The following is a 55,320-nucleotide window of genomic DNA, read 5'->3' as shown; positions in this document are numbered from 1 at the left end:
CTTCGAGCCAAACCACCCGGCCATGGGCATCGATACGCTTGAACCGGTCAGCCACGAATTCGCCACGGCGCAGCTTGTCCCAGAACGCCTGGTAACCGGCCGAGTTGGCTTCTTCCGGCTCGCAGAACAGCCGGTGGTGCTTGCCGCGCACCTGCTCCAGGCGATAACCCATGGTCTGGAGAAAGCGGTCGTTGGCGGTCAGCACCTGGCCGTCGAGGTTGAACTCGATCACCGCTGTGGAGCGCATCAACGCCTTGATCAGGCTTTCGTGTTCGCGGGAGGTTTCGATGGTGCGGGTCAGGTCGCTGGAATGCAGGCTGAAATACTTGATCCGCCCGTCGCTACCTTTGACCGGCTGCAGAATCGAGCGCAACCAGGCCTCCTCGCCATTGCCGCGCAGCAGACGGAAGGCGCCATTGAGGTGCTCGCCTCGGGTGATGGCGCTGTTCATGCGCTGATAGAAATCGAGCTTCTTCACATGCGCCGGCACGATCTCTTCGATGTTGCGTCCGATCAGTTGCTCGGCGCGATAGAGCATTTCCTGCTCAAAGTTGCTATTGACCGTTTCGATGCGCCCCTGGGGGTCGAGCTGAAGCACCAGCATCTCGCTGTCGAGGCTGCTTTTGACCTGCTCCATCGACAGCAGCTCTTCACGCAACTGCTGGATTTCTTGCTTGAGTTTGTTGTTGAACATTACCGCACTCCTGGAGCGCAAACGGCCATTCGAATGCATCTGCATCGGCTGGATCGGCAACCTTCTTGAGTGCGCTGCAAGGAAATATTCATACAAGCGAAACAGCCGGAAATCAGCCGTCATCTGCCCGTCACAACGCCGTCACTTAACCGCAACAGCGGGCGCGGAAACTTTTTGTCATGAATACACCGAGCCTGCGCATCACCCTGGTCAGCGAAACCTTTCCACCCGAGATCAACGGCGTGGCCAACACCCTTGGCCGGCTGAGCGACGGCTTGCGCCAACGCGGGCATCAGGTGGAGATCATCCGCCCGCGCCAGGCCGATGACTCCGCTGCACAGGACGACGACAACCTGCTGCTGTGCAAGGGCTGGCCGCTGCCGGGTTATCCGGGCTTGCAGTGGGGCGGCGTCTCGGTGCACAAGCTGTGGCGGCGTTGGCGCCGACAGCGGCCGGACGTGCTGTACATCGCCACCGAAGGGCCGCTCGGGCTGAGTGCCCTGCGTGCCGCGCGGCGCCTGGGGATCGCTGTAGTCAGCGGCTTTCACACCAACTTTGCGCAATATGCCGGGCAATACGGGTTGGGTCTGCTGGCGCGGCTGCTGACCCACTACCTGCGCTGGTTCCACCGGCGCACGGCAACCACGCTGGTACCGAGCATCAGCCAGCGCCTGGAACTGGAGCGGCGGGGGTTCGTGGGCCTGGCGCTAATGGCGCGCGGCGTCGATGCCTGCCTGTTCAATCCAGCCCGGCGCAGTCAGGCGCTGCGCGAGCAGTGGGGCTTGGCGCCGGACGACCTCGCCGTGCTGCATGTCGGGCGGCTGGCGGCAGAGAAAAACCTTTCCCTGTTGCGCCCGTGCATGGAGGCGCTACAGCGCACTTATCCACAAAGGCGCCTGCGCTTGATCATGGTTGGCGACGGCCCACAACGCGCCAGCCTGGAGCAGCAGTTGCCCGATGCGGTGTTTTGCGGAGCTCAACGGGGTGAGGTGCTGGCCGAGCACTATGCCAGCGGCGACTTGTTTCTGTTCCCGAGCCTCACTGAAACCTTCGGCAATGTGGTCCTCGAAGCGCTCGCCTCAGGCTTGGCCGTGGTCGCCTACGACGAAGCCGCTGCCGCCCAGCACATCCGCCACGGCCATAGCGGTGCGCTGGCCATGCCGGGTGACCAGGCAGCGTTCATCGATGCCGCCTGCTGGCTGCTGGAAGAAGGCGAGACCCTGCGCCGGGTCCGCCTCAATGCCCGCCAGCACGCTAGCCGCCAGGGCTGGCCGGCGATTGTCGAGCAGTTCGAGGGGTACCTGAGTAGCGCCTCTCGTCAGCCCGCTCACCCTGCCAACACCGGCACTGCCTCTGCCATGGCCATCAAACCAGGCTCGACAGCGCCTCGCGGCTGAACGGCAGCACCTCCTGCTCACGCCCCTCGCGGACTTTCTGCGCCCACTGCGGATCGACCAACAGCGCTCGCCCAACCGCGACCAGGTCGAACTCCTGATCATCCAAGCGGCGCAGCAGCCCTTCCAGGCTGGCGGGCTTGGCCACCTTGTCGGTGTCGACCATGAACTGCAGGAACTCGCCATCCAGGCCAACACTGCCAACGGTGATGGTGGGCTTACCGGTGAGCTTACGGGTCCAGCCGGCCAGGTTCAGCTCCGAGCCTGGGAACTCTGGTTCCCAGAAGCGGCGGGTCGAGCAATGGAAGATATCCACGCCGGCGTCGGCCAGGGGCTTGAGGAAGGCGGCCAGGGCCTCAGGCGTTTCTACCAGGCGGGCGGAGTAGTCCTGCTGTTTCCACTGCGAGAAACGCAGGATGATCGGGAAGTGCGGCCCTACCGCCGCGCGCACGGCCTGGATCAGTTCAATGGCAAAGCGCGAACGCGCGGCCAGATCACCGCCATATTCATCATCACGCTGATTGCTGGCCTGCCAGAAGAACTGGTCGATCAGGTAGCCATGGGCGCCATGGATCTCGACCCCATCCATGCCGATGGCCTGGGCATCCCGCGCAGCCTGGGCGAACGCAGCGATCACCTCCTGGATATCGGCGTGACTCATCTCATGCACCACGACCTTGTCGTCCTTGCGCTTGCCGCTGGGCCCATAGCCTGGCACCGCCGCATCTGGCTCAGTGCCCAGGCGGCGCACGCTGCCCACATGCCATAGCTGCGGCACGATGCGCCCGCCTTCAGCGTGGACGGCGTCGACCACCCGCTTCCAGCCGGCCAGGGCATCCTCACCATGAAAGCGCGGCACGTTGGGGTATCCGTTGGCCGCCTTGTGATCGACCGTGGTGCCTTCGGTGATGATCAGGCCAACCCCAGCTGCGGCGCGGCGGCGGTAGTACTCGACCACGCCGTCATGCGGCACACCACCGGGGCTGAAGGTGCGGGTCATAGGAGCCATGACCACCCGGCTCGGCAGCTCGAGGGCGCCCAGGGTAAAGGGTTGGAACAGCGGGTTGGTGGACATCGGGCGCTCCCATAGGTGAGAAATTCACCTGAGCTTAGGGGGCGCCAGATGGCCGGCACAGCACTATTGATTGGAGTGATCGGGGGCTATCGAAGTGTCTGTGATGGCTGTTGTAGCCACTAGTCACTCTAATGGCGCCCCAGGGCAATTAGCCCAAGGCTTTTTCGATCGCCTGCACCACCGTCGGATCATCCGGTGCAGTGCGCGGGGCGAATCGGGCCAGCACGCGGCCGTCCTTGCCCACCAGGAATTTCTCGAAATTCCAGGTGATATCCCCCGGGTACTCAGCACCCTCGCCCGCCAGCAGGCGGTACAACGAATGGCGCTGCGGGCCATTGACCTCAAGCTTGCCACTCAGAGGAAAGCTCACGCCGTAGTTGAGGCTGCAGAAGTCCTGAATCTCTTTCTCGCTGCCAGGCTCCTGGCCGGCGAACTGGTTACAGGGCAGGCCCAAGACACTGAAGCCCTTGCCCTTGAACTGCTGGTGCAACGTCTCCAGCGAAGCGTACTGCGGCGTCAGACCACACTTGGAGGCGACATTGACCACCAGCACCACCTGGCCCTTGAACGGTGCAAGGGGCAGGTCCTTGCCGTCCAACGCCTTCAACGTCAGGTCGTGAAATGCACTCATGATGTAATCCCCTCTCGGTTCCCGGTTGTCGCTGGGGGCGAATTGCGCCCACTAAAAAGGCGCGCGGGCAAACCGTCAACCCTCCCATGGAGGGCAAGTACGGCTTGCCCGAGCGCCTGGCGACTCTCTGAGCTTAGCGCAGAAAATCAGTGGTGATGGCCACCTTCGCCGTGGATGTGGCGATGAGCGATTTCTTCTTCGCTGGCATCACGCACATCGACAACCTTGACCTTGAAGTTCAGGCGCTGGCCAGCCAGCGGGTGGTTGCCGTCGACAGTGACGTCATCGCCGTCCAGGTCGCGGATGGTGACGATCTGCATCTGGCCGTCCGGAGCGGAAGCGTGGAACTGCATGCCCACTTCCAGCTCGTCGACGCCTTCGAACATGCTGCGGTTCAGGGTGCTGACCAGTTCGGCCAGGTATTCGCCGTAAGCCTCTTCTGGCTCGACGGCAACTTCCAGTTCGTCACCGACGTTCTTGCCTTCCAGGGCTTTTTCCAGGCCTGGGATGATGTTGCCAGCACCGTGCAGGTAAACCAGCGGCGCGCCGCCGGCGGAGCTGTCAATGACCTCCCCGGCGTCGTTGGTCAGGGTATAGTCGATGGAGACAGCCTTGTTGGCGGCGATCGGCATGGGGGCGAGACCTTTTGCAAAAGAATGTAGAGCGGACAAGTGTAACCAAGGCATCGCCCGATTGCGAACGCACCGCCCACGATGGGCGACCCGTCAGTCGGGTCACAGGCTTTCATCAGGACGAAGAAGGCCATTGGGTAGTCGATCTGTCCTGCGGCCACACCCAGCATCTGCGCCACCAACCGCCGTGGCAGGCCCGGCCCTGGGTGCTCGATGCAGCGCTGCGCGAACAGCGCATCGGCCAGCTATTCGATTGTGGCTGGTGCGCTCAAGGGGCCGATAGCGATACCCTTGGCGATTGATCCCTTGCACCGCTTATCTCGAGAAGCACGCATGCAAACATTTTTCATTGCGCCGACCGACTTTGGCGTCGGCCTGACCTCCATCAGCCTAGGCCTGGTTCGCGCCCTGGAACGCGGCGGGCTGAAGGTTGGTTTTTTCAAGCCGATCGCCCAGCCCCATCCCGGTGATACCGGCCCGGAACGCTCCACCGAACTGATCGCCCGCACCCATGGCCTGAGGCCGCCGACGCCGCTGAGCCTGGCGCATGTCGAGCGCATGCTCGGCGACGGCCAGCTGGACGAGCTGCTCGAAGAAATCATCCGCCTCTATCAACAGGCCTGCGTCGGTAACGATGTGGTGGTGGTGGAAGGCATGGTGCCGACTCGCCACGCCAGCTACGCGGCGCGGGTCAACTTGCACCTGGCCAAGAGCCTGGACGCCGAGGTCATTCTGGTCTCGGCGCCAGAAAACGAGGTGCTCAGCGAATTGTCTGGCCGGGTGGAATTGCAAGCCCAGCTGTTCGGCGGCCCCCGCGACCCGAAAGTGCTGGGGGTGATCCTCAACAAGGTGCGCACCGAGGAAAGCATGGCCGAGTTCGCCAGCCGCCTGCGCGAGCACTCGCCGCTGTTGCGCGGTAACGACTTCCGCCTGCTGGGCTGTATCCCCTACCAGCCTGAGCTCAATGCCCCACGCACCCGTGATCTGGCCGAGCTGCTCGGCGCACAAGTACTCAATGCCGGCGATTACGAACAACGGCGGATGAACACCATCATCATCTGCGCCCGCACCGTGGCCAACACTGTGCCGCTGCTCAAACCCGGCACTTTGGTGGTGACGCCTGGCGATCGCGACGACATCATCCTTGCCGTGAGCCTGGCAGCGATCAATGGCGTGCCCCTGGCTGGCCTGTTGCTGACCAGCGACAGCAAGCCAGACCCACGGATCCTCGGCTTGTGTCGCGGGGCGTTGCAGGCAGGCTTGCCGATCTTGTCGGTGAGCACCGGCTCCTATGACACTGCCAACCAGCTCAACTCGCTGAACCGCGAAATCCCGGTAGATGACCGCGAACGCGCCGAATTCATCACAGACTTCGTTGCCAGCCAGTTGGATGCGGCCTGGCTGCATCAGCGTTGCGGCACGCCGCGCGAACTGCGCCTGTCTCCGGCAGTATTCCGCTATCAGTTGATCGAGCGGGCCCAGCAAGCCAACAAACGCATCGTCCTGCCCGAGGGTGCCGAACCGCTGCTGGTACAGGCCGCGGCCATCTGCCAAGCGCGAGGCATTGCCCGCTGCGTGCTGCTGGCCAAGCCTGAAGACGTCGAAGCAGTGGCCCGCGCCCAGGGCATCACTCTGCCGCCAGACCTGGAAGTGCTCGACCCCGACCTGATTCGTGGGCGTTATGTCGAACCGATGGTCGACCTGCGCAAGAGCAAGAACCTTAACGCGCCGATGGCCGAGCAGCAGCTCGAAGACCCGGTGGTGATCGGCACCATGATGCTGGCCCTGGATGAGGTCGATGGCCTGGTGTCGGGCCTGGTCCACTCCACGGCCAATACCATTCGCCCAGCCTTGCAGCTGATCAAGACCGCGCCAGGCAGCAGCCTGGTGTCGTCGGTGTTCTTCATGCTGTTCCCCGAGCAGGTGCTGGTGTACGGCGATTGCGTGATGAATCCGCACCCCAGTGCTGCGGAGCTGGCCGAGATCGCCCGGCAGAGCGCCGAGTCGGCCGAGGCCTTTGGCATTGCGCCACGGGTGGCGATGATCAGCTATTCCAGCGATTCGGCCAGTGACGAGGAAGTAGAGAAAGTGCGCGAGGCCACTCGCCTGGCGCAGCAGGCAGAGCATGACCTGCTGATCGACGGCCCGTTGCAGTACGACGCCGCCGCCAACCCCGAGATCGCCCGCCAACTAGCGCCACATAGCCCAGTGGCCGGGCGTGCCACGGTGTTCGTGTTCCCGGACTTAAACACCGGCAACACCACCCACAAAGCGGTGCAGCGCAGTACTGACGGGGTCAGCCTTGGACCGATGCTGCAAGGCCTGCGCAAGCCGGTCAATGACTTGCCGCGCGGGGCGCAGGTCGACGATATCGTACACACCATCGCGCTCACCGCCATTCAGGCGAGCAGAACGCCCTGAAAAGAAAAAGGGCAAGCCGACTGGCTTGCCCTTCTCTTCACCGCGTACAGCTTACGGGTACTGTTGTACCTGGCCTTGCTGCTCGTATTGCTGGCCAGGAATCGGCTTGAGGTTGACTTCAACCCGGCGATTCTGCGCACGGCCATTGGCATCGGCGTTGCTGGCGATTGGCTGGTCTGGACCCAGTCCACGCACCGAAACCCGCGATGGATCGACACCTTGGGACGTCAGGTAGGTGCTGACCGCCTGGGCGCGACGCTGGGACAGGTCCATGTTGTGCTGGCGGCTGCCGGTGCTGTCGGTGAAGCCGACAACTTCAATCGTGTTCTGGTTGAACTGCTTGAACGAGCCGGCCAGGTTGTTCAGCGGCGAGTAGAAGCTTGGCGAGATGTTCGCCGAGTCGGTGGCGAAGGTGATGTTGCCTGGCATGATCAGTTTGATCTGGTCACCCTGACGCTGCACTTCGACGCCGGTATTGGCCATGCTCGCGCGCAGCGCGGCTTCCTGCTTGTCGGCGTAGTAGCCGTAGCCCGCTGCGGCAGCGCCAACCGCAGCAGCGCCGATCAGTGCGCCCTTGCCACGGTTGTTGTGGTCGATGGCGGCGCCAGCCACGGCGCCGGCCAGTGCGCCCAGGCCGCCGTACTTGGCGGTCTTGCTCATGCCCGAGGAGCCCTGCGCCTGACCCTGGTTGTCGTAAGGGTTCTGGCTTACGCAGCCCGACATCAGGGCAGCGGCGGTAGCGACGATAATCAGACGACGCATGGTGAACATGGAAAGCTCCTACTGAAATTCAAGTGTGCAGTGATCTTGAATGGATCTATGCCAGCCTTGGATTACAGCGAAGCGGAAAAATTCCATGAAATTTCAAGCGCGCACGAACGGGTTCTCGCGCATCTCATCGCCGAGGCGGGTGTCAGGGCCATGCCCGGTCACCACCACAGCCTCTTCATCCAGGCGGTACAAGCGATCCTTGATCGAACGAACGATAGCCCGCTGATCGCCGCCCCACAAATCGGTGCGACCGATACCCCGACGGAACAGGGTGTCGCCGGCGATCAGCAGCTTGGCATCGGCAAACCAGAAACTCATCGAACCAGGCGTGTGCCCTGGGGTGTGCAGGGCGACGCCGCAGCCGCAGGCCAGCTCTTGGTCATCGGCCAACCAGTGATCGGGCGGCGGCACCGGGGTATAGGGCACGCCGAACATCTGGCACTGCATGGGCAGGTTGTCCCACAGTGGCTGGTCGTCCTTGTGCAGGTGCAGGGTCGCGCCGGTCAGCTCCTTGAGCTTACCGGACGCCAGGAAGTGATCGAAGTGGGCATGGGTGTGGATGATGCTCACCAAGGTCAGGCCGTGGGCTTGCAGGCGGGCGAGAATTTTATCCGGGTCACCGCCCGGGTCGACGACGATGGCCTTCTTGCTAACTGGGTCGCCGATCAGGGTGCAGTTACATTGCAAGGGACCGACGGGGAAGGTTTCGCGGATGAGGGCGGTGGGGGCGTCATTCATCTAGGTCTACCAAATTGCCTTCATTCAAGAGTAATCGAACAGCGTTTGCACTCGCGCCAAGGCCTCTTCGATTATCGCCTCGGGCACGGTTTCTATCCGCTTTGCACTTCTGGCTTCAAGGTCCACGACACGCAGCTGGTTACATAGGACCACACCCTGTGTCTGTGTTCCTGCGCCACTGAGCGTGACGGCAAATCCAGCGTGTCGTGCGTATTGGCCGCCTTGAGTGATCGGAACAATCACCGCCAGGCCTGAAGTATTGAACGCCCCAGGCGTCAGGATCAGGGCCGGCCGGGCCGCGCCCTGCTGCTCACGGCCAACGGTAGGGTCGAGGTTGATCCGCACGATATCGCCTCTGGCGAACTTACCTCGCCTCACACTTCTTTCCCCACTGGCCGCATGGCATTCCATGCTGCCAACTCCTCGGTCTCGGGTGCCTCAAGGTCACATTGGGCCATCAACTCTTCAAGCTTGTACCTGGGTTTGGACCTGACAGGTTTGAGTACCATCGACTCGCCCGCGGTATCGAGGCTCATCTTGGAGCCGATACCCAAGCGCATCTGCTTTAGCACAGCCGCTGGCAAGCGGATGGCTGCACTGTTACCCCACTGTAGTATCTTGACTTCCATAAGTATCTCCAAAGGTAGATACATAGTAGAAACCCTCCGAATGATTGCAAGCTGTTTGTAGAAACACCGTATCTACATTGTCATTCGCAAGGCTTTCTTTGAAGCCCAAAAAGCTTGAACCAGACCGATCCTACAAAACGCTGAGAAGCGCTGTCAGATTCAAGGCAGGTACAAGCGGAACAACCCGCCGCCCAACGCCCCGCCATTGGCAATCTCGATCCGCCCACTGAGCCCATCGCGCTCATGCAACGCCGCGATCCGCGCAGCGAAGTACAAGCCCAAGCCGGTGCTGCCCGTGCTCGAATCAATCCCTTGTACGTAGTCCTGTTGGCGCTCGAGCATGCGCTCGGGATAACCCGGCCCGTCATCGTTGACACTGATGATCAACTGCTCGCCCTCTTCCTCGATGCTGATCAGCAAGGCGTGGCCAGCATAGCGGATGGCGTTGGTCAGCACATTGCCCACCACCGAGGCGACCAGCTCGCGGTCGAAGAAACCCAGCGGGTTGTCCGTTTCGATGCGCCAGGTGGCGAGGATGTCGCGCTGCTTGAGCACCTCTTGCTGAGCGGCGAGCTGGGCTTCGATGAAGTCTTCCAGCTCGTGGTAGTCCGGGCAGATCGGCAACTGGTTGACGCCCAGTTTGTACAGCCCAAGCATTTGCACCAGCATGCCGTTGAGGTGACGTAACTCATGTTCTATCACCCCCTGCTCACTGCCCTCGCGCTGCGCCTCGGGCAGACGCGCCAGCCATTGCGAGTGGGCCTGGATCAGGGCCGACAGCGAGTTCTTCATGTCATGCACGGTGGAGGCGATCACCGTGGAAAAATCCAGCCCCTGATTGTCCTGGTTCATGCGCCAAAGACCCGGATATGCAATTTGCGGTAACGATCATAACGGCTATCACTGGCGGGAATGCCAGCCACCCGCTGCAGGCAGTCGCGACATTCCTGCATCAGCGTTGGCGAAGGGCTTTCACCGGCAATACGCAACAACGCCTGGGCGGTGTTGAGGGCAATGCTGATGTTCTTCGGCTGCAGCGACAGGGCCCGGCGGAACATCTCCAGCGCCTCGTTGAGCTGGCCGCCCTGGTAGCTGCGCACGCCCTGGCGGTTGAGGTCGACCGCCTCGGTGACCGCGCCGAGCACCGTGGGGTCGTCGGTGAGCTTGGCAACGCTCTGCATGACCTTGGGGTCGTCGCCGTAGGTTTCCACGCAGCCCTTGAGAATGCCGCTGCCCGCCGACTCCTGGCCAAGCTGTTGCAGTTGTTTGGCCACCGTTAGCGCCGCTTCCACCGAGAAGAACTGATCCATCTTGTCCAGGCGTTGCATGGCCTGCTCGGTAAGTTTCGCCGCAGTTTCGGCATCACCGGCCTGTTGCAGACTGGCCGCCTTCATCAGCCGGGCCCGTACTTGCAGCCCTTGGTCGTCGCCATTTTCCTTGGCCACTTCGCTCAGCACCGTGTTGATCTCGACCCGGGTGCGCGCATCCAGGCCAAAGCCTGCGTTCTTGCTCATCAAGGCCTGGGCCAGGCCAAGATTGGTTTCGGCGTCTTTGTAGCGCGAGCTCTGCCCCTGGTTGACCGCATGCCGGTAGGCCTTGGAGGCACTTTCGAAATCTTCGTTATCCAGCGCCAGCTTGCCCAATGCGGCCTGTCGGCGCACGGCCAGTGGCGAGAGGCGCACGGCCTCTTCGAGCATGTGCTGGGCGCGCTTGGTTTCGCCCTGGGCCACCAGCACCTCGGCCATGCCATCGTAGAGGCTGGGCATGATCGGGAAGGCCTTGAGCGCCTGCTCGTACACCCCTTGCGCCTGGGCATGCTGGCCGCGCTTGTGCAGCACGCTGCCGAGCATCGAATAGACCCATGGCTGAGGTCGGCTGGCGAGGATCGACTTGAGGAATTTTTCCAGTTCGTCAAAACGCCCCAGATCGCGCAGGGCATCGGCCCGGTAGCGCAAGCACAGCGGTGCAAAGCGTGGATCTTGCTTGCACAGCGCGGCGCAAGCCGCCAATACCTCGGCCGGTCGGGCGCGGTCGAGCGCCTGCAGGATGGGCTTGAGCAAGGTCTTGCGCTGCACCAGCTTTTCCAAGCGCTGGGCCAGGCCGACGCGGTTGAATGGCTTGGTCAGGTAGGCATCGGGCTCATGCTCGAGGGCACTGAGGACGATGGCCTGGCTACTCTCGGCGGTGACCATGATGAACACGCATTCATGGCTGATCAGCTTGTCGAGGATCAGGTCCTCGAGCACCTGCTGGCCGTTCTTCTTGCCATCCCCCAGATGGAAATCCTGAAGCACGAAGTCGTAGCGCTTCTGCGCACACATGCGCAGCGCCTGCTCGCCGCTGTCGGCGGTGTCCACGTCACGCACGCCCAGCTCACGGAGCATGGAGCGGGTAGAGGTGCGAAAGTCGGTGAAGTCGTCGACGATCAGAAAGCTTTTTTGCCCGTACTGCAGCATCAACACGACCTGTCTTGGGAGTAGTTGGAAAATGGCGTGCGGCGATGCATGCCGCCGATTCGGTTATCGGCAGCAGGGCAAGAAAGATGAGCCCGGAAACAGCGGCGCCAGCAATAATGGCTTTGAGCCACTATTGTAGCCAGCAATCCCCCCCAGCAGCCACTACGCCAGCAGGCCTAGCGACTTGGCCTTGGCCACCGCCTGGGTGCGCCGCTCGACGCCGAGCTTGCTGTTGATATGGCTGGCGTGGGTCTTGACCGTGTGCAGCGAAATGAACAAGCGCTCGCTGATCTGCTGATTGGAGCAGCCTTGGGCGATCAGCTCCAGCACCGCCAGCTCACGCCCGCTTAGCGCTTCATTGCTGGAATTGCTGACTGGCAGCTGCGGCAAGCGCGCCAGCAAGGCGACTTGAGTGGCGCAGGCGGCGCGCACCGACAGGTGTTCGCGTAACCAGTGGGGGTGCGCTTCGATCAGCTTCTGGAAAGGCTGCAACGCGCCCCCTTGAGCCGCCTCCAGGGCTTTGGGCAGCAGGCTGACGGCCTGCTGGTCGCGCCCTTGCGTCAGCAGTAACGCGATCCACTGGCACAAGGCACTGACCAGCAACATGTGCCCGCCGCTGGCCTGCCCCCGCTCAACCAAGCCGCGCAGGCGCGCGGCGGCGTCTTCGGGGCGCCCAAGCACCCGTTCAAGCAGGGCCTGCTGCAATTCGATGTGCAGCGGCAATAGCGGATGAAACTCTGGCGCAGCCGCTGGCTGCTCGCCGCCGTAGGTCTGGCCCAGGCGCAGCAACCAGGATTCGGCAAGGTCGGTACGGCCCTGGGCCAACCACAGCTCACACTTCACCAGGGTGATCATGGCCAGGTAGAAAATCGGTGGCACATCCCAGATGTGCATCAAGCGCTCGGCCTCAGCCAGTTCCGCGAAGGCCTCGGCGAAGTGGCCCTCGCGACCTTCCAGCGAGGCGATCGCGCAGTGGCCGATCAGCACACTGATGTCGCGGCAGGCACGTGCTTCGCTAAGCCCTGCGCGCAGGCGGGCGCGACCTTGGGCCGGCTGTAGGTGGGTGGCCAGCAGGTAGCCTTCGTACAGGGTCAGCCGGGCACGCACGGCATACAGCCGCTGCGCTGACAGCCCTTGCAAGCGCTGCAAGCCTTGACGCACCTCGTCCAGGGCTCGCTCTACTTCGCCACGGGCATGCAGCACGCGCGCCCGGTCGTAATGGGCCAAGGCTTCGAACAATGGGTTGCCGACCCGTTGCGCCAACTCCAGGGCCTCGCGATTCCAGCCGCGCGCACGCCAGAAGTCGGCGTCGGCAATGGCCAGGTTGGACAAGGTCGAAAGGCACACCAAGCGTTGTCCATAGCGCTTGTTCGGCAGGCTGTGCAGGGCTTCGCCGCAGTAGGCCAGGGTGCGCTCGCGATCGCCGCGACCGCGAGCGATCACCCCGCTCAAGGCCAGCCACTGGGCCAGCATGGACTTTTGCGCAGTCGCCGACGGCGCTGGCAGGAAGCGGCTCAAGTGCGCGGCCAGCTCCTCGGCGGCGTCCAGCTGACAAGCCAGGCCCAAGGCCCAGCTGTAGAGCACGATCAAGCGTGGCGTGCTGATCAGCAGGCTGTCGGGCAGGTCCATTTTCCAGCGCAGCAACATGCCGACATTCTGCTCGGCCAGCAGCTGCTCCTCAGACAGGCTCTGTACCAGGTCGGCGGCCACATTCAGATGGCCAGCACGCAAAGCCTGCTCTACCGCTTCATCGAGCAAGCCCTGGCGCTCGAACCAGCGACAGGCACGCAGGTGCAGATCCGCTAGGGGCTCGCGGGCCTCGCGGCTGCGCAGCAGGTCGGAAAACAGATGGTGGTAGCGATACCAGTGGCCGTGTTCGTCCAGTGGCACCAGAAACACCTGATGGGCTTGCAGATACCGCAGGATGTCCGCGCTGTCCTGGCGCTCGCGCAGGGCATCGCACAGTTCGGCGCAGAAGCGCTCCTGGCAGGCCGTCTCGTAGAGAAACGCCTGCACGTCGGCTGGCAGGATATCGATGACTTCTTCAAGCAGGTAATCGCGAATCAGCCCTTCGCCCCCGTGCAGGGCCTGGGGCAAGGCATGCTCGTCCCCCGACTCGCTGGCCGCCAGTTGCCAGAACCGCAAGCCTGCCACCCAGCCATCGCTGCGCTGGATCAGGTTGTCCAGCGCCTGGCCACGCAGGCCGGTGGGTTGTCGACCAATAACCGCCAGTGCTTCCTCGGGGGTCAGGCGCAGGTCCTGCTCGTTCAGCTCGGTCAGCTGGCGCGACAGGCGCAAACGCGCCAGGTGCCAGTCGGGGCGCTGGCGACTGGTGATCATCAGCACCAGGCCACCTGGCAGGTGGTTGAGGAGGAATTGCAGACAGCGGTCCAGAACCGGACCCTGGGCCAGGTGATAGTCGTCCAGTACCAGCAGCAATGGGCTATCGGCTTGCAGGTAGAGTGCAAGCTCATCGAGCAAACCATCGAGCCACTCTTCGAACGCGAACGGTTGATGGCGCTGACGCATCTTCAACAGCCCCATGGCCTGGCCACCGAGTGCCGGGCAGAACTGCTGCAGGCCTTCGAGCAAGCGCTCGAGGAAGCGGCCAGGATCGGCATCACGCTGGCTCAGCCCCAACCAGAGACTGCGCCAGTGCTCGGGCAGGCCCTGGCAGAATTCGATGGCCAGCGAGCTTTTGCCAAAACCTGCCGGGGCGTTGACCAGCAACAGGCGTCCGCCCAGCCCGGCTTGCAGGCGCTGACACAGGCGATCACGCGGGACGTGGCCGTCCGGCAACGGTGGCCGGAAGAAACGCCCGTCCAGCAGGCCTATGGCCTGACTGGCGAATCCATGCATACGGGACAAATCTGTCATGGCCGGCTCGTTCTAATTGGAAGACTTCGGCGGTACGGATTGTTGCGAGACTAGCGGGTATCGCAGCGTATTTGAAGATGATGGGGACGGATGTCGTGAAAAAGACTACGACAAAAAGAAACAGTACGGATTGGTTGGGATGACGTGCCTGGGGTATTTGGGCTGGTTCTGCCGGCCTCATCGCGGGGCAAGCCCGCTCCCACGCAGCCCAAGAAGACTCGTGGGAGCGGGCTTGCCCCGCGATGCGACCGGCACAGACACCGCAGGAAATCAAAACGCCCCGGCAAGCCGGGGCGTTCTGGGAGTCACACGGAGTTGCTCGCTTTCAGCTTAGCGCACACCGTCCTGGCGTAGCGCTGCGGGCTGGAAGTCGCTCTTGCTGGCAGTGAAGCCGAAGTCGTAAGCCCTCTTCTCTTCGTTCTTCATGCCCAGCGCCAGGTAGCGACCAGACTGCAGGTCATAGATCGCTTCCAGCGTGTACCACGGCACTTCGACGTTGTAGTAGTCCTGCGAGTGCGCCTCGGAGACGCGCCACAGCTGATTACGGCCGTCGTACTGGTCGATCACCGCAGCTTGCCAGGTGTCTTCGTCGATGTAGAAATCACGCTTGGCGTAGATGTGGCGCTGGCCCGGCTTGAGGGTTGCCACCACATGCCACACACGACGCAGCTCGTACCGGGTCAGGTCCTGGTTGATGTGACCGGCCTTGAGGATATCGGCGTACTTGAGCGTCGGCGAATCGAGCTTGTAGCTGTTGGAGGCAATGTACAGTTCCTTCTTGCCTTCCAGCTTCCAGTCGTAGCGGTCTGGCGCGCCGTTGTACATGTCGAGGTTATCGGAGGTGCGCAGACCATCGGCAGCGGTACCTGGACCGTCGTAGGAGACCTGCGGCGCCTGGCGTACCCGGCGTTGACCGGCGTTGTAGATCCACGCCTTGCGTGGCTCCTTGACCTGGTCAAGCGTCTCGTGGACCAGCAGCACAGTACCGGCCAGGCGCGCCGGCGCGGTTACCTTCTGCTTGAAGTAGAACAGGATGTTGCCTGGGTTGGCTGGGTCGAAATCCTTCATCCGATCACGGAAGACAAACTGATCCTGGAAGTACACCAAGCTGTAGGAACCGTTCTGCTGCGGGGTTGCCTGGGTCACCAGGCGTGTCACGCTACCGCCACGATAACGGGTGATGTGGTTCCAGATGACCTCGACACCGCTCTTGGGAATCGGGAAGGGTACCGCAGTCTGGAAATCGTTCAGGCCGTTGCCGCCTTCGACCAGGGTAGTCTTGGTGGCGTTCTGCTTGATGGCGGCGAACACCTCAGCAGGCACGGTAGAACCCCGATGGGTCGGGTAGACCGGAATCTTGTAGGTCTCGGGATAGCGCTTGAACATCGCCACCTGGCCAGGCGAGAGCTTGTCCTTGTATTGATCGACGTTCTGCGCGGTGATGGTGAACTTGGGTTGCTCACTGCCATATGGATCGGACAGGAAACCTTTGCTATCTACGCTACCGGCAGTTTTCGACAGCGGTTGCCAAGCGGTGATAGAGCCGTCGGCATTGCCGGCCTTTTCTGCGCCCATCGGCGTCAGGGTGGTGCCCAGCTTGGCCGCCTCGTCGGCGGAAACCGCAGCCATGACGCTGGTCGCCAGCAGGGACATGCCCAGCACACCGGCTTTCAGCAGACTTCTGGTCTTGTTCATTGTCGTGTCGTCCTGGATCAATGTTCTTAGAAGTTCACACCGAAGCTGAGCGCGATGAAGTCGCGGTCATCCACAGTGGTGTACTTGCCGTCGAAGAAGTTGGTGTACGACAGGTTCGCCGTGTAGGTGTTCTGGTACTCGGCTTCCAAGCCCAGACTGACCGCCTTGCGGCCTTCCTCGAAGTTGCCGCCAGGGCCTGGCGAGTAACCGTCGACGTCATGCGACCAGGCCACGCTTGGGCGCAGGTTGACCCCGGCGAAGACGTTGTTGTAGTCCCAGATTGCGCGGATGCGATAGCCCCACGAATCGCTGGTGGTGTAGCCGTCGTTTTCGCAGTAACGCGAAACGTTGTTGGCATCGGCAGTACCCAGGGTGCTGCTGTTCAGCGCCTGGCACTGGCCATTTGGCAGCGGGCCTGGGCCGTAGACCGGGTCTCGGCCATAACGCGCCTTGGAGGTGCTCTCCAGACCGCCGACGTGAGTCCAGCCGACCTCACCCACCATGGTCAAGCGTTCTGCACCCATGACCTGGTCGAAGAAGTGGGTGAAGGTGGTCTGCAGCTGGGTGATTTCCTTACGGCGATAGCCTGGCTGATCCTGACCTGGGGTGCCTGGGAGCACGGACACATCCGGGTTGAGTGGGGTCAGGCCCGAGAACAGGATATCGGTGGTGTTCAACTGCACGGGCGCGTTCGGCCGGTAGCTGATCTCACCACTCCACGCGGTGCCGGTTGGCAACGTGGTGGAGAAGCTCAGGCCGTACAGACGGATGTCCTCTGGATACTCCACGTAGTAGCTGGAGTTACCCGCGACCACCAGCGGCATCAGGCCCGGCAGCAGGCCCGGCAGCAGCCCAGGCGGTACACCAGCACCGATCAGTGCTCCGGCCAGCCTGTTCGGGTCATAGAACTGCGCATCGGCACCGCGGCCACTGAAGATCGGCGCACGGCTGTGGTAGTTCATGAAGTAGCCACCAAACTCGGTATTGAGCGGCTCGAACATGTAGCGCATGGCCACGCCGAACTGGCCGCTGTCACGTGCATCGCGGTCAGGGCCACGACGTACGATCACACCTTCGTCAGGCGAGCCATAGCTCACGCCCTGGGCGGCCAGGGTAGCGCCGATGGGGCCGGCCAGCGGGCCGAGGCGGCTAGCCAGCGAGTTCTGCGTAGCCAGTACGGCCAGGTTGTTGTCACAGCCGTCGGCGATCACGTCGGGTTGCGAGAAGAAGGTGCCGCAGTTGTCGACGACCGTCTGGTCCCATTCGATCTGGTAGAAGCCTTCCACCGACAGGTTGTCGGTGACGCTCTGCGACAGATAGAACATGTTGACCGGAATCAGGCCTTCCTTGATTTCGGCACCTGGACGGCGAAATGCCGAGACATCGATCGGGTTGATGCTGTTGATGCCACCACCGATGAAGGTGCTTTCACCCCAGCTGACCACCTGCTTGCCCAAACGCACGGTGCCCGGCAGGTCGGCAATGTTGTAGTTGTGGTAGATGAAGGCGTCGAGCAGTTCAGCGCCAGAGGACTGGGCGCCTTCCTTGCGGTTGGAGTCGCTGATGTCTTTGAACTGGCGGTGTTCGTCCTTGAGTTCGAAGTCATACCAGTACTTGCCACGCACGAATACACCAGTGTCGCCGTACTTCAGCTCAAGGTCATGGATACCCTTGAAGATCTTGGAGAAGGTCTCGCCTTTCTTGAAGTTCAGGTGGCCGTCGTCGGAGGTCTGCGACAAGCCTTTGCCGCCGTTGTTGGAACCAATGAGGTTCTTGTTGGGACTGGCCGTCGACCAACTGGCGCCGACAGAGAGCGACGAATCGAACTGACCTTCGATTTCCCCGATGTTGAAACTAACGGCAAACGCGGGACTTGCGAGCGTTGAAGCGAGGCTGACGGCCAGGGGCAGTTTTGCCCGGCGCCAGAACTGGTTTGCAGATTTCATCGACGCTACTCCATGTACTTTTTTGTTATGGCAGTGAGTCCTTTCAAGAACGGTCCGAGCGACCGGTGTGCAGGCTGTTGCCTGCGACGATGCGAGTTGCACGCATCGCCCTCCCCCATTCCTGAAAATCCCCTGGCCCCGACTATAGCCAGCAGGCACAGGCGCTTGATCCCTCTAAAGTGTGATTTGCGTTCCGTGCCTGCCGCTCGCTCCATGACTGTCCGGTGTGCGAGCTGACAGTGCTCAAGCATGGCGCAATTTCTTCATTTGACAAGCCGCCGCGCTCTCTGCAATGCGGGTCACGCCCATTGAGGGGTAACCCGCATGGCCAATCAGAGGGTCGACAGGAAGGCGCTGTTGCTCGCCTGCCACTCGACGATATCCACACGGATGCGCTTTTTGTCGAGCTTGCCGACGCTGGTCTTGGGAATTTCAGTAACAACGGCGATCTGGCTGGGAATCGCCCACTTGTTGATGTGACCCTGCTCGACAAAAGGCTTGAGGTGGTCCTTGAGCGTGCGGGCGTCGATGCTCTGCCCTTCTCGGATCACCAGCAAGGCGAACGGCCGCTCGCCCCACTGCGGGTCGGCTACCCCGACCACTGCCACTTCACGCACAGCGGGGTGACGGCTGATCAAGTCTTCAAGGTCGAGCGAGGAAATCCACTCGCCGCCCGTCTTGATCACATCCTTGATCCGGTCGCGAATGTCGATGTAACCCATGCCGTCGAGGGTGGCGACATCGCCGGTGTGCAGCCAGCCGCCGGCCCACAGCTCGGCGCTTTTTTCCGGTTCCTTGAAATACCCCATCGACAGCCAAGGTGCGCGCAACACCAGCTCGCCTTGGGTCTCGCCATCGGCGGGGAGGAAGTTACCCGCGCCATCGACGATTGCCGCCTCCACCAGTGGCACCGGCACTCCGGCCTTGATCCGATAGGTCACCCGCTCGTCCTCGCTGCCGGCCTGCAGCTCGTCATTGAGGTGCGCTGCGGAGATCAGCGGGCAGGTTTCCGACATGCCGTAGGCGGCAGTCAGCTGGATGCCGCGAGCCAGCGCAGCCTCGTACAGCGCACGGTTCAAGGCGCTGCCGCCGATGATGATCTTCCAGCCGCCGAAGTCCTGGCCTTGCGAGGAGGGGCAGTTGATCAGCATCTGCAAAATGGTCGGCACACAGTGGGAGAAGGTGACCTTCTCCTCGCGCCACAGCTTGACCAGCATGTCCGGCTCGTAGCGCCCAGGGTAGACCTGCTTCATGCCCAGCATGGTCGCCGCATAGGGAATGCCCCAGGCATGCACATGGAACATCGGCGTGATGGGCATGTAGACGTCATTGCTGCCCAGCAAGCGCACGCTGTCGATACTGCCGGTCACCGACGCCTCGGCCAGCGTGTGCAATACCAACTGGCGGTGGGTGAAGTAGACGCCCTTGGGGTTACCGGTAGTACCGGTGGTGTAGAAGGTGGTGGCCACCGAGTTCTCATCGAAGTCGGGGAAGTCGTACTGCGGGCTGGCAGCGGCCAGCAGTTGCTCATATTCGCCGACCAGGTTCGGCAGCTCGGCGCTCTTGTCCGGGCCGTCAGTCAACAGCAAGGTCTTGTCGACGGTGGTCAATTGCCCGGCAATGCCTTGGTAGAGAGCCACAAAGTCGCTATTGACCAGCACCAGGCGATCTTCAGCGTGGTTCATGGTGTAGAGAATCTGCTCAGGCGACAGGCGCACGTTGATGGTGTGCACCACCGCCCCGATCATCGGGATGGCGAACATGCATTCCAGGTAACGGTGGCTGTCCCAGTCCATCACCGCCACGGTGTCGCCCGCCTTGACCCCAGCCTGGGTCAGCACATTGGCCAGCCGCGCGATGCGCTCGACCAACTGGGGATAAGTCAGCCGCAGCTGGTCGCGATAGACGATTTCGCGGGTTTTCTCATAACGGCTGCCAGACATCAGCAGGCGTTTGATCAACAGTGGGTACTGGTAGGCACCTTCGGCGGGCTTGATGATGCGGGTCTGCAACATGGGTATCCCTTTTGTCGAATACGGGCGGTCTGGGTATTTACGCTGTCGTTACTCTAGATCGGCGATGTGACAGCCAAATCAGCCGAAGGAATGATTTGCATGTGGCAGGTATGAGTGGCGTTGACGCGATACCTGCACGACCTTGACACTGGGGCACGCCTGGGGCTGTTGCGCAGCCCCCGATCACGCCCCAGCCACCGGAGCCTTTCATGCCCAGCCCGCGCCGCGCCGTCTTTCTTGATCACCAGTCACTGGACCTGGGTGACCTCGACCTGTCACCTCTGGCTAGCCAATTCGACCACCTGCAGCTGTACCCGTCGACCAGTGCCGAGCAGGTCGCCGAGCGCTTGCAGGGCGCAACCGCGGTAATCAGCAACAAGGTCCAGCTCGATGCCGCGACCCTGGCCGCCAACCCGCAGCTCAAGCTGATCCTGGTAGCGGCCACCGGCACCAACAACGTTGACCTGCAAGCGGCCCGCGCCCAAGGCATCACCGTGTGCAACTGCCAAGGCTACGGCACCCCCTCGGTCGCCCAGCACACCATCGCCCTGCTGCTAGCCCTGGCCACGCGCCTGTGCGACTACAACCAGGCGGTGCGCGACGGGCAATGGGCCAAGGCCAGCCAGTTCTGTCTGCTGGACTTCCCGATTGTCGAGCTGGAAGGCAAAACCCTCGGCCTGCTCGGCCATGGCGAGCTGGGCGGCGCCGTGGCGCGTCTGGCCGAAGCGTTCGGCATGCGCGTGCTGAGCGGGCAGATCCCGGGGCGCCCGGAGCGCCCCGAACGCTTGCCTCTGGATGAGCTGCTGCCGCAAGTCGATGCCCTCACCCTGCATTGCCCGCTCAATGACCACACCCGGCACATGATCAGCAGCGCACAACTGGCGTTGCTCAAGCCTGGCGCGTTGGTGGTCAACACTGCCCGCGGCGGCCTGATCGACGAACAGGCCCTGGCCGATGCCCTGCGCAGCGGCCACCTGGGCGGTGCGGCCACCGACGTGCTCAGTGTCGAGCCGCCGATCAATGGCAATCCACTGCTGGCCAGCGACATTCCACGGCTGATCATCACCCCGCACAGCGCCTGGGGTGCGGTGGAATCGCGCCAGCGTATCGTCGGGCAGCTGGGTGAGAACGCCCATGCGTTCTTTGCTGGTCAGCCGCGCCGCGTGGTCAGCTGAGCCAAGGCGGCCTCTGCTACACTGCGCGACTTTTTTCAGGAGGCGTCGTCCATGGACCCGCGCAGTGAAGTGTTGCTCCGTCAGGCGGAGTTGTTCCAAGGCTCGGTGCTGCTCGCCGGCCTGCCCGCCGACGACCTGCTCGGCCAGTTGCCGCAGGCCCATGGCTGGACCTGGCACGCTGGCGATCAAGCGATGCTCGAGGCACGCTTCGCCGGGCGCAACCAGCATGGCGTCGATGTGCCGGACGTAGCGTTCGACGCCGCCGTGCTGTTTCTGCCCAAGTCACGCGAACTTGCCGCCTACCTGCTCAACGCCCTGGCCTCGCGCCTGGCCGGCCGCGAGTTGTATCTGGTTGGCGAGAAACGCGGTGGTATCGAAGGCGCGGCCAAGCAGCTGCAGGCCTTCGGCAAACCGCGCAAGCTCGACAGCGCCCGGCATTGCCAGCTGTGGCAGGTGACGGTGGAAAACGCCCCGCAAGCAAAACCCCTGGAAAGCCTGGCTGAGCGCTTTGAGCTGGAGCTGGCCGACGGCCCATTGAAGATCGTCAGCCTGCCCGGGGTGTTCAGCCATGGTCGCCTCGATCGCGGCACTGCGCTATTGCTCGAGCACTTGGACGGCTTGCCGGTCGGCCATGTGCTGGACTTTGGCTGCGGCGCCGGGGTGATCGGCTCGATCATCAAGCGACGCTACCCGGACAGCCAGGTCACCTTGCTCGATGTGGATGCTTTTGCCGTTGCCAGCAGCCGGCTGACCTTGGCCGCCAATGGTCTGCAGGGCGAGGTCATCAGCGGTGATGGCATCGATGCGGCGCCGCGCGATCTGCAGGTCATTTTGAGCAATCCTCCGTTTCATACCGGGGTACATACCAACTACCAGGCCTCGGAAAACCTGCTGAAAAAATCAGCAGAACATCTGCGATCCGGTGGCGAACTTCGCCTAGTGGCCAACACCTTCCTGCGCTACCAACCGTTCATCCAGGAGGCCTTGGGCAACTGCCGGACACTGACCGAAGCAGGCGGCTTTCGCATCTACCAGGCCAAGCGCGGTTGAAAAATAGCGCTTGCCCAAACGCATTGGCGTAGGCAGAATCCGCTCCGTCCTAGGGGAGTAGTCTCCCGCAAGCACCCTCGCTTGCCCGGTACGCGTCAACACACTTGGTCCACAGACCATGGCGCGTACGACCCACGGTCCGCGCAGACGGATCCAGGGTTTGACAAGACCTATGACACGCACACCTTACCCGGGGCGGGAAGGCTGTACGTGTCATAGCCGTGTCGACCCGCCCCCGTAGGAACCCTGATGCTGGAATCCCTGCTAGTCCCCACCGCAATCGTTGCGCTCGCTGAAATCGGCGACAAGACGCAATTGCTCGCGCTCATTCTCGCCGCTCGCTTTCGCAAGCCCTGGCCAATCATCGCCGGTATCGTCGCCGCCACCCTGGCCAACCATGCCGCTGCGGGCGCGGTCGGTGCGTGGGTCAGTGGTTTCTTCAGCGAGAGCGTGTTGCACTGGATCCTGGCTGCCAGCTTCACCGCCACCGCGTTGTGGACGTTGGTTCCGGACAAGATGGACGATGACGAAAGCAGCGCTGCGCGCCGGTTCGGGCCTTTCCTGACGACGCTGATCGCATTCTTCCTGGCAGAGATCGGCGACAAGACGCAGGTCGCCACGGTGATGCTCGCTGCGCAGTATCCGCACCTGATCATGGTCATCATCGGCACCACACTGGGCATGCTGATTGCCAACGTGCCGGTGGTACTGGCGGGTAATTTTGCTGCCGACAAACTGCCACTGACGCTGATTCGACGCTTGGCGGCTGCGGCATTCGTGGTGCTGGCGATCGTCGCGGTGTATTCGGCGATGAAGACCAGTGGCTGGATAGGCTAAGGGGCTGGATCATGAAATGACTGGGGCCGCACAGCAGCCCCGGTCGTTTCAAGTTACTTCTTGGCCGCTTGATACAACGGCATCACCTTGGGGATGGCCGCTTGCAGCGAAGCGATCCGGCTGCTGGACGCCGGGTGAGTGCTCATGAACTCAGGCGGGGCCCCTTCGGAGGCCTTGCTCATCTTGTTCCACAGGGTGATCGCAGCGTTCGGGTTGTAGCCGGCACGCGCCGACAGCTCCAAACCAATCAAGTCAGCCTCGTTCTCATTGGCGCGGCTGTTGGGCAAGGTCATGGCGTAGTTCACCACGGTGTCGGCCAGCGCCATGCTGTCCTGGCCCAACCCCAGCAGGGCACCGGCACCGGAGCGCGCCATCTGTACGCCATACGCCTTGGACATGGCTTCGCGGCCATGCTCACGCAGGGCGTGGGCGATTTCGTGGCCCATCACGGCGGCGATTTCGTCATCGGTCAATTTGAGCTGATCGATCAGGCCGGTGTAGACGATGATCTTGCCACCAGGCCCGCAGTTGGCGTTGAGCTCGTCGCTCTTGATCACGTTGACTTCCCATTTCCACTGCGCCGCATCCGGGCGGAACTGTGGCGCCTGGGCGATCAGCCGATCGGCGATAGCTTGCACGCGTTTGGCTTCGGCGCTGCTTTTGTCCAACACGCCTTTGCTCGATGCCTCGCTGAGGGTCTGCTGGTACGACTGGGCGTACATCTGGTTGACCTCATCGGTCGAGAGCATGCTGAACATGTACTGCTTGCGCTCCACGCCTACGGCGCCACCACTGGTGGTATTCACCGCCTGGCAGCCGCCGAGCAGGACACTGGCACTCAACATGCTGACAACAAATGACTTACGCATAAAACACTCCCTATTTACGTGCCGCGTATCCTAGGGCCAGACGCTTGAGGCCGCTAGAGCCGCAGGGAAGATTTATCGCGAGGACTTTCTGATAGTCCATCAAGCCGGGGTCAGGCACTCCGGCGCATCGAGCTTCGGATCATTGACGAAGTTGGCCAACGCCCGCTCACGCAAGGCTGCCGGCGGGCTCGCCAACAGCTCATGCAAACGCGCCACTGGCGTATCCGGATCAAGCCACGCCGCCTGCCCTGCCTCATCGAGGATCAACGGCCGGCGCTGGTTCACCGCTGCCTGGGTGACCACCGCACAACTGAGCCACACCTGCTCCTGAACAGGATACGCCTCCCACACTGCCGCGAAAAACAGCGAAGCACCTTCGCCCGGCGTCAGCCAGTAAGGCCGCTTGCGCACGCTGCCGCGCCACTCATAAAAGCCGTTGGCGGGCATCAGGCAGCGCCGCTGGCGGAACGCCTCACGGAACATCGGCTGTTCGGCGAGGGTCTCGGCGCGGGCTTGGGCCGGAGTCCGGGACAAGTCGGTCAACCAGGGCGGGGTCAGGCCCCAGCGGGCCCTGGCCAGCTGCGGCTGGCCGTCGACCTGGCGCTGGATGATCACCGAGGCGCCAGGTGAGATGTTCCATTGCGCCTGTTGGTCGGCAGGGTATCCCGGCAACGCGGCAAATGCCGGGGACCAGCGAAACAGGGCATAACGTCCACACATGGCAATAAACAACCTAGCAAATCAGGGTTCCGGGAACACTTTCCGGCTCGTCGCCAGCAAGTGGCTGGGCAGCATTGTACGCATCGATCAGCTGGCGTGCGTACTCGGCCTGTTCATCGTGCACTGCCAGCCCAAGCAGCCCTTGCATCGGCAGCTCGCCTGCGGCGCCGACCAGGTCGCGCCCGACCAGGTGCCCATGGATGCCCTCACTGGCGAGCATGGCAAGCAGCAATTCGGCCTCCAGCAGGCCTTCGGGCTCATAGATTCGTTGCATCAGGCGTCATCCTCGCGCTTCACATCGAGCATCCATTCTTCACCATGCACCTGCAGGATGAACAGAATAGGACGACAGCAGACCTGGCAGTCCTCGATGTAGGTTTGATCACCGCCCGACAAGTCGAGGGTGGTCTCGACCTCTTCACCACAATATGGGCAGTCGTAGATGGCTGATTCCAGCATCGCGGCCTCCGCAGTGACTTGTGCGTATAATTGCCGGTCTATTTACAGGGCCTGCGTGTGTCCGAGCCGTTTTTCGGAACCGATCCCTACCTATTACCCTAGCCGTTTCCAACAAGAGAGCATGATGGGCGAATTCGATGCCATCCGACCGTACGACGACGCTGAGGTCCCTGCCGTTCTGGCACGCCTGCTCAGCGACCCGGCATTCCTCGATATCCTCACCCACTTCCGCTTCCCGCGCGCCGCGGGCGCCCTCGGCTGGCTGCTCAAGCCGCTGATCGCCCGCCGCCTGCGCAAAGAGTTCGCCGGGGTGACCTGCGTGTCGACCCTGCAGGACAAAGTCGAGTACTACGTCGACCAGACCATCGAGCGCGCCACCGATGGCGTGACGTATTCTGGCGTCGAGCAGCTCAAGTCGGGCACCGCGTATCTGTTCCTGGCCAACCACCGCGACATCGTCATGGACCCGGCCTTCGTCAACTACGCGGTGTATCACGCGGGCCTGCCGACCCCGCGCATCGCCATCGGTGACAACCTGCTGCAAAAGCCGTTCGTCAGCGACATGATGCGCCTGAACAAGAGTTTCATCGTCCATCGCTCGCTCAGCGGTCGGCGCGAGAAGCTCGCGGCCTACCAGTTGCTCTCGGCTTATATCAATCATTCGATCCGCAACGATGGCGCCTCGATCTGGATCGCCCAGGCCGAAGGCCGCGCCAAGGACGGTGACGACCGCACCGATTCGGCGATCCTCAAGATGTTCCACATGAGCCGCAAGGACGAGCCATTCGGCGCGGTGATCCAGGGCTTGAACCTGACCCCGGTATCGATCAGCTACGAATACGACCCATGCGATCAGGCCAAGGCCCGGGAGTTGTATATCCGCGCGACCACCGGCACCTACAAGAAGGCGCCTGGCGAGGATGACAACAGCATTGCCTTGGGGATTACCGGCTATAAAGGTCGGGTGCACATCAACTTTGCCCCGCCGGTGACCGAGTTCTTCGAGGACACCAAGCAACTGGCGCAGGAAATCGACCGGCAGATCCTCGGCGGCTACCGCTTGTTCCCGGTGCATTACCTGGCGTATGCCATGTGGAGCGAGGCCGATCCTGCGCTGCAGGTGCCGAGCGCGGACAAGCTGTTCCCTGCTGAAGAATTGGCGCGCGCCAAGGAAGAATGGCAGCGCCGCCTGGATGCCTGCCCGGTCGAGCAGCAACCCTATCTGGTGCTGCAATATGCAACGCCGGTGCGCAACCAATATCAGGTCAAGGCGCAAAGCCCGGTAGCCTGAATGCGCTGGGGCCGCTAGGCGGCCCCCCTGCTTAGATCCAGGTGCTGAACCAGGACAACAGCAGCGCCATCGCCAGGCACGAGAAGCCGAGGATGTAGTAGTAGCGCGGCACGCGACGGTCGAAGGTATCGACCAACCCTTCATCGACCGCCAGGCTCTCGCGGGTCATCACCGCGCGACGCCGGGCACTCTGCAGCAGTAGCCCGCCAGGGCAGGTAATCAACAGGGCAAGCAGGTTGATCAGCTTGCCTGGGTGGGAAGCCAACAGCCCCCAGAGCACTTGCAACGACATTGCACGACCTCGGAATTGCCACAACGAAAGCCCGGCATTCTACTCAAGCCCATCGCGCGCGCCGATTTTTTACGACCAACTGTCACTAAATTTCATCTGTCACATGCTCGTCATCAGAACAGGCCACCCTGTCGGCCTTTTCTTCTCACGGAGCTAGTCATGCTGCATGCCGAAAACCAGGATCGCCTCTACCTCGTTGCCCAGAGCGATGAACAACAGGCGCTGATCGATGGTTTCGCCATCAATGTGCAGGACCGCCAGTGGCTGGTGTATTGCGCCTTGGGTGGGCATGCGCATGAAGATCTACCAGAGGTGGATGGGCAGACCGGGTTGAGCTGGTTGGATTTTCATATTGAAGCAGCCTGAGGCCGAATAGTGGGCATTGTTATGTCTGAACAGGCCTCATCGCGGGGCAAGCCCGCTCCCACGGACCAACGACCTTTGTAGGAGCGGGCCTGCCCCGCGATGAGGCCGGTCCAGACACAAAAAAGCCCGCTAAGGCAGCGGGCTTTTGCATTACAGCGGGCGTATTACTCGGCCAGTACCTGACCAATGGTCGGATCCTTGAACAGACGCGTCAGCGCATCGCTCAGCACGTCGCTGACCAGCTTGGTGTTGGTTTCCTGGTTCGGCGCCATGCCGAAGCGCTGGTCCAGGGAGGCGCCGTAACGGCCGCTGTAGCGGCGGTTGGCGTTCGACACATCTGCACGGAAGGTGGCGCCGATGGTCGCCTCGGTCACGTACATCTTGTCCTTGGGCGACTGGTACTTGAGCTCGGCCAGGGTCACGGTCAACTGCGGCGCATTGGAGGCATTCGGAGTCGGGGTGAAGCCCAGCAGACGCACAGCCGCTTCAGCCTGGGCCTGCAGCTTGGGCACGACATCGTTGCCGTTGACGCTGATGGTGCTGGTCTCGGGGTACATGCCACCGCGGGTGCCGAGCGACTGCGAAGCACGCCCATCGACCACCTTGACCACCACCGGCTGGCCACGCCCGACCGGATTGAGCTGGGCCGTGAGTTTGGGCTGCGGGCTGAGTTGTTGCGGGCTGTGGGCACAACCGACCAGGCTCAGGCTGGCCACCGCGATCAAACCGAACAGCAGACGTTGCAACATGCGCGTTTCTCCAGAAAATGCGGCAAAGGCCCACAGTATACCCAGCCCCACAAGGGCCAGCCATCGGCTAAATCCGCTTGTCACAATGCTTTCATGGCTGAGCCCTTATCCTAGCGCCAGCCCCCTCGAATAGGACTCAATTGCCATGGCCTCGCTCTGGACCTTGCTCTTCCACCGCCCGCGCCACCTTACCTATGCTCGCCTGGACTGCGACGGAAAATGCCTGGCATTCAAGCACTGCGGCCAGCCTCCAGCGGGCAGTGGCTGGGTCCAGGTCAGCGAAGCCAAACTGGCTTGGCTGGGCCAACCACTGCCTTCCAGCGCCCGAGTTTGCGCCCGCGCAAGCCGTCACTGGCAGCAACGCAGCCTGCCAGCCTGACAAACGCTGCAATAAAAACCGCGATTAACGACCTTTCTGCCCGCGACATCGTTATAATCTCCCCCCGATTATAAGGACGTCTCCTGATCGGGCCCCGCACCTGCCGATTGACCCCGGCACCTTCACCGCCTCGCCCACAGAGAGCCTTCCACTTCAGGTCTTGCATCGGCTGTCGTGCCTGCTTTTTCTGGCCTTCTGCTTTGCATGAACCTGTGGGTTGCCATCGCGCAGTCCCTTTTTGAGGTTCACGTCTCCAAAAGAGCGTGGAAAAACGGGTTTTCACAACTTCACAAGAGTGTGGCGAGCAAAATGAACAGTCTGGCATGTGCAAAAGCGGCAGATGTGTCCCGAACGGCCCCTAATGGCCGGCAACTTCGCTCATCCTCGATGAGTAACTGAGGCCGGTCCATAACGCACGTCGGATGCCTTGACCATAAGTCGAATTGCCGCACCCGCGGCAACAGCGTTCAATAGATGAACCCTGAGACTGATTGGCGGTGTCCGCGGAAGTTGCAAGAACTGCGAAGAGTCGGACATGGCGAACCTGGCAACCCCAGGGATCCTATGCTGTCAATTAGGTGCTGTAGATTGTGGAGACGCGTTAAATGGCGCAGAACGAATCGGTTGATGTAGTACTGGTAGGCGCGGGCATCATGAGTGCCACCCTGGCCGTACTGCTCAAAGAGCTCGACCCGGCCCTCAAACTGGAGGTCGTCGAAGCGATGGACTCCGGGGCTGCGGAAAGCTCCAACCCTTGGAACAACGCCGGGACCGGTCACGCCGGCCTGTGTGAGCTGAACTATACGCCGCAGGCCGCCGATGGCAGCATCGACATCAAGAAGGCCGTGCACATCAATACCCAGTTCGAGGTTTCGCGCCAGTTCTGGGCTTACTTGAGCAAGAAAGGCAGCTTCGGCTCGCCGCGTGCGTTCATCAACCCCGTGCCACACCTGAGCTACGTCGAAGGTGACAAGGGCGTGTCCTTCCTCAAGAAGCGTTTCGAGCTGCTCAAGCAGCACCACGCCTTCGCTGAGATGGAATACACCGAAGACAAGGCGGTAATGAACGACTGGATGCCGTTGATGATGCCCGGCCGTCCGGCTGACCAGCACATCGCCGCCACCCGCGTATTGAAAGGCACCGACGTCAACTTCGGCGCCCTGACCAACAAGCTGCTCAAGCTGCTGGGCAACAGCCCGGACACCCAGGTCAAGTACAGCAAGAAGGTCATCGGCCTGCGCCGTAACGGCAGCGGCTGGACGGTGAGCATCAAGGACGTCAACAGCGGCAGCACCCGTGAAGTCGACGCCCGCTTTGTCTTCCTCGGCGCCGGCGGCGCGGCACTGCCGCTGCTGCAAGCCTCGGGCATCCCGGAGAGCAAAGGCTTCGGCGGCTTCCCGGTCAGCGGCCAGTGGCTGCGTTGCGACAACCCGGAAATCGTCAAGCAGCACCAGGCCAAGGTCTACAGCCAGGCTGCGGTCGGCGCCCCGCCGATGTCCGTGCCGCACTTGGACACTCGCGTGGTCGATGGCAAGAAATCGCTGCTGTTCGGACCTTACGCCGGTTTCACTACCAAGTTCCTCAAGCACGGTTCGTTCTTCGACCTGCCGCTGTCGGTACGCATGGGCAACATCGGCCCGATGCTGGCGGTAGCGCGCGACAACATGGACCTGACCAAGTACCTGGTCAGCGAAGTGATGCAGTCGATGGAGCAACGCCTCGAGTCGCTGCGCCGCTTCTACCCCGAGGCCAAGGCCGAGGACTGGCGCCTGGAAGTGGCGGGCCAGCGCGTGCAGATCATCAAGAAAGACCCGAAGAAAGGCGGCGTACTGCAGTTTGGTACCGAGCTGGTCTCGGCCCAGGACGGCAGCCTGGCGGCACTGCTGGGCGCCTCCCCAGGTGCTTCGGTGACCGTCTCGATCATGCTTGAGCTGATCGAGCGCTGCTTCCCCGAGCAGGCCAAGGGTGCCTGGGCGGCCAAGCTCAAGGAAATCTTCCCGGCTCGCGAGAAGGTCCTGGCTACCGACGCCGCGCTGTACCGCAAGATCAGCGCCTACAACGACGAAGCGTTGGAAATGGTGGAAAGCAGCCCGGCTCAGCATTACGCCTGAGCTGGCTGAAACGAAAAAACGCCCCTTGGGGTAATGCCAGTCAGTTAGCGTTTCATCGCCTCTAAATGGGGCCGCTTGGCGGCCCTTCGCGGGCAAGCCCGCTCCCACAGGAACAGCGCAAGCTTGAGAATCTGCGCAATCCTGTGGGAGCGGGCTTGCCCGCGAAGGGCTGCAAAGCAGCCCCAATTCGCTTAACTGACTGGCATTACCCCTTAGGGCGTTTTTTTGTGCCTGCGATTTTTCATGGGGGGCTGCTTTGCAGCCCCTGGCTCAGCAGGCCGCCGCGCGATCAGAATCAACCACGGGCGTTGTTGATGATCTCGATGTACTCAGGCGCATTGCGCTGATCGGCAATCTGCTCGACGAAGGTCTGGCCATGCTCGTCTTTACCGTCCAGGTCCAAACCGGCCTCGACGAAGAAGCCGACAAAACGCTCGAAGTCGTCAATGCGCAGACCACGGTAAGCCTTGACCAGCTTGTGCACAGACGGCGAGGTCACGCCATCGGCCGGCTCGAACTGAAGGAACGACTTGATGTAGTCGTCGCTGATCTCGTCACCAATCACCTGCTTCTTGTCTTTACGCATTGCCGACTCCAACTGGACCATCACGGAATTTCGAAGGCCGGCAGTTTACCCCTCGCAGCGCGCAAGCCTCAACGCGTACGTACGGTACCGGTGTGCAGATCGGCCCAGATATGGCCATTGGCGTAGGTCAGAAACTGCACATAAAGCGTCTCGTTGCGCAGCAGATCCATGATCACCCGGTAGTCAGCGAGCGGATAGTTCAAGGTCAGGGTGCGGGTCTTGTCGTCGTACACCGGCTTCTTCAGGCTCTTGCCACCCTCGCCATCGAAGCTGAGCAGCACTTGGCTGATGGTCGCGCCCTTGCTCAGGGGCTTGCCCTTGAGGCGCATCTGCAATGAAGCGGTAATCGGGATTGGCTGCTGGTCGGACTGACGCTGGGCGCCCACCACCACCGAGTAGTCGGTGACCTGCAGCAATTGCTGGCCGGTCGGCGCTTCCTGGCGCAGGGACTGGTCATCGGGCGGGAGGAACTGGCTGTGCAATGGCGCCGCGGACAACGGCAAGCTCACCGCCAGCAGAAGGGGGATAAACGCACGCATGTGAGGCTCCTTGGCATGAAGGGGCACTCTAGCATGAGCGGTTTGCCTGTACTGGCCCTATCGCGGGGCAAGCCGGCTTTGACAGCGGCAGCGCGATAGGGCCAACAGAGCCTTACAGGCCTTTTACGGCAAAGATGCCATTGGCGTTGCGCCAGTAGCCTTTGTAGTCCATGCCGTAACCGAAGATGTAGCGATCGACGCACGGCAGGCCGACGTAGTTGGCCTTCAGGTCAGGGCTGGCCTTGCGGTCGTGGTCCTTGTCGATCAACACGGCGGTATACACCGAGCGAGCGCCTGCGTGCTTGCAGAAGTCGATGATGGCGCTGAGGGTGTGACCTTCGTCGAGGATGTCATCGACGATCAGCACGTCACGGTCGATGAACGACACTTCTGGCTTGGCCTTCCAGAACAGCTCGCCGCCGCTGGTCTTGTTGCGATAGCGGGTGGCGTGCAGGTACGAGGCTTCCAGCGGGAATTGCAAGTGAGTCAGCAGCTTGCCCGCAAAGATCAGGCCGCCGTTCATCACACAGAACACTACCGGGTTCTTGTCGTGCAGCTCTTGGCAGATCTGCTCGCCGACCTTGGCGATAGCGGCCTCTACTTCGGCTTCGTTGTACAGGCAGTCTGCCTCGCGCATGACTTGACGGATGTGCTCGAGATCGGCGGACATGGCGCTCTCCAAGGGGGTCGGAATTGGAAAAGCGGGCAAAGGTACGCATCCGCTCGTCCCAGATCAAGCGTTTATGGACTAACGTGCTGAATGACCAGACGACAGCTCAGGCTGAATAGATTAATCTAGCGCGGTTTTTTTGCCCGCCTCCCGGAGCCCTCCCCTATGCCTACTCGTGAGATCCGCCATCCGCTGATCCGCCACAAGCTCGGCCTGATGCGCCGTGCCGACATCAGCACCAAGAATTTTCGCGAACTCGCCCAGGAAGTCGGCGCGCTCCTGACCTACGAAGCCACTCAAGACCTGCCGCTGGAATCCTACGAAATCGACGGCTGGAGCGGTAAAGTCCAGGTCGAGAAAATCGCCGGCAAGAAGATCACTGTAGTGCCAATCCTGCGCGCCGGCATCGGCATGCTCGACGGCGTCCTCAGCCTGATCCCAGGTGCCAAGGTCAGCGCCGTGGGCGTTGCGCGCAACGAGGAAACCCTCGAAGCACACACCTACCTGGAAAAGCTCGCCCCCGATATCAACCAGCGCCTGGCGCTGATCATCGACCCAATGCTGGCGACCGGCGCCTCGATGGTCGCCACCATCGACCTGCTGAAAAAAGCCGGTTGCAAGGAAATCCGCGCGATGGTCCTGGTGGCCGCCCCCGAAGGAATCGCCACGGTCGAACAGGCTCACCCGGATGTGAGCATCTACACCGCGTCGATCGACCAGTGCCTGAACGAACATGGCTACATCATCCCTGGCCTGGGCGACGCTGGAGACAAGATCTTCGGCACCAAGCAGAAGGACGCCTGACCATGCAGGACGGCTTCAACGACCCGCTCTGGCGCCAGGTCGTCTCGGGCGCGCAGATGCTCTTCGTGGCATTTGGCGCGCTGGTGCTGATGCCGCTGATCACCGGCCTCGATCCTAACGTGGCGCTGTTCACCGCCGGTATCGGCACCTTGCTGTTCCAGCTGGTGACTGGCCGTCAGGTACCGGTGTTCCTCGCCTCCAGCTTCGCCTTCATCACTCCGATCATTCTCGCCAAGGGTCAGTTCGGCCTGGCCGAGACCATGGGCGGGGTGATGGCGGCTGGCTTCGTCTACACCTTCATGGGCCTGATGGTGAAGATCAAGGGCACTGGTTTCATCGACCGCATGCTGCCGCCAGTAGTGATCGGCCCAGTGATCATTTCCATTGGCCTGGCCATGGCGCCGATTGCCGCCAACATGGCCATGGGCAAGGGCGGTGACGGCGTGGCGTTGATGCCGTACAAGACCGCGATGCTGATTTCGATGCCAGCGCTGCTCACCACTTTGATCGTGGCAGTGTTCGGCAAGGGTATCTTCCGCCTGGTGCCGATCATCTCGGGCGTACTGGTGGGCTTTGCCCTGTCGTTCGCCTTTGGCGTGGTCGACACTGCCAAGATCGCTGCCGCGCCGTGGCTTGAGCTGCCTAACTTCACCGCTCCGGCTTTCAACTGGCAGGCCATTCTGTTCATCGTGCCGGTTGCCCTGGCGCCAGCGATCGAACACATCGGCGGGGTGATTGCCGTGGGTAGCGTGACCGGTCGCGACTACCTGAAAAAGCCCGGCCTGCACCGCACCCTGCTCGGCGATGGCCTGGCCACGACCGCTGCCGGCCTGTTCGGCGGCCCACCCAACACCACCTACGCCGAAGTGACTGGCGCGGTGATGCTGACCAAGAACTACAATCCGAAGATCATGACCTGGGCGGCGATTTTCGCCATCACCCTGGCCTTCATCGGTAAGTTCGGAGCACTGCTGCAGAGCATTCCGGTGCCCGTGATGGGCGGCATTCTGTGCCTGCTATTCGGTTCGATTGCTGCGGTGGGCATGAACACCATGATCCGCCACAAGATCGACCTGGGCGAGGCTCGCAACCTGGTGATCGTTTCGGTGACCCTGGTATTCGGTATCGGCGGCGTGCTGATCGGCAGCGGCGACGGCCCTGACGATTGGGGCCTGAAGGGCATCGCCCTGTGCGCCGTGGTGGCCATTGCCCTGAACCTGTTGCTGCCGGGCAATGATGGTTGGAAGAACAAAAAGATGGATGATCAGTTGCCCTGATTGATCACTGACTTCGCACAACGTGGGAGCGGGCTTGTCCCGCGATAGCGTACTTGCGGGCAATCAAACTGCCTGGAGTCATGCTATCGCGGGGCAAGCCCGCTCCCACGTTGCGCTTAATATCCGAATCAGCGTTCAGGCCTTTTCGCACATCCCCGCCAACACCTTCACCCACTCCGGGTGATCATTCAGGCAAGGCACCAGGACCAACTCCTCGCCACCTGCCTCAATAAACTGCTCACGCCCGCGATCACCGATCTCCTCCAGCGTCTCGATGCAGTCCGCGACAAACGCCGGGCACATCACCAGCAGCTTCTTCACGCCCGCCTTGGCCAATTCATCCAGGCGCGTCTCGGTATACGGCTCGATCCACTTGGCTCGGCCCAACCGTGACTGGAACGACACCGACCACTTGCCATCGGCAATGCCCATCTTTTGCGCAAAAGCCTTGGCCGTCGCCAGGCACTGGCCGCGGTAACACACGGCGCGCATCTCGGCGCTGGCATCCTTGCAGCAATCAGCCGCCTGGAAATCATGCCTGCCGGTTGGGTCAAGCTTCTTCAGGTGGCGCTCGGGCAAGCCGTGGAAGCTCAGCAGCAGGTGATCGTAGGGCTGCTCAAGGTGCGGTTTGGCACTGGCGACCAAGGCATCGATGTAGCTTGGCTGGTCATAGAATGGCTGCAGCACGCGCATTTCAAGCGGCAACTGGCGCTCGGCAATGGTCTGCTTGGCCTGTTCGACAACCGTGGTCACCGTGCTGTCGGCGAACTGTGGATACAGGGGCGCCAAGGTCACCTTGCGCACGCCTTGCGCGGCCAATCGAGCGAGCACATCGGGCAGTGCCGGCTGGCCATAGCGCATGGCCATTTCCACCGGACCATGCGGCCAATGGTCGACCATCGCCGCTTGCAGGCGGCGGGTCAGCACCACCAGCGGAGAACCCTCATCCCACCAGATCGAGGCGTAGGCATGGGCCGACTGTTCCGGGCGCTTGACCAGGATCAGCGAGACCAGCAAGCGCCGCACTGGCCACGGCAGGTCAATCACATAGGGGTCCATCAGGAACTGATTGAGGTAGCGGCGCACGTCGGCCACCGAGGTTGAAGCCGGCGAACCCAGGTTGACCAGCAGCAGAGCGTGATCGGTCATGCAGCGTCCTATGTCAGAGGCGGCTGGACAGGTTGTCCAGCGCCGATTGCAGATCGTTGAAGCGGAACGTGAAACCCGCCGCCAGCAAGCGCACCGGGCGCGCACGCTGACCGCCAAGCAGCAAGGTCGACAGCTCGCCCAGCCCGGCCTTGAGCAGCAGCGCCGGCATCGGCAAGCGAGCCGGGCGGTGCAGGGCCTTGCCCAGGCGCTTGGCGAACTCGCGGTTGCGTACTGGCTCTGGCGCGCAGGCATTATAAGGACCGCTGGCGTCGTTGTGCCGCAAGAGAAAATCAATCAGGGCGACCTGGTCGTCTATATGGACCCACGGCATCCATTGCCGACCATCGCCCAAAGGCCCGCCCAGGCCGAGTTTGAACGGCACGCGCAGGCGCGACAAAAAGCCGCCATCACTGGCCAGCACCAACCCCGTGCGCACCAGCACCACGCGAATGCCCAGGGCCTGCGCACGCTGCGCGGTTTCCTCCCAGGCGATGCACAGCTGGCTGGCGAAATCTTCCTTGACCGGCGGCGACGCCTCGGTCAGCTCACGCTCGCCACCATCGCCATACCAGCCGACAGCGGAGCCAGAAATCAACACCTGTGGGCGCTGCTGACGCTGCTCCAGCCAGCCCAGCAACTGCTCGGTGAGGGTAATCCGGCTGGCCCACAGCAGGTGGCGCCGGGCAGCGGTCCATGGCCGATCGGCGATCGGCGCGCCGGCCAGATTGACCACCACATCGACCACATCATCTGCGGCCAGGTCATCTAGACGGGCGATCCCGCGCACACCCGAACCACACAATCTAGGCACCTGTTCCGGGCGTCGACTCCAGACAGTCAGGCGATGGCCCTGGTTTATCCAGAACTGGCAAAGGTGCTGGCCGATCAAGCCAGTACCGCCGGTCAGCAATATATGCATGGCTGTGTCCTCGCAGAGGGCGGCCGTGGTCTATTTTTAAGATCAAGGCACTTTTTTGACCGAACGCTCTCGGATAAACATAGGCCAACCTAGCCTATCGAGCGGAATAACCTTATACAAACATTGTGCATTGTACAGGTTTGCCTGACCGCGTAATCTGCTTATAGCAAGGTTCGAAGAGGCCATCATGACAGTACCTATTGCCATCATCGGTGCCGGGATCGCCGGCCTTTCCGCAGCCCAGGCCTTGCAAAAGGCCGGGCAGACCGTCCACCTGTTCGACAAAGGCCATGGCAGCGGTGGGCGCATGGCCAGCAAGCGCAGCGAAGCTGGCGCGCTGGACCTGGGCGCCCAATACTTCACCGCCCGCGACCGACGCTTCGTCGAGCAGGTACAGCAGTGGGTGGCTGCCGGCTGGGCCGAGCAGTGGAAGCCGCAGCTGTACAACTACCGCGACGGCGAGCTAACCCCCTCCCCCGACGAACAGACCCGTTGGGTTGGCGTGCCACGCATGAGCGCGATCACCCGCGGTCTGCTCAAGGATGTCACGGTCAACTTCGGCTGCCGCATCGCCGAGGTATTTCGCGGCAAGCAGTACTGGCATCTGCAGGACACCGAAGGCTGCAGCCATGGCCCGTTCAGCCGCGTGGTGATCGCTGTGCCCGCGCCTCAGGCTACGCCTTTGCTGGCCGCCACGCCAAAACTGGCCGCGGTTGCCGCTGGCGTGCAAATGGAGCCGACCTGGGCGATTGCCCTGGCCTTCGAAACGCCACTCGATACGCCGATGCAAGGCTGCTTCGTACAGGACAATCCGCTCGACTGGCTGGCCCGCAACCGTAGCAAGCCAGGCCGCGACGAGCAGTTGGATACCTGGGTGCTGCATGCCACTTCAGACTGGAGCAAGCAGCATATCGACCTGAGCAAGGAGGCCGTGATCGAGCAATTGTGGGGTGAGTTCGCCGAACTGGTTGGCTGCGTGGTCCCCGCGCCCTCGTTCGCCCTGGCCCACCGCTGGCTTTACGCACGCCCCGCGGGCAACCATGAATGGGGCGCGTTGGCCGATGCCGACCTCGGCTTGTATGCCTGTGGCGATTGGTGCCTGTCGGGGCGGGTCGAGGGCGCTTGGCTGAGCGGGCAAGAGGCGGCCAGACGACTGCTGGAGCACCTGGACTAAGTAACCGGGCAACCTATACAGAAATAATTGTTTGCATAAGTTTATGGCTGTGCTGGAATAGACTTGTACATAAGATACGCCTGTGTACAAGTTTTCCGGAGACAGCGAATGAACGCCTCGTCGAAACCCCGCATCGGTATCAGTGCCTGCCTGCTCGGCCATAGCGTGCGCTACAACGCAGGTCACAAGGCTTCCGAGCTGTGCCTCAAAGATTTCGAGGCGCATTTCGATTGGGTGCCGCTGTGCCCGGAAGTGGCCATCGGCCTGGGCGTGCCGCGCGATCCGATCCGCCTGGTGGGTGATCCGCAGCGACCTGAAGTGGTCGCTACCCGCAACCCCGGGATGGACCTGTCCGGCCCGCTGCGCGCTTACGGCGAACAGATGGCCACTAAGCTCGATGATATCTGCGGCTACATCTTCATGCAGAAGTCGCCCTCCTGCGGCCTGGAGCGGGTCAAGGTGTACCAGGACAACGGTCATCCTTCGACCAAAGGCGGACGTGGCGCCTACGCCGATGAGTTCTGCGCGCGCCGCCCCGATCTACCTGTGGAGGAAGAAGGCCGCCTGCATGATCCGGTGCTTCGGGAAAACTTCATCAGCCGCGTCTATGCCTATGCCGACTGGCAGCAACAACTCGCCGAAGGACTCACTCGCGGGGCCTTGATCCGTTTCCATTCACGCTACAAATACCTGCTGATGGCCAATAACCCGCTGGCCTATCGTCAGCTTGGGCGGTTGCTGGGCAATCTGCGCCGTGATGACGACCCGCAGACCGTCGGTGCCGATTACTTCAGCCAGTTGATGCAGGCCTTGCGCCGCTGCGCCAGCCGTGGCACCCACGGCAATGTGCTGCAGCACCTGAGTGGTTACCTGCGCGGCGCACTAGGCAGTGACGACCGCGCCGAACTCCAGCAACTGATCGGCCAGTACCAGCAAGGCATCGTGCCGCTTGTAGTGCCGCTCACCTTGCTCAAACACCACCTGCGCAACCATCCGGATCCGTACTTGAACCAGCAAACCTATCTACAGCCACATCCCGAAAGCCTGGGATTGCGCAATGCCGTCTGAAACCCTGCTGGCCATTGGCGAGCTGGCGCGCCGCACTAGCGTCAACCCGGTCACCCTGCGCGCCTGGGAGCGACGTTACGGGCTGCTCAAGCCGCAGCGCACCGCCAAGGGGCACCGGTTGTATCCTGAGGAGCAAGTCGAGCGCGTGCAGACCATCCTCAGTTGGCTGGAACGCGGCGCTTCGGTGGGGCAGGTCCGCGAGCTGCTCGAGCGCGCGCCAAGCATCGCCCCCGTAGGCGATTGGCAGAGCCGTGAACAGGCGCTGATCGAGGCGATTGGCATGCTCGCCCAGCGCCCCCTTGACCACCAGCTCAACCAGGCCATGGCGCTGTACCCGGCGATCACCCTCTGCGAGCAGCTGCTGATGCCGCTGCTGCACAGCCTCGCACGGCGTTGGCAAACCCACTTCAACGCACGGTTGGAGCAAGCGTTCTTCCACACCTGGCTGCGCAGCAAGCTGGGGGCGCGGGTCTACCACGACAACCAGCAACTGCAAGGCAGCCCAATCCTGCTGGCCGTCGACAGCGAGCGTCCCTTCGATGCCCAGTTGTGGCTGTGCGCCTGGTTGCTGAGCAGCAGCGGCTATCCGGTCGAAGTGCTAGAGCAGCCGGTCAGTGGCGCGCAACTGCTACGCGCGATCAATCAGTGGCAACCACGTGCCCTGCTGCTGCACCTGGGCCCGCGTATCGATCTGGTGGCGCTGGAGCGCACCTTGCAGGGCATCGACGGGGTAAAACTCCTGGGCGGCGAGACAGTCTCCCTCCATGAGGCCCAGTTGCATGCCTTGGCACTGCCGCAGCTGTTGTTGTTCGACACTCCGCAGGCGGCCTTGCGCCTCCTGCAGCAATCACAGAGATGACTCACTCATGCAACTGATCTGGCTGCGCAGCGACCTGCGAATAGATGACAACAGCGCCCTGAGTGCCGCCTGTGCGCGTGGGCCGACCATTGCCCTGTGGATCGCCAGCCCCGGCCAATGGCTGGAACATGACGACGCGCCGTGCAAGGTCGATTTCTGGCTGCGCAACCTGCGCGAGCTGCGCCACTCGCTGGAACAACTGAACATCCCCTTGCTGATCCGCAAGACCGCGACCTGGCAGCAGGTGCCGCACGTGCTGCTTGAGGTCTGCCGTGAGCACCAGGTAGAAGCCGTGCACTGGAACGAGGAGTACGGCATCAATGAACAGCGACGCGACGAGGCCGTGCAAGCCCTGCTGGATCAGTCCGCAGTGTCCACATCGACCTATCTTGATCAACTGCTGCTGCGCCCAGGCACAGTGCTGACCCGCAGCGGGCACTACTTCCAAGTGTTCGGCCAATTCAAGCGCGCCTGCCTGGAGCGATTGCATCATGGCCTGCCAGCGCTGGCGCACAAGGTCAACGCCCAGGCGCCCTTAGCCATCGCCAATGACCCCATCCCACACCAGATCGAGGGTTTCGAGGCGCCCCCGCTCACCCTGCGCGAGCATTGGCCCGCTGGCGAAGCCGAGGCGCAGCGCCGCCTGGCGGCCTTTATCGAGGACGTGGTCGAGGATTATCCGCAGCTGCGTGACCTGCCCGCCGAACCTGGCACCAGCCAGCTCTCACCGTATCTGGCCGCCGGAGTGATTTCGCCACGCCAATGCCTGCACGCTGCCCTGTCCGCCAACCGCGGCGAGCTCGACAGCGGCAGCAGCGGGGTTCAGACCTGGATCAACGAGCTGCTCTGGCGCGAGTTCTACAAGCACATCCTGGTGGGTTATCCACAGGTGTCGCGCCATCGCCCGTTCCGTGCGCATACCGAAGCGCTGCCGTGGCGTGATGCCCCTGAAGACTTGAAGGCCTGGCAGGAAGGACGTACCGGTTTCCCACTGATCGACGCCGCCATGCGCCAACTGCTGGAAACCGGCTGGATGCACAATCGACTACGGATGATCGTCGCCATGTTCCTGAGCAAGAATCTACTGATCGACTGGCGCCAAGGCGAGCGCTACTTCATGCGTCACTTGATCGACGGCGACCTGGCAGCCAACAACGGCGGCTGGCAATGGAGCGCGTCGACCGGAACCGACTCAGTGCCTTACTTCCGCATCTTCAATCCGGTCACCCAATCGCAACGCTTCGACCCCAAGGGGCGCTTCATTCGCCATTGGCTACCTCAATTGAAGGGCCTGGATGAAAAAACTATTCATTTGCCCGTGAAGTCTGCCGATCTTTTTGCTACACATTCTTATCAGAGTCCGATTGTCGATCTCGCAAGTAGTCGCCAGCGCGCATTGGAAGCCTTCAAAGGCTTGGCCGGCTGGCAGGATCAGAGGGCAGTATCTTGAATAACTCACGCAGTTTCTGGGTGACAGGAGCGACCAATGGACTCGGTTTAGCTCTGGTGAGCGGATTGCTCGAGCAGGGGCATCGGGTCGCCGCCAGTGGTATGCAAAGCCAGGAGCTCACAGCCTTGGCCAGCCACTACCGCGAACGCCTGCTGCTTTTGCCTGGGCAGTTGCATGACAGTTCGCAGGCGCAGGCCGCCGTTACACAGCTGCAGGCGGCGTGGGGATCGCTGGATGGTTTGATCATCAATGCCGGCACCTGCGACTACCTGGCGGATGATCTGCCGGATACCGACCTGTTCCAAAGCATCGTTACCAGTAACCTGCAAGCCAGTGCCAATTGCCTGGCCGCCGCCCTGCCCTTGCTGGCCAAGGGCGATGCTGCGCAGGTCATGGCTATCCTCAGCCGTTACTCGGCGATGCAGCTGTATGAACCCAATCAGCCATTGAGTGGTTTCAACAGCCCTCCGCACTGGTTCCGCGAGCAGCGCCAGGTATTGCAGGATCTGGGTATCGATCTGACGCTAGTGGCGCCGCAGTCGTTGAAAGCGCCGGTGACGCTGGCCCAGGCGGTGCCTGAACAGTGGACGGCGCAGACTGCTGCGCAAGTATTGCTGGCCAGCCTGCCCAAGCGTGAACCTGAATTGGTGCTAGAGGCTCTGAGCCTCAACAGCCTTTGGCCGTTGCCACGGTAGGCAACAAGGGCCGCAAAGCGGCCCCAGCAAACCTAAAGTGCCATGCGGTAGTGCAGGCTATAGCTCTCAACCCCATCGTTGGGTTGCTTGATCCCGGCGTTGGAGTAATGAATGGCGCGCACGCCAATCTCATGCCCGCCGGCAAAGCGCAAACCAAAGCCGATGCGGTCCTCGAACTGGAAGGACGAACCCAGCTCATTGCTTTCAAGTTCGGTGCTGGAGAACGCCGCCACGCCGATTCCCGCTTCGATGTACGGCTTGACCGAGTCCCCGGCAAACTCGTAGACGAATACCGGCGCGAACGACAGGCTATGGTTGCTCGCGGTCTGATCGCCATCCCAGTAGGTGTACGCCCCATCCCAATAGCCAGTCAGGCGACCGACACTGGTCTGCCACCAGCTTGCATCCCAGTTCGATTGCAGACCCAACCGGTAGACCATGGTCAAATCGCCAGTCTGCCCCACCGAGAAAGAAACATCAGCGGCCTGCGCCGCGCCCAAGTGCCCCACAGTCAAGGCGGCAGCCGCCACCAAACCAAGCAGTTTCTTCATGAGAAACGTCCTTTTTCCTGATGCTGTTGTTAGTGTTTCGCCCTCACAGGCACAACAATAGAAATCGGCAGTTGTACGATAGTTCAGCTTTCTGCGTGGCTTTTCACACTTTTTTTACATCGAAAAGCTTTGCACACTGTCGGACTTCTTCCACAGCAACGGCAGGATTTTTCTCAAATTTTCCGGATCAGCACTGCTCCAGAACGCCGTATCGCGGGCCGGGCCGTCGGCCAGCAACTGGCGCTCGGCCAGTAGCCGTTGCAGCTGCCGCGCCACCGCAGCGCCGGTGTCGATGATCGCCACATCAGCCGGCACCATTTCGGCCAGCAGTGGACGCAAGAAGGGGTAGTGGGTGCAACCGAGAATCAAGGTATCGCAGCCGGCACTGAGCAGCGGCTGCACGTAGCCAGCCAGCAGCTGGCGCAATTGGGGGCTGAACAAGTCGCCCGCCTCGATGCACTCGACCAGGCCCGGACATGGCTGGGTGATTACCCGTACATCACTGGCAAAGCGATCGAGCAAGGCGGCGAACTTGGCACTCTGCAGGGTGCCGGTGGTGGCCAGCACCCCGACCACGCCCGAGCGGGTCGCCGCAGCAGCGGGCTTGACCGCAGGCTCCATGCCCACCAGCGGCCAGCTGGGATACAGCTCGCGCAGGTCGGCCACTGCGGCCACGGTAGCCGTGTTGCAGGCCAGAACCATGGCCTTGGCGCCTTGCTGCTGGAAGAACCCGGCGATATGGCGCAAGCGCTGGCGGATGTAATCGGGAGACTTTTCGCCATACGGCACATGCCCGCTGTCAGCCACATACAACAGCGACTCGTTGGGCAGCAGGCGCTGGATCTCGGCGAGTACCGACAGACCGCCGACCCCCGAATCCATCACGCCCACTGGCGCCAAACGATCAGCCATGGCGAGTGCCGCACACTGCACACGCAGGGTCGCGCTTGACCCGGAGCTCGCGCATACGCGTGCTCAGCGCGTCGATCAGCAGCAGCCGGCCGACCAATGGCTCGCCAAAGCCGGCGAGCAGCTTCAATGCCTCTAGCGCTTGCAGGCTGCCCACCAGCCCCACCAAGGGGCCGATCACGCCGGCTTCACTGCAAGTCAGTTCGGCTTCGCTACCATGGCCATACAGGCAGTGGTAGCACGGGCTGTTTTCCCGGCGCGGATCGAATACCGAAAGCTGCCCCTCCAGACGAATCGCCGCCCCACTGACCAGTGGCTTGCCAGCCGCCACGCAAGCGGCGTTGACCGCCTCACGGGTGGTGAAATTGTCGGAACAGTCCAGCACCAGGTCGACCGCTGCCACCGCAGCGGACAGCGAATCTTCATCCAGCGCCTGGCGATGAGCGACCAGCGTGATTTCAGGATTGATCGCCTGCAAGCGCTTGATCGCCGAATCCACCTTGCCCAGGCCAACGCTGTCGGTGTCGTGGATGATCTGGCGCTGCAGGTTGGTCAGGTCGACCGTATCGAAGTCAGCCAGGTGCAGTTCGCCGACACCCGCTGCCGCGAGATAGAGCGCGACCGGCGAGCCGAGCCCGCCCACGCCGACCACCAGCGCCTTGCTTTGCTTGAGCCGCAACTGGCCGTCGATGTCGACCTGGGCCAGCAGGATCTGCCGGCTGTAACGCAGCAGCTCCTGGTCACTCAGCATGGCAGGCGCCCCAAGGAGATGCGCTCATGGCCGCCCAGGTCAATCCGGCTGCAAACGTCACCGAAACCCTGCTGGCTGAGCAACTCACGCACGTCTGCGGCCTGATCGTAGCCGTGTTCGAGCAGCAGCCAGCCGCCCGGCAGCAAGTGTCCTGGGGCCTGGGCAATGATGACGCGCAAATCATCCAGCCCGTCCTGGCCCGCCACCAAGGCACTGCTCGGTTCGAAGCGGACATCGCCAGCCACCAGGTGCGGATCTTCGGCACGGATGTAGGGCGGGTTACTGATGATCAGGTCAAAAAGTTCGCCGTCCAGGGCGTCGTACCAGTGGCTGGTGCGCACGTGGACATTGTTCAGCTGCAGACGCTGGCGGTTGCGCTCGGCCAGGGCCACTGCCGCATCGATGCGGTCCACTGCCACCACCTGCCAAGCCGGTCGCTCGCTGGCCAGGGCCAGGGCGATGGCGCCCGTGCCGGTGCCCAAATCGAGCATTCGTGCGGGGGTCGCAGGCAGCAATTCAAGGGCAGTTTCCACCAACAGCTCGGTGTCTGGACGGGGAATCAGGGTATGCGGCGCCACTTCCAGGTCGAGCTTCCAGAAGCCCTGCTGACCGAGGATGTACGCCACTGGCTCACCGGCGCGACGGCGGCTGAGGAAATCGGCGAACACTTGCGCCGCCTCGCTGCTGACGATTCGCTCGGGCCAGGTGTGCAGGTAGCTGCGCGACTTGCCCAGGGCGGCAGCCAGCAGCAGCTCGGCATCCAGCCGTTCGGTCGGGGAGTCGGGCAGCTGCGCGTTGCGCAGCAGGCTGGCGATGATGGTCATTATTCCCCCAGGGCGGCCAATTGATCGGCCTGGTACTCGGCCAGCAACGGTTCGATCACGGCTTCGACGCCACCGGCGAGGATGTCGTCGAGCGAGTACAGGGTCAGGTTGATGCGGTGATCGGTGACTCGGCCCTGTGGATAGTTGTAGGTGCGGATCCGCTCGGAGCGGTCACCGGAGCCGACCAGCAGCTTGCGCTCGCTGGCAATCGCGTTCTGCGCGGCGCTGGTCTGAATGTCGTTGAGCTTGGCCGACAACCAGGACATGGCGCGAGCACGGTTCTTGTGCTGCGAGCGCTCTTCCTGGCACTCGACCACGATCCCGGTGGGCAAGTGGGTAATGCGGATTGCCGAGTCGGTCTTGTTGATGTGCTGACCACCGGCGCCAGAGGCACGGTAGGTGTCGACACGCAGGTCGGCCGGGTTGATCTCGATCGCCACCTGCTCATCCGGCTCGGGCAGTACCGCCACGGTACACGCCGAGGTGTGGATACGCCCCTGCGACTCGGTCTCTGGCACGCGTTGCACGCGATGCGCGCCCGACTCGAACTTGAGCTTGGCGTAGACATTGTCGCCTTCGACCCGGGCGATGATTTCCTTGTAGCCGCCGTGCTCGCCCTCGTTCTCGGAGAGAATCTCCAGGCGCCAGCCGCGTTTTTCGGCGTAGCGCGAGTACATGCGGAACAGATCGCCGGAGAAAATCGCCGCCTCGTCACCGCCGGTGCCAGCGCGGATTTCCAGGAACACGTTGCGCCCGTCGTTAGGGTCCTTGGGCAGCAGCATGCGCTGCAGCTGAACCTCCAACGCAGCCAGCTGCTCCTTGGCCTCGCGCACTTCTTCCACGGCCATTTCGCGCAGGTCCGGGTCGCTGTCCTTGAGCAGCGCTTGCGCGCCTTCGAGGTCGTCCTGAACCTTGCGCCACTCCTTAAAAGCAGTGATCACCGGCTCGACTTCGGCGTACTCGCGCGAATAGGCACGAAAACGGGTCTGGTCGGAAATGACCTCGGCATCGCCCAGCAGGGCGGTGAGTTCCTCGAAGCGATCCTGGAGAATGTCCAGTTTGTTCAGCAGCGACGCTTTCATTGCGGGGGTTTGTCCGTGGAGCCCTCATTGAGGGCAAAGAGTTCCTGGGCCATGGCCAGCGCATCGACGCGGCCCTCGGCCGAGAGCTTTTTCAGTTGCACGCTGGGCGCGTGCAGGAGTTTGTTAGTCAGACCGCGAGCCAGCTGGGCCAGCACATCTTCCGGGTTGCCACCGTTGGCCAGCAGGCGCTGGGCCTTTTGCAGTTCTTCATCGCGCAGGCGCTCGCTCTGCTGGCGGTAGGCCTTGAGCACATCCACCGCGGCCAGCTCGCGCAGGCGCACCATGAAATCCTCGGCGCCCACCGAGACCAGCTCTTCGGCGGCCTGGGCCGCGCCCTGGCGGCTCTTGAGGTTTTCCGCGACCACATCGTGCAGGTCGTCGACGGTATACAGGTAGACGTCGTCCAATTCGCCAACTTCTGGCTCGATATCGCGCGGCACGGCAATGTCGACCATGAAGATCGGTTTGTGCCGGCGCTGTTTCAAGGCGCTTTCCACCGCCCCTTTGCCGAGGATCGGCAACTGACTGGCGGTCGAACTGATGACGATGTCACTGTTGGCCAATTCCTGGGGGATGTCGGCCAGCAGCACGGCATGCGCGCCAAACTGTTCGGCAAGAATACTGGCGCGCTCCAGTGTCCGGTTGGCCACCACGATGCGCCGCACACCTTGCTCATGCAGATGGCGGGCGACCAGGGTGATGGTCTCGCCAGCACCGATCAGCAGCGCTTGACTGCGGCCCAGGTCGCTGAAGATCTGCCGGGCCAGGCTAACTGCGGCAAATGCCACCGACACCGGGTTCTCGCCGATCGCGGTGTCGGTGCGCACCTGCTTGGCGGCGCTGAAGGTGGCCTGGAACAACCGGCCAAGCAGCGGACCAATGGTGCCAGCCTCGCGAGCGACGGCGTAGGCCGACTTCATCTGGCCAAGAATCTGCGGCTCGCCAAGCACCAGCGAGTCGAGCCCGGAGGCGACCCGCATCATATGCCGCACGGCGTCGTGCTCTTCGTGCACGTAGGCACTGGCGCGCAGCTCGTCGAGGCTAAGCTTATGGTACTCGGCCAGCCATTGCAGCACGGCATCGGCTGCCAGGTGGTCCTGCTCTATATAGAGCTCACTGCGGTTGCAGGTCGAAAGAATCGCCGCCTCACGGCTGGCGGTCAGTCGGCAAAGCTGCTGCAGGGCATCGACCAGCTGCTCTGGCGTAAACGCCACGCGCTCGCGTACGTCTACCGAGGCAGTCTTATGGTTGATACCAAGTGCAAGAAAGGCCATGCAAGGTCGCTGGTTGTGACGTGAAGCCGATAATTGTCCTACTTCGCAGGATTCAGAACAACCACCGTTCGCTATTGTCCTAATAGATTGCGGCCATACCCAGCCGCAAACACAGTCATCCTGAAATGAACAGCATGCCTTCGCAGGTGGGTTTGCCACTGCGCTTGTGTCATCATGCTCCGACCGCCGGTTAGCACTTCTAAGCCTCATCTATGAATAGATCCTACGCACTGCTGCTTACCCTCGCCCTGCTCCAGGGCTGCCAGAGCCTGGCCCCGAAAGACAGCGAGGCGCAGTCGCCTGTTGCCGCCAAGGCCGAGCAGGAAAAGCCCGTGGCGTACGGATCGTTCAAGCAGGAAACCGTCTACAGCCTGCTGGTAGCGGAGCTGGCCGGCCAGCGCAACCGCTTCGACATCGCCCTGGCCAACTACGTCGATCAGGCCGAGAAAACCCAAGACCCCGCCGTTTCCGAACGCGCCTACCGCATCGCCGAGTACCTCGGGGCTGACGAACCGGCCCTGGATACCGCGTTGATCTGGGCGCGCAATGACGCGCAGAACCTCGATGCGCAGCGCGCCGCCGCAATCCAGCTGGCACGCTCCGGGCGTTATGACGAATCCATGACCTACATGGAAAAAGTCCTGCAAGGCCAAGGCGATACTCACTTCGACTTCCTCGCCCTGTCGGCCGCCGAAACCGACCAAAGCACCCGTGACGGCCTGATGCAAAGCTTCGAACGGCTGCTGGTCAAATACCCCAATAACGGTCAGCTGGTGTTCGGCAAGGCGCTGCTGCTCAATCAAGACGGCAAGGCTGAAGAAGCGCTGTCGCTGCTCGAGGCGCACCCGCCGCAAAACGGCGAAATCGCCCCGATCCTGCTTCGCGCTCGCCTGCTACAAGCCTTGGACCGTGGTTCGGAGGCCTTGCCGCTGCTGCGCGGGGCAATCCGCGACAACCCCGACGACAAACGCCTGCGCCTGACCTACGCCCGCACCTTGGTAGAACAGGATCGCATCGGCGACGCCAAGGCCGAATTCGAAAGCATGCTCCAGCAGTACCCGGAGGATGACGAGCTGCGTTACTCGCTGGCGTTGGTGTGCCTGGAAAACAAAGACTGGGACGAAGCCGAGGGCTACCTGCAAGAGCTGGTCGAGCGCGACAGTAACGTCGATGCCGCGCACCTGAACCTGGGACGCATCCGCGAGGAGCGCAACGACCCTGAAGCGGCGCTGCGCGAGTACGCCCTGGTCGGCACCGGCCCAGACTATCTGCCGGCGCAACTGCGCCAGGCCGACATCCTGATTGCCAATGGCCGCGGCAGCGAAGCCTCGCGCCTGCTCGCCGAAGCCCGCGAAGCGCAACCGGACTACGCCATCCAGCTGTACCTGATCGAAGCCGAGAGCTACGGCAACAACGGCAAGGACGCGCAAGCCGACCAGGTACTGCAACAAGCGATCAAGCGCTACCCGGACGACCTCAACCTGCTCTACACCCGCGCCATGCTGGCGGAGAAGCGCGGCGATCTTGCCGAAATGGAAAAAGACCTGCGCGCAATCATCGCCCGCGAGCCGGAAAACGCCATGGCCATCAACGCCCTGGGCTACACCCTGGCCGACCGCACCACCCGCTATGCCGAGGCCAAGCAGCTGATCGAAAAAGCCCATCAGCTGACTCCGGATGACCCCGCCGTACTCGACAGCCTGGGCTGGGTCAACTACCGCCTGGGCAACCTCGACGAGGCCGAACGCCTGCTGCGCCAGGCTTTGGAGCGCTTCCCCGACCATGAAGTGGCTGCCCACCTGGGCGAAGTGCTCTGGGCCAACGGCAAGCGTCGTGAAGCTCGCCAGGTCTGGGCCAAAGCCTTCCAAGCCCAGCCCGACAGCACCATCCTGCGCAAGACCGTCTTGCGCCTGACCGGATCAGAGACCCTCTAAGCCATGTTTCTGCGTCATTGCATCACCTTTACCCTGATCGCCCTGCTGGCCGGTTGCGCCGGCTTCGGTTCTCGCGAAGCCTTGCACGGCCAGGGCGACCCAAAGCTGTGGCGTGAGCACAAAGCTCAGCTGAGCACCCTCGACGGCTGGCAGATCAACGGCAAGGTCGGTATCCGTGCGCCGAAAGACTCCGGCAGCGGCACCCTGTTCTGGCTGCAACGCCAGGACTACTACGACATCCGCCTGGCCGGCCCGCTCGGCCGTGGCGCCGCGCGGCTGACCGGTCGCCCCGGCGGCGTGGTGCTGGAAGTGGCCAATCAGGGCCGCTATGAAGCACCCAGTCCTGAGGCTCTGCTCGAACAACAACTGGGCTGGCAGTTGCCGGTTTCCCACCTGGTCTGGTGGGTGCGCGGCCTGCCCGCTCCTGACAGCAAGAGCCAGCTGACCCTGGGCGATGACAGCCGCCTGGCCAGCCTCAGCCAAGACGGCTGGCAAGTGCAGTACCTGAGCTACACCGAGCAAAACGGCTACTGGCTGCCCGAGCGCCTTAAGTTGCACGGCAAAGATATCGACGTGACCCTGGTGGTCAAAGACTGGCAACCACGCCAGCTGGGGCATTGATCTGTGGATAAGCTCACCCTGCCTGCCCCGGCCAAGCTCAATCTCTGGCTGCACATCATCGGTCGCCGCGCCGATGGTTATCACGAGCTGGAAACCGTTTTCCAATTCCTCGACTACGCCGACCATCTGACCTTCGCCGTGCGCGACGACGGCCAGGTGCGTTTGCAAACCGCAATTAACGGGGTCGACCACGACAGTAACCTGATCGTGCGCGCCGCCCGCCAACTGCAAGCGCAATCGGGCTGTACGCTGGGCGTCGACATCTGGCTGGACAAGATCCTGCCCATGGGCGGCGGCATCGGCGGCGGCAGTTCCGATGCCGCCACCACCTTGCTGGGCCTGAACCATCTGTGGCAACTGGGCTGGGATGCCGATCGCCTGGCCCAGCTGGGCCTGAGCCTGGGCGCCGACGTGCCAGTGTTCGTCCACGGTCACGCAGCGTTCGCCCAAGGCGTCGGTGAACAGCTGACCCCGGTCGATCCAGAACAGCCGTGGTATGTCGTGCTGGTGCCGCAAGTGTCTGTCAGCACAGCGGAAATTTTTTCACATCCGCAGTTGACACGTGATTCCCTCCCCCTTAAGATGCGCCCCGTTCCCGAGGGAAACAGTCGAAATGACTGCCAACCGGTGGTAGAGCAAAGTTATCCAGAAGTTCGCAATGCGTTGAATCTACTGGGTAAATACACTGAAGCTCGACTGACCGGCACTGGAAGTTGTGTGTTTGGGGCCTTCCCAAGCAAAGCCGAAGCTGATAAAGTTCTGGCCCTTCTTTCAGAGACCCAAACAGGGTTTGTGGCGAAAGGAAGCAATATTTCGATGTTGCATCAACAGCTACAAAGTCTGCTCTAGAAGTCGAGTGCCAAGCACTCGCAGCAACAGATACAGGGGCGTCGCCAAGCGGTAAGGCAGCAGGTTTTGATCCTGCCATGCGTTGGTTCGAATCCAGCCGCCCCTGCCATTTTCCTTATACTCATCCAGGTATACCCTCAGCCTTCAGGTACTGCGCGTGTCCAAGATGATGGTCTTTACGGGGAACGCTAACCCCGATCTGGCTCGGCGTGTCGTACGTCAGCTGCATATCCCTCTCGGTGACGTCTCTGTCGGTAAATTCTCCGACGGCGAGATCAGCACTGAGATCAATGAAAATGTCCGCGGTAAAGACGTCTTCATTATTCAGCCGACCTGCGCTCCGACCAACGATAATCTGATGGAACTGGTAGTGATGGCCGACGCCTTCCGCCGCTCCTCAGCTTCCCGAATCACTGCCGTGATTCCTTACTTCGGATACGCCCGCCAGGACCGCCGTCCGCGTTCGGCACGTGTAGCCATCAGCGCCAAAGTTGTCGCTGACATGCTCACTGTCGTGGGTATCGACCGTGTTCTCACCGTCGACCTGCACGCTGACCAGATCCAGGGTTTCTTCGATATTCCTGTCGACAACATCTACGGCTCGCCCGTATTGGTCGACGATATCGAAGACCAGCGTTTCGAGAACCTGATGATCGTCTCCCCAGACATCGGCGGCGTCGTGCGTGCACGTGCTGTTGCCAAGTCGCTGGGTGTCGATCTGGGTATCATCGACAAACGCCGTGAAAAGGCCAATCACTCCGAAGTGATGCATATCATCGGCGACGTCGAAGGACGCACTTGCATCCTGGTAGACGACATGGTCGACACCGCCGGCACCCTGTGCCACGCGGCCAAGGCCCTGAAAGAACACGGCGCTGCCAAGGTTTACGCCTACTGCACGCACCCTGTTCTGTCTGGCCGAGCGATCGAGAACATCGAGAAGTCGGTACTGGACGAGCTGGTGGTGACCAACACCATCCCGCTGTCCGCCGCTGCTCAAGCCTGTGACCGTATCCGCCAGTTGGATATCGCACCGGTTGTCGCTGAAGCGGTCCGCCGTATCAGCAACGAAGAATCGATCAGCGCGATGTTCCGCTAAGCGGAACACACGTTGACGAAAAGCGCCCCGCCCCAACACTCGCTGTTGGGGCGGGGCTTTTTTGCCCACCCCGTTTGGCGCTGGTCGCAAACGCCTGCGGGAGATGGCTATTTTGGAGAAACAAAATGACTGATTTCATCCTGAACGCCCAAGCGCGTACTGACCTGGGGAAAGGTGCGAGCCGCCGCCTGCGTCACTCCGCCAGCATCCCTGCCGTTGTCTACGGTGGCGGTAAAGAAGCGCAATCCCTGACCATCGTGGCCAAGGAAATCGCCAAACTGTTCGAAAACGAAGCTGCCTACAGCCACGTGATCGAGCTGAACGTTGACGGCGCCAAGCAAAACGTCATCGTTAAAGCCATGCAGCGTCACCCAGCCAAGCAATTCATCATGCACGCTGACTTCATTCGCGTCGTTGCTGGCCAGAAGCTGACTGCTGTTGTTCCAGTGCACTTCATCAACGAAGAAGCACCGGTCAAGAAAGGCGGCGAGATCTCGCACGTTGAGTCGCAGATCGAAGTGTCCTGCGAAGCCAAGGACCTGCCAGAGTTCATCGAAGTCGACCTGGCTAACGCTGAAATCGGCACCATCATCCACCTGTCGGACCTGAAAGCTCCGAAAGGCGTAGAGTTCGTAGCTCTGGCCCACGGTGATGACAAAGCTGTTGCCAACGTTCACGCTCCGCGTGTTGCGCCGGAAGCTGCAGAAGGCGCTGCTGAGTAATCTACTCGGCACGCCGGTGTTGACCGGGTTACAGTGCTCAGCGCTGTAACCCACCAACTCCAAGGAAGAGCCCCTACGTGACCGCCATCCAGTTGATCGTTGGCCTGGGTAACCCCGGCCCCGAATACGAACAGACCCGGCATAACGCAGGGGCTCTTTTCGTTGAACGCATTGCTAGCGCCCAGCGTGTCTCCTTGACTGCTGACCGCAAATATTTCGGCCTGACGGGTAAATTCAGCCATCAGGGCAACGACGTTCGTCTGTTGATCCCCACCACCTACATGAACCGTAGCGGCCAGTCCGTAGCGGCTTTGGCCAATTTCTTCCGGATCAAGCCGGAAGCTATTCTGGTGGCTCACGACGAACTCGACCTGCCTCCCGGCGTCGCCAAGCTCAAGAAGGGCGGCGGCCACGGCGGGCATAACGGCCTGCGCGACATCATCGCGCAGCTCGGCAACCAGAACGACTTCCATCGCCTGCGGCTCGGCATCGGCCACCCAGGTGACGCCAAGCTGGTCTCCAACTTCGTCCTCGGCCGCGCACCGCGCGCTGAACAGGACAAGCTCGACGCCAGCATCGACTTTGCCCTCGGCGTGCTGCCGGACGTGCTCGCCGGCGACTTCGCCAAGGCCATGCGCGAGCTGCACGGCCAGAAGGCCTGATATCACCTAGAGGGGAATTTCCATGGGTTTCAATTGCGGCATCGTCGGCCTGCCCAACGTCGGCAAGTCCACCCTGTTCAACGCGCTGACCAAATCCGGCATCGCGGCTGAGAACTTCCCCTTCTGCACCATCGAGCCGAACAGCGGCATCGTCCCGATGCCCGACGCGCGCCTGGCGGCCCTGGCCGAGATCGTCAAGCCTAACCGCATCCTGCCGACCACCATGGAGTTCGTCGACATCGCAGGCCTGGTGGCCGGTGCCTCCAAAGGTGAAGGCCTGGGCAACAAGTTCCTCGCCAACATCCGCGAGACCGACGCCATCGCCCACGTGGTGCGCTGCTTCGAAGACGAGAACGTGATTCACGTCTCCAACAGCGTCGACCCCAAGCGCGACATCGAGATCATCGACCTGGAGCTGATCTTCGCTGACCTCGACAGCTGCGAGAAGCAACTGCAGAAGGTTGCCCGTAACGCCAAGGGCGGCGACAAGGATGCCCTGGCGCAGAAAGCCATCCTGGAAAAACTGATCCCGCACTTCACCGAAGGCAAGCCGGCGCGCAGTCTGATGAAGAACATGGCTGACGACGAGAAAGCCGTGATCCGTGGCTTCCACCTGCTGACCAGCAAGCCGGTGATGTACATCGCCAACGTCGCTGAAGACGGCTTCGACAACAACCCGCACCTGGACGTAGTCCGCGCCATCGCCGAAGAAGAAGGCGCAGTGGTGGTGCCGGTGTGCAACAAGATCGAAGCCGAGATCGCTGAACTCGACGACGGCGAAGAGAAAGACATGTTCCTCGAGGCCCTGGGCCTGGAAGAGCCTGGCCTGAACCGGGTGATCCGCGCAGGTTACGAACTGCTCAACCTGCAAACCTACTTCACTGCCGGCGTGCAGGAAGTACGTGCCTGGACCGTTCGTGTCGGCGCAACCGCCCCGCAAGCGGCCGGCGTGATCCACACCGACTTCGAGAAAGGCTTCATCCGCGCCGAAGTGGTGGCCTATGACGACTTCATCCAGTACAAGGGTGAAGGCGGTGCAAAAGAAGCCGGCAAATGGCGTCTGGAAGGCAAGGACTACATCGTCAAAGATGGCGACGTGATGCACTTCCGCTTCAACGTCTGATTCGGCTGTAATATGCGACGCCCTCACGCAAAGCACTACACTGAAGGCGTAACTGAAGCGGGATAACCGAAGCGCTGCCTCGAAACCCGATGGTCTTGACCCCTGCCGGTCGACCGTCGGGCCTGCAGGTCCGGCCCACACCGGCTTGCACATCGGAGCACACATGAGCGCACGTATCTGGCTTCTGGCCCTGGCGACCTTCGTCACCGGCATGGCAGAAAACATCACTATCGGCATCTTGCCGGCCCTGGTCGACGGGCTCGACGTACCACTGGGCGTCGCCGGGCAACTGACTACAGTCTTCTCCCTGGCATTCGCCGCAGCAGCCCCCTTCTCACCCCTGCTGACCCGCCGCTTCCCGTTGCGCGGCCTGCTGTGCGCGGCGCTGGGCCTGTTCGCAATATTCAACCTGATCGCAGCCCTGGCCCCTGGCTACGGCCTGCTGGTCGCCGCTCGCATCGGCATGGCGGCGACCAGCGCGCTGACCTGCCTGACTTGCACCCTGATGGCCACCCGCATGGTGCCCGAAGCCCTGCGAGGTCGGGCCATCGGCGTGATTTTCATGGGTATCAGTGGCTCGCTGGTGCTGGGTGTGCCAGTCGGCATGCTGTTGTGCGACGCCCTCGGCTGGCGCGGCGTTTTCATTGGCCTGGCGCTGCTCGCCTGCGCCGTGCTACTGCTGACATGGCGAGCGCTGCCCGCGCTTGAGGGCAGTGAGCGGGTTGCGCCGCGGATGTATCTGCAACACCTGGGTAACGGGCGCCTGCTCGCCGCTCAGCTGGTCTCGCTGCTGATGATCGCCGGACACTTCACCGTCTTCGCCTACCTTGCCCCATACGCCCTGCAGGTTGGGCAGATCCCCACCCAATGGCTGGCTGCAGTGTTTGCCGCCTTTGGCATTGCAGGCGTCTCTGGGGGCTATGTCGGCGGCTGGATGGCCGACCGGTTGGGCGCCAACCGGGCCATTTTGATTACCCCACTGCTGTACCTGGCCAGCCTGCTGATGCTGCCCTTGGGCGCGGCAACGCCGTGGCTGTTCCTACCGATGATGATGCTCTGGGGTTGTGTGAGCTGGATGGTCTCGCCGGTGGTGCAAAGCTATCTCGCCAACCGCGGGGCGCAGACCTTCCCGGCAGGCATGAGCCTTAACTTGTCTGCCATGCACCTGGGAGTGGGTGTGGGCACAGCGGTCGGCGGCCTGGTGATCACTGGCGCAAGCCTCACCGCCACACCCTGGGCGGGTGCCCTGCTGACCGCAGTGGCTGCGGTATTGGCGGCCTGGTCGGCAAGTACCTCGAAGCGAGATAAACCCGCGTTCAGCGAGCGCGAGATGGCACAGGGTTAACTGACTCAACCGCCGAGGTATTCACAGCAAACGGCCCAAGCTGCTCCTGCTCGAACGCCTCGGCGAGAAAGTCGATCAGCTTGCGCACCGCCGGCATCAGCCCACGCCGCGA

General features: G+C 62.1%; 56 protein-coding genes, 1 tRNA gene, 1 pseudogene and 1 riboswitch (2 of these 59 running past the window's edge). Of the genes and pseudogenes, 26 read left to right on the top strand and 32 right to left on the bottom strand.

Features of this window, described 5'->3' with window-relative positions; translation table 11 throughout:
* Positions 1-604, bottom strand: a pseudogene (locus HU737_RS26485) (PAS domain-containing protein); its annotated part reaches 29 nt to the left of the window's first position; the annotation flags it as partial.
* A 269-nt stretch (positions 605-873) separates the two neighbouring features.
* Between HU737_RS26485 and HU737_RS00795 the strand changes: the two are divergent.
* The gene (locus HU737_RS00795; RefSeq protein ID WP_186554151.1) at positions 874-2,091 is read left to right on the top strand and encodes a glycosyltransferase family 4 protein; all 1,218 of its coding nucleotides are present in this window, start codon (positions 874-876) and stop codon (positions 2,089-2,091) included.
* Here HU737_RS00795 and HU737_RS00790 read toward each other — a convergent pair.
* From HU737_RS00790 to HU737_RS00780, 3 genes are all read right to left on the bottom strand, one after another.
* A complete protein-coding gene (locus HU737_RS00790; protein WP_186554152.1) occupies positions 2,060-3,163 on the bottom strand; it encodes an NADH:flavin oxidoreductase in 1,104 nt (367 codons plus the stop codon). The genes HU737_RS00795 and HU737_RS00790 overlap by 32 nt on opposite strands.
* A gap of 148 nt (positions 3,164-3,311) precedes the next feature.
* Positions 3,312-3,794 (bottom strand): glutathione peroxidase, encoded by a 483-nt coding sequence (locus HU737_RS00785; protein ID WP_186554153.1) that lies wholly within the window; start codon positions 3,792-3,794, stop codon positions 3,312-3,314.
* Between the two features lie 146 nt (positions 3,795-3,940).
* Entirely contained in the window at positions 3,941-4,426 is a 486-nt protein-coding gene (locus tag HU737_RS00780; RefSeq protein WP_186554154.1) for an FKBP-type peptidyl-prolyl cis-trans isomerase, read from the bottom strand.
* A 14-nt stretch (positions 4,427-4,440) separates the two neighbouring features.
* Between HU737_RS00780 and HU737_RS00775 the strand changes: the two genes are divergently transcribed.
* Together HU737_RS00775 and pta are read left to right on the top strand one after the other, a co-directional pair.
* Positions 4,441-4,728 (top strand): DUF3565 domain-containing protein, encoded by a 288-nt coding sequence (locus HU737_RS00775; protein WP_186554155.1) that lies wholly within the window; start codon positions 4,441-4,443, stop codon positions 4,726-4,728.
* A 31-nt stretch (positions 4,729-4,759) separates the two neighbouring features.
* Positions 4,760-6,847 carry a phosphate acetyltransferase gene (gene pta, locus HU737_RS00770; RefSeq protein WP_186554156.1) on the top strand — a complete coding sequence of 696 codons (2,088 nt, stop codon included), beginning with the start codon at positions 4,760-4,762 and terminating at the stop codon, positions 6,845-6,847.
* Between the two features lie 51 nt (positions 6,848-6,898).
* Here the strand turns inward: pta and HU737_RS00765 are convergent, their stop codons facing one another.
* The 10 genes from HU737_RS00765 to HU737_RS00720 all read right to left on the bottom strand — a co-directional run bounded on the left by HU737_RS00765 (position 6,899) and on the right by HU737_RS00720 (position 19,974).
* Positions 6,899-7,618 carry a YiaD family glycine zipper/OmpA-like lipoprotein gene (locus HU737_RS00765; protein ID WP_186554157.1) on the bottom strand — a complete coding sequence of 240 codons (720 nt, stop codon included), beginning with the start codon at positions 7,616-7,618 and terminating at the stop codon, positions 6,899-6,901.
* A 93-nt stretch (positions 7,619-7,711) separates the two neighbouring features.
* A complete protein-coding gene (locus tag HU737_RS00760; RefSeq protein WP_186554158.1) occupies positions 7,712-8,356 on the bottom strand; it encodes an MBL fold metallo-hydrolase in 645 nt (214 codons plus the stop codon).
* A gap of 24 nt (positions 8,357-8,380) precedes the next feature.
* Positions 8,381-8,767, bottom strand: coding sequence for a type II toxin-antitoxin system ChpB family toxin (locus tag HU737_RS00755; RefSeq protein ID WP_186554159.1), 387 nt, complete (start codon positions 8,765-8,767; stop codon positions 8,381-8,383).
* Entirely contained in the window at positions 8,731-9,009 is a 279-nt protein-coding gene (locus HU737_RS00750) for an AbrB/MazE/SpoVT family DNA-binding domain-containing protein (RefSeq protein WP_186554160.1), read from the bottom strand. Before HU737_RS00750 ends, HU737_RS00755 begins: the two co-directional genes overlap by 37 nt.
* Positions 9,010-9,144: 135 nt before the next feature.
* Positions 9,145-9,837, bottom strand: coding sequence for a sensor histidine kinase (locus tag HU737_RS00745; protein WP_186554161.1), 693 nt, complete (start codon positions 9,835-9,837; stop codon positions 9,145-9,147).
* Entirely contained in the window at positions 9,834-11,441 is a 1,608-nt protein-coding gene (locus HU737_RS00740) for a tetratricopeptide repeat-containing response regulator (RefSeq protein ID WP_186554300.1), read from the bottom strand. The genes HU737_RS00745 and HU737_RS00740 overlap by 4 nt, the downstream gene beginning before the upstream one ends.
* Positions 11,442-11,603: 162 nt before the next feature.
* Positions 11,604-14,318, bottom strand: coding sequence for a winged helix-turn-helix domain-containing protein (locus tag HU737_RS00735; RefSeq protein ID WP_186554162.1), 2,715 nt, complete (start codon positions 14,316-14,318; stop codon positions 11,604-11,606).
* A 330-nt stretch (positions 14,319-14,648) separates the two neighbouring features.
* A complete protein-coding gene (locus HU737_RS00730; protein ID WP_186554163.1) occupies positions 14,649-16,013 on the bottom strand; it encodes a DUF1329 domain-containing protein in 1,365 nt (454 codons plus the stop codon).
* A 26-nt stretch (positions 16,014-16,039) separates the two neighbouring features.
* Entirely contained in the window at positions 16,040-17,959 is a 1,920-nt protein-coding gene (locus HU737_RS00725) for a DUF1302 domain-containing protein (protein ID WP_186554164.1), read from the bottom strand.
* A 332-nt stretch (positions 17,960-18,291) separates the two neighbouring features.
* Positions 18,292-19,974 (bottom strand): fatty acid--CoA ligase, encoded by a 1,683-nt coding sequence (locus tag HU737_RS00720; RefSeq protein WP_186554165.1) that lies wholly within the window; start codon positions 19,972-19,974, stop codon positions 18,292-18,294.
* Positions 19,975-20,183: 209 nt separating this feature from the next.
* Between HU737_RS00720 and HU737_RS00715 the strand changes: the two genes are divergently transcribed.
* The 3 genes from HU737_RS00715 to HU737_RS00705 all read left to right on the top strand — a co-directional run bounded on the left by HU737_RS00715 (position 20,184) and on the right by HU737_RS00705 (position 23,036).
* On the top strand, positions 20,184-21,149 hold the full coding sequence (locus HU737_RS00715) for a 2-hydroxyacid dehydrogenase (protein WP_186554166.1): 966 nt from the start codon (positions 20,184-20,186) through the stop codon (positions 21,147-21,149).
* A gap of 51 nt (positions 21,150-21,200) precedes the next feature.
* A complete protein-coding gene (locus HU737_RS00710) occupies positions 21,201-22,199 on the top strand; it encodes a methyltransferase (protein ID WP_186554167.1) in 999 nt (332 codons plus the stop codon).
* 39 nt (positions 22,200-22,238) lie between these two features.
* Positions 22,239-22,361: riboswitch (yybP-ykoY riboswitch) on the top strand.
* A 90-nt stretch (positions 22,362-22,451) separates the two neighbouring features.
* On the top strand, positions 22,452-23,036 hold the full coding sequence (locus HU737_RS00705) for a TMEM165/GDT1 family protein (protein ID WP_186554301.1): 585 nt from the start codon (positions 22,452-22,454) through the stop codon (positions 23,034-23,036).
* Between the two features lie 53 nt (positions 23,037-23,089).
* On the opposite strand, the gene HU737_RS00700 is transcribed toward HU737_RS00705, so the two are convergent.
* The 4 genes from HU737_RS00700 to HU737_RS00685 form a co-directional block, all read right to left on the bottom strand.
* Entirely contained in the window at positions 23,090-23,905 is an 816-nt protein-coding gene (locus HU737_RS00700; RefSeq protein ID WP_186554168.1) for a M48 family metallopeptidase, read from the bottom strand.
* A 99-nt stretch (positions 23,906-24,004) separates the two neighbouring features.
* The gene (locus HU737_RS00695; protein ID WP_186554169.1) at positions 24,005-24,625 is read right to left on the bottom strand and encodes an SOS response-associated peptidase; all 621 of its coding nucleotides are present in this window, start codon (positions 24,623-24,625) and stop codon (positions 24,005-24,007) included.
* Between the two features lie 13 nt (positions 24,626-24,638).
* A complete protein-coding gene (locus tag HU737_RS00690) occupies positions 24,639-24,899 on the bottom strand; it encodes a putative signal transducing protein (RefSeq protein WP_186554170.1) in 261 nt (86 codons plus the stop codon).
* Positions 24,899-25,084, bottom strand: a complete 186-nt coding sequence (locus HU737_RS00685; RefSeq protein ID WP_186554171.1) for a CPXCG motif-containing cysteine-rich protein — start codon at positions 25,082-25,084, stop codon at positions 24,899-24,901. Before HU737_RS00685 ends, HU737_RS00690 begins: the two co-directional genes overlap by 1 nt.
* Before the next feature lie 121 nt (positions 25,085-25,205).
* On the opposite strand from HU737_RS00685, the gene HU737_RS00680 reads away from it, so the two are divergent.
* Positions 25,206-26,375, top strand: coding sequence for a 1-acyl-sn-glycerol-3-phosphate acyltransferase (locus HU737_RS00680; protein WP_186554172.1), 1,170 nt, complete (start codon positions 25,206-25,208; stop codon positions 26,373-26,375).
* A gap of 31 nt (positions 26,376-26,406) precedes the next feature.
* Here the strand turns inward: HU737_RS00680 and HU737_RS00675 are convergent, their stop codons facing one another.
* On the bottom strand, positions 26,407-26,667 hold the full coding sequence (locus tag HU737_RS00675) for a hypothetical protein (RefSeq protein WP_186554173.1): 261 nt from the start codon (positions 26,665-26,667) through the stop codon (positions 26,407-26,409).
* A gap of 159 nt (positions 26,668-26,826) precedes the next feature.
* Between HU737_RS00675 and HU737_RS00670 the strand changes: the two genes are divergently transcribed.
* A complete protein-coding gene (locus HU737_RS00670; protein ID WP_186554174.1) occupies positions 26,827-27,033 on the top strand; it encodes a hypothetical protein in 207 nt (68 codons plus the stop codon).
* 164 nt (positions 27,034-27,197) lie between these two features.
* On the opposite strand, the gene HU737_RS00665 is transcribed toward HU737_RS00670, so the two are convergent.
* Positions 27,198-27,782, bottom strand: a complete 585-nt coding sequence (locus HU737_RS00665; RefSeq protein ID WP_186554175.1) for a YajG family lipoprotein — start codon at positions 27,780-27,782, stop codon at positions 27,198-27,200.
* A 145-nt stretch (positions 27,783-27,927) separates the two neighbouring features.
* Between HU737_RS00665 and HU737_RS00660 the strand changes: the two genes are divergently transcribed.
* Together HU737_RS00660 and mqo are read left to right on the top strand one after the other, a co-directional pair.
* Positions 27,928-28,161, top strand: coding sequence for a hypothetical protein (locus HU737_RS00660; RefSeq protein WP_186554176.1), 234 nt, complete (start codon positions 27,928-27,930; stop codon positions 28,159-28,161).
* A gap of 605 nt (positions 28,162-28,766) precedes the next feature.
* Positions 28,767-30,272 (top strand): malate dehydrogenase (quinone), encoded by a 1,506-nt coding sequence (gene mqo, locus HU737_RS00655; RefSeq protein WP_186554177.1) that lies wholly within the window; start codon positions 28,767-28,769, stop codon positions 30,270-30,272.
* A gap of 295 nt (positions 30,273-30,567) precedes the next feature.
* On the opposite strand, the gene HU737_RS00650 is transcribed toward mqo, so the two are convergent.
* The 3 genes from HU737_RS00650 to HU737_RS00640 all read right to left on the bottom strand — a co-directional run bounded on the left by HU737_RS00650 (position 30,568) and on the right by HU737_RS00640 (position 32,067).
* Positions 30,568-30,858, bottom strand: coding sequence for a PA4642 family protein (locus HU737_RS00650; RefSeq protein ID WP_186554178.1), 291 nt, complete (start codon positions 30,856-30,858; stop codon positions 30,568-30,570).
* A 68-nt stretch (positions 30,859-30,926) separates the two neighbouring features.
* On the bottom strand, positions 30,927-31,397 hold the full coding sequence (locus HU737_RS00645) for a hypothetical protein (RefSeq protein ID WP_186554179.1): 471 nt from the start codon (positions 31,395-31,397) through the stop codon (positions 30,927-30,929).
* Positions 31,398-31,509: 112 nt separating this feature from the next.
* Positions 31,510-32,067 (bottom strand): hypoxanthine-guanine phosphoribosyltransferase, encoded by a 558-nt coding sequence (locus HU737_RS00640; RefSeq protein WP_186554180.1) that lies wholly within the window; start codon positions 32,065-32,067, stop codon positions 31,510-31,512.
* 165 nt (positions 32,068-32,232) lie between these two features.
* Here HU737_RS00640 and upp point away from each other — a divergent pair, with 165 nt between their 5' ends.
* Together upp and HU737_RS00630 are read left to right on the top strand one after the other, a co-directional pair.
* On the top strand, positions 32,233-32,871 hold the full coding sequence (gene upp / locus HU737_RS00635; protein ID WP_186554181.1) for a uracil phosphoribosyltransferase: 639 nt from the start codon (positions 32,233-32,235) through the stop codon (positions 32,869-32,871).
* Between the two features lie 2 nt (positions 32,872-32,873).
* The gene (locus HU737_RS00630; RefSeq protein ID WP_186554182.1) at positions 32,874-34,148 is read left to right on the top strand and encodes a uracil-xanthine permease family protein; all 1,275 of its coding nucleotides are present in this window, start codon (positions 32,874-32,876) and stop codon (positions 34,146-34,148) included.
* Positions 34,149-34,283: 135 nt separating this feature from the next.
* Here the strand turns inward: HU737_RS00630 and hemH are convergent, their stop codons facing one another.
* On the bottom strand, positions 34,284-35,297 hold the full coding sequence (gene hemH, locus HU737_RS00625) for a ferrochelatase (protein ID WP_186554183.1): 1,014 nt from the start codon (positions 35,295-35,297) through the stop codon (positions 34,284-34,286).
* A gap of 13 nt (positions 35,298-35,310) precedes the next feature.
* Positions 35,311-36,216, bottom strand: coding sequence for a TIGR01777 family oxidoreductase (locus tag HU737_RS00620; protein WP_186554184.1), 906 nt, complete (start codon positions 36,214-36,216; stop codon positions 35,311-35,313).
* Positions 36,217-36,403: 187 nt separating this feature from the next.
* Between HU737_RS00620 and HU737_RS00615 the strand changes: the two genes are divergently transcribed.
* From HU737_RS00615 to HU737_RS00595, 5 genes are all read left to right on the top strand, one after another.
* Positions 36,404-37,390 carry an NAD(P)/FAD-dependent oxidoreductase gene (locus HU737_RS00615; protein ID WP_186554185.1) on the top strand — a complete coding sequence of 329 codons (987 nt, stop codon included), beginning with the start codon at positions 36,404-36,406 and terminating at the stop codon, positions 37,388-37,390.
* Positions 37,391-37,498: 108 nt separating this feature from the next.
* Positions 37,499-38,458, top strand: a complete 960-nt coding sequence (locus HU737_RS00610) for a DUF523 and DUF1722 domain-containing protein (protein ID WP_186554186.1) — start codon at positions 37,499-37,501, stop codon at positions 38,456-38,458.
* Positions 38,448-39,317 carry a MerR family transcriptional regulator gene (locus HU737_RS00605; protein ID WP_186554187.1) on the top strand — a complete coding sequence of 290 codons (870 nt, stop codon included), beginning with the start codon at positions 38,448-38,450 and terminating at the stop codon, positions 39,315-39,317. The genes HU737_RS00610 and HU737_RS00605 overlap by 11 nt, the downstream gene beginning before the upstream one ends.
* Positions 39,318-39,324: 7 nt before the next feature.
* On the top strand, positions 39,325-40,767 hold the full coding sequence (gene phrB, locus HU737_RS00600) for a deoxyribodipyrimidine photo-lyase (RefSeq protein ID WP_186554188.1): 1,443 nt from the start codon (positions 39,325-39,327) through the stop codon (positions 40,765-40,767).
* Complete coding sequence (locus HU737_RS00595; RefSeq protein WP_186554189.1) at positions 40,764-41,462, top strand: SDR family oxidoreductase; 699 nt, start codon at positions 40,764-40,766, stop codon at positions 41,460-41,462. Before phrB ends, HU737_RS00595 begins: the two co-directional genes overlap by 4 nt.
* A 32-nt stretch (positions 41,463-41,494) precedes the next feature.
* Here HU737_RS00595 and HU737_RS00590 read toward each other — a convergent pair whose 3' ends face one another.
* The 6 genes from HU737_RS00590 to hemA all read right to left on the bottom strand — a co-directional run bounded on the left by HU737_RS00590 (position 41,495) and on the right by hemA (position 46,853).
* Complete coding sequence (locus HU737_RS00590) at positions 41,495-42,013, bottom strand: acyloxyacyl hydrolase (protein ID WP_186554190.1); 519 nt, start codon at positions 42,011-42,013, stop codon at positions 41,495-41,497.
* A 114-nt stretch (positions 42,014-42,127) separates the two neighbouring features.
* Positions 42,128-42,925 (bottom strand): glutamate racemase, encoded by a 798-nt coding sequence (murI, locus tag HU737_RS00585; protein ID WP_186554191.1) that lies wholly within the window; start codon positions 42,923-42,925, stop codon positions 42,128-42,130.
* Entirely contained in the window at positions 42,918-43,673 is a 756-nt protein-coding gene (locus HU737_RS00580; RefSeq protein WP_186554192.1) for a molybdopterin-synthase adenylyltransferase MoeB, read from the bottom strand. The genes murI and HU737_RS00580 overlap by 8 nt, the downstream gene beginning before the upstream one ends.
* Positions 43,667-44,497, bottom strand: coding sequence for a peptide chain release factor N(5)-glutamine methyltransferase (gene prmC / locus HU737_RS00575; RefSeq protein WP_186554193.1), 831 nt, complete (start codon positions 44,495-44,497; stop codon positions 43,667-43,669). Before prmC ends, HU737_RS00580 begins: the two co-directional genes overlap by 7 nt.
* Positions 44,497-45,579 carry a peptide chain release factor 1 gene (prfA, locus tag HU737_RS00570; RefSeq protein ID WP_186554194.1) on the bottom strand — a complete coding sequence of 361 codons (1,083 nt, stop codon included), beginning with the start codon at positions 45,577-45,579 and terminating at the stop codon, positions 44,497-44,499. Before prfA ends, prmC begins: the two co-directional genes overlap by 1 nt.
* A complete protein-coding gene (hemA, locus tag HU737_RS00565; RefSeq protein ID WP_186554195.1) occupies positions 45,576-46,853 on the bottom strand; it encodes a glutamyl-tRNA reductase in 1,278 nt (425 codons plus the stop codon). Before hemA ends, prfA begins: the two co-directional genes overlap by 4 nt.
* A gap of 212 nt (positions 46,854-47,065) precedes the next feature.
* Between hemA and HU737_RS00560 the strand changes: the two genes are divergently transcribed.
* The 9 genes from HU737_RS00560 to HU737_RS00520 all read left to right on the top strand — a co-directional run bounded on the left by HU737_RS00560 (position 47,066) and on the right by HU737_RS00520 (position 55,208).
* Positions 47,066-48,787, top strand: a complete 1,722-nt coding sequence (locus HU737_RS00560; protein WP_186554196.1) for a tetratricopeptide repeat protein — start codon at positions 47,066-47,068, stop codon at positions 48,785-48,787.
* 3 nt (positions 48,788-48,790) lie between these two features.
* Positions 48,791-49,408, top strand: a complete 618-nt coding sequence (gene lolB / locus HU737_RS00555; protein WP_186554197.1) for a lipoprotein insertase outer membrane protein LolB — start codon at positions 48,791-48,793, stop codon at positions 49,406-49,408.
* A 3-nt stretch (positions 49,409-49,411) separates the two neighbouring features.
* Complete coding sequence (ispE, locus tag HU737_RS00550; RefSeq protein WP_186554198.1) at positions 49,412-50,257, top strand: 4-(cytidine 5'-diphospho)-2-C-methyl-D-erythritol kinase; 846 nt, start codon at positions 49,412-49,414, stop codon at positions 50,255-50,257.
* A 34-nt stretch (positions 50,258-50,291) separates the two neighbouring features.
* Positions 50,292-50,366: transfer RNA gene (locus HU737_RS00545), tRNA-Gln, on the top strand.
* A gap of 48 nt (positions 50,367-50,414) precedes the next feature.
* Positions 50,415-51,356 carry a ribose-phosphate pyrophosphokinase gene (locus HU737_RS00540; RefSeq protein WP_099773531.1) on the top strand — a complete coding sequence of 314 codons (942 nt, stop codon included), beginning with the start codon at positions 50,415-50,417 and terminating at the stop codon, positions 51,354-51,356.
* A gap of 125 nt (positions 51,357-51,481) precedes the next feature.
* The gene (locus HU737_RS00535; protein WP_186554199.1) at positions 51,482-52,078 is read left to right on the top strand and encodes a 50S ribosomal protein L25/general stress protein Ctc; all 597 of its coding nucleotides are present in this window, start codon (positions 51,482-51,484) and stop codon (positions 52,076-52,078) included.
* A gap of 77 nt (positions 52,079-52,155) precedes the next feature.
* Positions 52,156-52,740 carry an aminoacyl-tRNA hydrolase gene (gene pth, locus HU737_RS00530; RefSeq protein ID WP_186554200.1) on the top strand — a complete coding sequence of 195 codons (585 nt, stop codon included), beginning with the start codon at positions 52,156-52,158 and terminating at the stop codon, positions 52,738-52,740.
* 22 nt (positions 52,741-52,762) lie between these two features.
* Positions 52,763-53,863: a redox-regulated ATPase YchF gene (ychF, locus tag HU737_RS00525; protein WP_186554201.1), complete on the top strand. Its 1,101-nt coding sequence runs from the start codon at positions 52,763-52,765 to the stop codon at positions 53,861-53,863.
* Between the two features lie 163 nt (positions 53,864-54,026).
* Positions 54,027-55,208, top strand: a complete 1,182-nt coding sequence (locus tag HU737_RS00520) for an MFS transporter (protein WP_186554202.1) — start codon at positions 54,027-54,029, stop codon at positions 55,206-55,208.
* Here the strand turns inward: HU737_RS00520 and HU737_RS00515 are convergent.
* Positions 55,180-55,320 carry the final stretch of a LysR substrate-binding domain-containing protein gene (locus tag HU737_RS00515; RefSeq protein ID WP_186554203.1) on the bottom strand. Its footprint extends 825 nt past the window's final position, so the window shows 141 of its 966 coding nt (coding positions 826-966); the start codon falls outside the window, past its right edge; it ends in the stop codon at positions 55,180-55,182. The two genes, HU737_RS00520 and HU737_RS00515, sit on opposite strands and share 29 nt — an antisense overlap.

It is taken from the genome of Pseudomonas urmiensis (assembly GCF_014268815.2).
Taxonomy (GTDB): Bacteria; Pseudomonadota; Gammaproteobacteria; order Pseudomonadales; family Pseudomonadaceae; genus Aquipseudomonas; species Aquipseudomonas urmiensis.
The sequence above is the reverse complement of the archived record's forward strand: the minus strand, read 5'-3'. Positions and strand labels throughout refer to the sequence as shown.

Coding starts and splice junctions, on each gene's coding strand:
- HU737_RS00795 (WP_186554151.1), top strand. CDS start 874: ATGAATACACCGAGCCTGCGCATCACCCTGGTCAGCGAAACCTTTCCA.
- HU737_RS00790 (WP_186554152.1), bottom strand. CDS start 3,163: ATGTCCACCAACCCGCTGTTCCAACCCTTTACCCTGGGCGCCCTCGAG.
- HU737_RS00785 (WP_186554153.1), bottom strand. CDS start 3,794: ATGAGTGCATTTCACGACCTGACGTTGAAGGCGTTGGACGGCAAGGAC.
- HU737_RS00780 (WP_186554154.1), bottom strand. CDS start 4,426: ATGCCGATCGCCGCCAACAAGGCTGTCTCCATCGACTATACCCTGACC.
- pta (WP_186554156.1), top strand. CDS start 4,760: ATGCAAACATTTTTCATTGCGCCGACCGACTTTGGCGTCGGCCTGACC.
- HU737_RS00765 (WP_186554157.1), bottom strand. CDS start 7,618: ATGTTCACCATGCGTCGTCTGATTATCGTCGCTACCGCCGCTGCCCTG.
- HU737_RS00760 (WP_186554158.1), bottom strand. CDS start 8,356: ATGAATGACGCCCCCACCGCCCTCATCCGCGAAACCTTCCCCGTCGGT.
- HU737_RS00755 (WP_186554159.1), bottom strand. CDS start 8,767: ATGGAATGCCATGCGGCCAGTGGGGAAAGAAGTGTGAGGCGAGGTAAG.
- HU737_RS00750 (WP_186554160.1), bottom strand. CDS start 9,009: ATGTATCTACCTTTGGAGATACTTATGGAAGTCAAGATACTACAGTGG.
- HU737_RS00745 (WP_186554161.1), bottom strand. CDS start 9,837: ATGAACCAGGACAATCAGGGGCTGGATTTTTCCACGGTGATCGCCTCC.
- HU737_RS00740 (WP_186554300.1), bottom strand. CDS start 11,441: ATGCTGCAGTACGGGCAAAAAAGCTTTCTGATCGTCGACGACTTCACC.
- HU737_RS00735 (WP_186554162.1), bottom strand. CDS start 14,318: ATGACAGATTTGTCCCGTATGCATGGATTCGCCAGTCAGGCCATAGGC.
- HU737_RS00730 (WP_186554163.1), bottom strand. CDS start 16,013: ATGAACAAGACCAGAAGTCTGCTGAAAGCCGGTGTGCTGGGCATGTCC.
- HU737_RS00725 (WP_186554164.1), bottom strand. CDS start 17,959: ATGAAATCTGCAAACCAGTTCTGGCGCCGGGCAAAACTGCCCCTGGCC.
- HU737_RS00720 (WP_186554165.1), bottom strand. CDS start 19,974: ATGTTGCAGACCCGCATCATCAAGCCCGCCGAAGGTGCCTACCAGTAC.
- HU737_RS00715 (WP_186554166.1), top strand. CDS start 20,184: ATGCCCAGCCCGCGCCGCGCCGTCTTTCTTGATCACCAGTCACTGGAC.
- HU737_RS00710 (WP_186554167.1), top strand. CDS start 21,201: ATGGACCCGCGCAGTGAAGTGTTGCTCCGTCAGGCGGAGTTGTTCCAA.
- HU737_RS00700 (WP_186554168.1), bottom strand. CDS start 23,905: ATGCGTAAGTCATTTGTTGTCAGCATGTTGAGTGCCAGTGTCCTGCTC.
- HU737_RS00695 (WP_186554169.1), bottom strand. CDS start 24,625: ATGTGTGGACGTTATGCCCTGTTTCGCTGGTCCCCGGCATTTGCCGCG.
- HU737_RS00690 (WP_186554170.1), bottom strand. CDS start 24,899: ATGCAACGAATCTATGAGCCCGAAGGCCTGCTGGAGGCCGAATTGCTG.
- HU737_RS00685 (WP_186554171.1), bottom strand. CDS start 25,084: ATGCTGGAATCAGCCATCTACGACTGCCCATATTGTGGTGAAGAGGTC.
- HU737_RS00680 (WP_186554172.1), top strand. CDS start 25,206: ATGATGGGCGAATTCGATGCCATCCGACCGTACGACGACGCTGAGGTC.
- HU737_RS00675 (WP_186554173.1), bottom strand. CDS start 26,667: ATGTCGTTGCAAGTGCTCTGGGGGCTGTTGGCTTCCCACCCAGGCAAG.
- HU737_RS00670 (WP_186554174.1), top strand. CDS start 26,827: ATGCTGCATGCCGAAAACCAGGATCGCCTCTACCTCGTTGCCCAGAGC.
- HU737_RS00665 (WP_186554175.1), bottom strand. CDS start 27,782: ATGTTGCAACGTCTGCTGTTCGGTTTGATCGCGGTGGCCAGCCTGAGC.
- HU737_RS00660 (WP_186554176.1), top strand. CDS start 27,928: ATGGCCTCGCTCTGGACCTTGCTCTTCCACCGCCCGCGCCACCTTACC.
- mqo (WP_186554177.1), top strand. CDS start 28,767: ATGGCGCAGAACGAATCGGTTGATGTAGTACTGGTAGGCGCGGGCATC.
- HU737_RS00650 (WP_186554178.1), bottom strand. CDS start 30,858: ATGCGTAAAGACAAGAAGCAGGTGATTGGTGACGAGATCAGCGACGAC.
- HU737_RS00645 (WP_186554179.1), bottom strand. CDS start 31,397: ATGCGTGCGTTTATCCCCCTTCTGCTGGCGGTGAGCTTGCCGTTGTCC.
- HU737_RS00640 (WP_186554180.1), bottom strand. CDS start 32,067: ATGTCCGCCGATCTCGAGCACATCCGTCAAGTCATGCGCGAGGCAGAC.
- upp (WP_186554181.1), top strand. CDS start 32,233: ATGCCTACTCGTGAGATCCGCCATCCGCTGATCCGCCACAAGCTCGGC.
- HU737_RS00630 (WP_186554182.1), top strand. CDS start 32,874: ATGCAGGACGGCTTCAACGACCCGCTCTGGCGCCAGGTCGTCTCGGGC.
- hemH (WP_186554183.1), bottom strand. CDS start 35,297: ATGACCGATCACGCTCTGCTGCTGGTCAACCTGGGTTCGCCGGCTTCA.
- HU737_RS00620 (WP_186554184.1), bottom strand. CDS start 36,216: ATGCATATATTGCTGACCGGCGGTACTGGCTTGATCGGCCAGCACCTT.
- HU737_RS00615 (WP_186554185.1), top strand. CDS start 36,404: ATGACAGTACCTATTGCCATCATCGGTGCCGGGATCGCCGGCCTTTCC.
- HU737_RS00610 (WP_186554186.1), top strand. CDS start 37,499: ATGAACGCCTCGTCGAAACCCCGCATCGGTATCAGTGCCTGCCTGCTC.
- HU737_RS00605 (WP_186554187.1), top strand. CDS start 38,448: ATGCCGTCTGAAACCCTGCTGGCCATTGGCGAGCTGGCGCGCCGCACT.
- phrB (WP_186554188.1), top strand. CDS start 39,325: ATGCAACTGATCTGGCTGCGCAGCGACCTGCGAATAGATGACAACAGC.
- HU737_RS00590 (WP_186554190.1), bottom strand. CDS start 42,013: ATGAAGAAACTGCTTGGTTTGGTGGCGGCTGCCGCCTTGACTGTGGGG.
- murI (WP_186554191.1), bottom strand. CDS start 42,925: ATGGCTGATCGTTTGGCGCCAGTGGGCGTGATGGATTCGGGGGTCGGC.
- HU737_RS00580 (WP_186554192.1), bottom strand. CDS start 43,673: ATGCTGAGTGACCAGGAGCTGCTGCGTTACAGCCGGCAGATCCTGCTG.
- prmC (WP_186554193.1), bottom strand. CDS start 44,497: ATGACCATCATCGCCAGCCTGCTGCGCAACGCGCAGCTGCCCGACTCC.
- prfA (WP_186554194.1), bottom strand. CDS start 45,579: ATGAAAGCGTCGCTGCTGAACAAACTGGACATTCTCCAGGATCGCTTC.
- hemA (WP_186554195.1), bottom strand. CDS start 46,853: ATGGCCTTTCTTGCACTTGGTATCAACCATAAGACTGCCTCGGTAGAC.
- HU737_RS00560 (WP_186554196.1), top strand. CDS start 47,066: ATGAATAGATCCTACGCACTGCTGCTTACCCTCGCCCTGCTCCAGGGC.
- lolB (WP_186554197.1), top strand. CDS start 48,791: ATGTTTCTGCGTCATTGCATCACCTTTACCCTGATCGCCCTGCTGGCC.
- HU737_RS00535 (WP_186554199.1), top strand. CDS start 51,482: ATGACTGATTTCATCCTGAACGCCCAAGCGCGTACTGACCTGGGGAAA.
- ychF (WP_186554201.1), top strand. CDS start 52,763: ATGGGTTTCAATTGCGGCATCGTCGGCCTGCCCAACGTCGGCAAGTCC.
- HU737_RS00520 (WP_186554202.1), top strand. CDS start 54,027: ATGAGCGCACGTATCTGGCTTCTGGCCCTGGCGACCTTCGTCACCGGC.